We start from the raw sequence: 57,671 nt of genomic DNA, 5'->3' as shown, positions 1-57,671 counted from the left end.
ACGCTGGATTCCATCCAGGAAGTGCGTGCAGGTAACCGTCAGGGCTTTTTCCTGGGCCGTCTGGGGTTACGGGCGCGAGAAGTGCGGGACTTTGCCGTGGCTTCACAGTGGAAGAGCGATGCCTCCAATCGCGCCAGCGGTTTGTTGTTCCAGTTCGGGATCGATATTTTTCGAGCCGCCGCGATGTTGACGGTATTGTTTTCGGATCTGTCGATCGGTCAGATGCTCGCAGTGTTCAGTTATCTGTGGTTCATGATCGGGCCGGTTGAGCAGTTGCTCAATTTGCAATATGCCTTCTATGCCGCTGATGGCGCCGTTACGCGGATCAATCAGTTATTGGCGCGCAACGACGAGCCACAATACCCCGGCGGCGCCAATCCATTTGTGGGGCGACAGACGGTCGGCATCGAAGTGCGTGACCTTAGCTTCAGCTATGGCGACGAAAAGGTACTCGATCACCTTAACCTGACCATTGCTCCTGGTGAGAAGGTGGCCATTGTCGGCACTAGCGGTGGTGGTAAAAGCACCCTTGTGCAACTGTTGCTGGGCTTATACACGCCGCAGTCGGGGAGTATCCGCTTTGCTGATGCCAGCCAGCCCGAAATCGGCCTGCAGACCATTCGCGAGCATGTGGCGGTGGTGCTGCAACACCCGGCATTGTTCAACGATACCGTGCGTGCCAATCTGACCATGGGCCGTGAACGAACCGATGAAGCGTGCTGGCACGCCCTGCAAATCGCTCAGCTCGATGGCACCATTGATGCGCTGCCCCAGGGCCTGGACAGCATCGTGGGGCGTTCGGGGGTGCGTTTGTCCGGCGGTCAGCGTCAGCGCCTGGCGATTGCGCGCATGGTATTGGCCGAACCCAAGGTGGTGATCCTCGACGAGGCCACCAGTGCCCTGGATGCTGCCACCGAATACAACCTGCATCACGCTTTGGGAAAATTTTTGAGCGGGCGCACAACTTTAATCATCGCTCACCGTTTATCTGCGGTAAAACAGGCTGACCGGGTGCTGGTGTTTGATGGTGGGTGCATTGCCGAAGAGGGCGATCACCAGCAGTTGATTGCAGAGGGTGGGCTCTATGCCAGGCTCTACGGGCATCTGCAGCAGACGTGATGTCGCAGGGTTGTGGGGGCGAGCCTGCACGCGAAAGCCCATGAACATCGCAGTTATCCGGCCAATACACGGTATTGCTCACGATCTTCTCGAGCAGGTTCTTTTGCACAGGCGCATTGCTTGCTTCAATGAACATAATGATGCGGCTGCACGCTTATTGAAGATTTAGATCGGCTCAGACTACTCAATTTTTGAAAAATTGGCCTAGGCTGACTTGTAGTGAGATTTTCTCTCTGGTTTTCATTTGACTCCATGAAGCAAAGGGAACTCATGAAATCTAAACGCCCCCTTGGTACACCACGCTTATTGGGCATTGTTTGGCCTTTTATTGCTGTCGTGCTGTTCCAGGCGTTATTGGGGTGCGTGAGTCTGTATATGCTTTCTGCCGTGAGGAGTTATGTCGGTGGCGAAAGTTTATGGTCCAAGGGGCAGAAGGACGCCATCTACTTTCTCTATCTGTATTCCGATACCCATGACCCGGTTTATTACGAAAAATACACACAGGCCATAAGTGTTCCCCAGGGCGACCATAAGTTACGCCTGGCGATGGATGAGTCCCCACCCAATGAAGTCGCTGCCCGCGAAGGCATTCTGCAGGGCGGCAACAGCGCGCAAGATGCCTCGAGCATTATCTGGTTTTACCGCTACTTCCGCCATGTAAGCTATATGGAAACCGCCATCGAGAAGTGGGCCATAGGTGATGCTTACCTGCTCAAGCTCGACAATCTGGCCCAGGAGATGCACAAGGCCATCCTCGCCGGCAATGCCGATGCTGCGGAGTCCCAGCGCTGGGAAGACGAGATTTTCGCCATCAACGAGGGTATTGCGCCTTCTGCCAAGGCTTTCAGTGATGCGCTGGGTGAAGGCTCGCGCTTTATCTGGCGGTTGCTGGTGGTCATAAACCTGGTCACGGCGGTGGCGCTGATCCTGCTGGTACTCAAGCGCACCCATAAAGTGCTCAAGCAGAGCCGTGCTTTTGCCGAGGCGCTGCAGCTGGAAAAAGAGCGGGCGCAAATCACCCTGCAGTCGATTGGCGACGGTGTTATCACCACCGACGTCAATGGCGCGATTGCCTATATGAACCCTGCGGCCGAGAACTTGACCCAGTGGAAGTCCGAGCAGGCGCAAGGCATTTCCCTGGCTGCGCTGTTCAAGTTGCTTGATGACAACGATCAGGACGAAGGCCCCAGGTTGGTCGAGCGTATTCTCACTGGCGAGCTGAGTAACAGTCGCGAGCACTCCCGGCAGATTCAACGCATGGATGGTAGTACCGTTGCGGTAACCCTTGTGGGTGCGCCGATCCTTCACGATGGCGATGTCAGTGGCGCAGTGCTGGTGCTGCATGACATGACCCAGGAGCGCCAGTACATTGCCAACCTGTCCTGGCAGGCGACCCATGATGCACTGACCGGGCTGGCCAACCGACGTGAGTTCGAATACCGCCTGGAGTTGGTACTGAAGAACCTGGGGCGCCAGCAGGGCCGGCATGCCCTGATGTTTCTTGATCTGGACCAGTTCAAGCTGGTCAATGACACCTGCGGTCACGCGGCGGGTGATGAGCTGTTGCGGCATATTTGTACGTTGCTGCGTACCGGCCTGCGTGAAGGCGATACCCTGGCCCGGCTGGGTGGGGATGAGTTTGGCATCCTGCTGGAAAACTGCCCGGTGGACATGGCGGAAAAAATCGCCGGCGGTTTGCGTCAGGCGGTGCAAAGCCTGCATTTTGCCTGGAAAGGGCGCCCGTTCATGAGCACCATCAGCATCGGCCTTGTGCATATCCATAAAGCGCCAGTCACCCTTGAGTCTTTGATGCGGGCTGCGGACATGGCCTGTTATATGGCCAAGGAAAAGGGCCGTAACCGGGTGCAGGTTTATCATGTAGATGACACGGAGTTGTCATTGCGCTTTGGTGAAATGGCCTGGGTGCAGCGCTTGCATGTCGCACTGGAAGAAAACCGCTTCAGTCTGTATGCCCAGGAAATAACCCCCCTGGGACCTGTGCAGGACGGGGGCGGGCATATCGAGATTCTGTTGCGCCTGCAAGATGAAAACGGTCGCATTGTATTCCCGGACAGTTTTATTCCTGCGGCGGAACGTTATGGCTTGATGAGTTCGATAGACCGCTGGGTGGTCGAAAATGTGTTCAGGATCATTGCGGAATGTTCAGCCCAGGCGGGTGGGCGGCCAATGGCCATGTGTGCGATCAACCTGTCTGGGTCAACCATTGGCGATGATGACTTTCTTGCGTTTTTGCATGAACAATTTGACTGTTACGGCGTGTCGCCAAAACTCATCTGTTTTGAAATTACTGAAACCAGTGCAATTGCCAACCTGGGTAATGCCATCCGTTTTATCAATGATCTTAAAACCCTGGGTTGTCACTTTTCGCTGGATGACTTTTGTGCCGGGATGTCCTCATTTGCCTATTTGAAACATCTTCCTGTCGACTTTTTGAAGATCGACGGCAGTTTCGTCAAGGACATGTTGGACGACCCGATCAATCGTGCCATGGTTGAAGTCATTAATCATATTGGCCATGTCATGGGCAAACGCACGATTGCCGAGTTTGTTGAAAGCACACAGATTGAAGAGGCCTTGATTGAAATCGGCGTTGATTATGCGCAGGGCTATATTGTCCAGCGGCCACAGTTATTCACGTTCGATAGTTTGTTGCAGCGTCCTCAGCGTGCCCGGGCGTTGACATTGAAGTCCCCGGGCACGTTGCGTTGATCTGTTCTACATTTCTAAAGTCTATTATCAAAAAGGATTTGGATTGTGAGTGAAGTCTTCAACCGAACGGGGCCTCTTATGGAGGAAGCCAGTTACCCCCAGTGGGCCCGGCAGTTGATTCGGGACTGTAGCGAAAGCAAGCGTCGGGCAGTCAAACACGAAATTTACAAGCGCATGCGTGACAACACCTTGAGCCCCAGAGCAATGCGCATGTTTCTCGTGGGCGGCTGGCCGGTAGTCGAGCAGTTTTCGTTGTATATGGGCCATAACCTGGGCAAGACCCGCTACGGGCGTCACCCTGGCGAAGACATGGCTCGCCGCTGGTTGATTCGCAATATCCGGGTCGAGCTTAATCATGCCGACTATTGGGTGAACTGGGCGCTGGCGCACGGGGTCAGCCTTGAAGACCTCAATGCCCAGGACCTGCCTGCCGAGTTTCAGGCGCTGAACGACTGGTGCTGGCATAGCTGTTCCAAGGATTCGCTGGCCGTGGCGATGGCTGCCACCAACTACGCCATCGAGGGTGCCGTGGGTGAGTGGGCGGCGATTGTCTGCTCGGCCGATATCTATGAAGAGTCGTTTGCGGTCGATCAACGCAAGCGCGCGATGAAGTGGCTGAAGATGCACGCCCAGTACGATGACGAGCATCCCTGGGAGGCGCTGGAAATTGTCTGTACCCTCGTGGGAATGAATCCGAGCCAGGAGCAGATCACTGAACTGCGCAAAGCCATCTGCAAGAGCTACGACTATATGTATCTGTTTCTGCAAAGTTGCCTGTTGTTCGACAAGGCCGCTGTGGCGCGTGAGCATCGGGAACTGGTCGAGAGCTGAACACCGGCTTTTCAGTGCATAAAAAAACCGCGGGCTGCATGGGATGCAGCCCGCGGTTTTTGTTTGTAGCCCTGTTACTGTGCGTTGAAAGCCTGGCCGTTGATCCCGGTACTGTCCGGGCCCATCAGGTACAGGTAAACCGGCATGATTTCGTGTGGCTCTGGATTGTTCTCGGGGTTTTCACCCGGATAGGCCAGGGCGCGCATGCTGGTGCGGGTCGCGCCGGGGTTGATGCTGTTGGCACGTACCGGGGCCACGCCGTCGACTTCGTCGGCCAGGGTTTGCATCAAGCCTTCGGTGGCGAACTTGGAGACGCCATAGGCACCCCAGTAAGCACGGCCTTTGCGGCCGACACTGCTGGAAGTGAAGATCACCGAGGCGTCCTGCGACAGCTTGAGCAGGGGTAGCAGGGTGCTGGTGAGCATAAACATGGCATTGACGTTGATATGCATCACGCGCATGAAATTTTCCCCCGACAGCTGCTCCAGCGGCGTGCGCGGACCAATGATCGAAGCGTTGTGCAGCAGCCCGTCAAGGCGGCCGAACTCGGTCTCGATCATGGCGGCCAGCTCATCGTATTGATGGGGTTGGGCGGTTTCGAGGTTGAACGGGATAACCACTGGCTGCGGATGGCCCGCAGCTTCGATTTCGTCGTAGACCTGGCTTAGGTTGGCTTCGGTCTTGCCCAGCAGCAATACGGTTGCGCCGTGTGCGGCATAGGTCCTGGCTGCAGCAGCGCCGATGCCGCGACCGGCGCCGGTAACCAGGATCACCCGATCCTGGAGCAGGTTGGGGCGGGCTGAATAATCAAACATAAAAAACCTCAACAAAATCGGTCATCGTTAGCAGCTGCACATCGCGTTATCCAGCACTTTGCGCAGTTCGGCCGGATGATCGACCACCACGTCCGCACCCCAGTGATCAGGGTTGTCGTCAGGGTGGATATAACCAAAGCGCACGGCTGCAGTTTTGGTCCCGGCATCGCGCCCGGACTCGATATCGCGCAGGTCATCGCCTACAAACAGTACGCTGGCCGGGTCAAGGTCGAGCATTTTGCAGGCCAGAATCAGCGGCTCGGGGTCCGGCTTGCTGTTTTTGACGTGGTCGGGGCAAATCAGCAGCGCCGAGCGCTCGGCCAGGCCCAGGCGTTCCATGATTGGCTGGGCGAACCGCACCGGTTTGTTGGTGACGACGCCCCACACCAGATGGGCCTTTTCGATATCGGCGAGCAACTCTTCCATGCCATCAAACAGCTTGGTATGGACTGCGCAATCGCGCTGATAGCGCTCCAGGAACTCCTGACGCAGCTCTTCAAAGCCAGGTGCGTCAGGGTCCATGTTGAAAGTCGCTGCCACCATGGCGCGTGCACCGCCGGAAATCTCGTCGCGGATAAGTTTGTCTGCGACGGGAGGCAGGTCGCGATCGGCGCGCATGGCCTGGCAGATGGCGATAAAGTCCGGCGCGGTGTCGAGCAGGGTGCCGTCCATGTCAAAAAGAACTGCTCTTAAACGCATGTGTTACTCCTCGCGAAGGGTCTGGATCATGTAGTTGACGTCAACATCGGCGGCCAGCTTGTAGTGCTTGGTCAGCGGGTTGTAGGTCAGGCCGATGATGTCCTTGACGCTCAATCCGGCCTGGCGGCTCCAGGCACCCAGCTCGGAAGGGCGAATGAATTTTTTGAAGTCATGGGTGCCACGGGGGATCAGCTTGAGTATGTATTCCGCACCGAGGATAGCGAACAGATAGGACTTGGGGTTGCGGTTGATGGTCGAGAAGAACACCTGGCCACCGGGCTTGACCATTTTGTAGCAGGCGCGGATCACCGACGATGGGTCGGGTACATGCTCAAGCATTTCGAGGCAGGTGACTACATCGAACTGCCCGGGCATTTCTTCAGCAAGATCTTCAGCAGTGACCTGGCGGTACTCAACGTTTACGCCGGACTCGAGCTGATGCAGCTGTGCCACGGCCAGCGGGGCTTCGCCCATGTCGATGCCCATTACGGTGGCGCCGCGCTGAGCCATCGACTCGCTGAGAATGCCGCCGCCGCAGCCGACGTCGAGGACTTTTTTGCCAGCCAGTTGTACGCGCTCGTCAATCCAGTTGACGCGCAGCGGGTTGATGTCGTGCAGCGGCTTGAACTCGCTCTCACGGTCCCACCAGCGATGGGCTAGCGCTTCGAATTTGGCGATCTCGGCGTGGTCAACGTTGCTCATGGGTAAATCCTCTAAAGCTGAATAATCTGGTAAAGCTCCGGGCGCAGGCCCGAAGGTACTGAATCAATGAGTATGGCCGCTTATGCGCTCGCCCCAGGCCCTTGCGGTTGCGCAGAGTTGCTGCTCGTCCAGGCGGGTCAGGTGTCGATCCTCGAGCAACTGCTTGCCTGCGACCCACACATGTTTAACGCAATCGCGGCCTGTGGCGTAGATCAACTGCGAAACGGGGTCGTAAACCGGTTGCTGGGCCAGGCCGCTGAGGTCAAAGGCTACCAGGTCGGCGGCCTTGCCGATTTCGATCGAGCCGGTGTCGCTTTCAATGCCCAGGGCGCGCGCGCCATTGAGGGTGGCCATGCGCAGTGCGCGGTGGGCGTCCAGCGCGGTGGCAGAGCCTGCAACGGCTTTGGCCAGCAAGGCGGCGGTGCGGGTTTCGCCGAGCAGATCGAGGTCATTGTTGCTGGCCGCACCGTCGGTACCCACCGCCACATTCACTCCGGCTTGCCACAGGCGCTCCACCGGGCAGAAGCCACTGGCCAGTTTGAGGTTGGACTCGGGGCAATGAACCACGCTGGAGTTGCTTTCTACCAGCATGGCCAGGTCGTCATCGCTGATCTGGGTCATGTGTACGGCCTGGAAGCGCGGGCCCAGCAAGCCCAGGCGGGCGAGGCGGGCCAACGGGCGTTCGGCGTGTTGCTCGACGGCCTGATGCACTTCGAAGGCGGTTTCGTGAACGTGCATATGAATGGCGGCATCCAGCTCGTCGGCGATGACCCGGATTTTCTCCAGGTTGTCGTCGCTTACGGTGTAAGGCGCATGGGGGCCGAAGGCAATTTTGATCCGCGGGTGAAACTTCAGGTCGGCAAACAGTTCGACGGCCTGGCGCAGGGATTCGTCTGCGCTGCTGGCGCCGGGAATCGGAAAGTCGAGAATCGGAATGGCGATTTGTGCACGGATACCGCTCTTGTGCACGCACTCGCTGGCAACTTTCGGGAAAAAATACATGTCACTGAAGCAGGTGATCCCGCCCTTGAGCTGTTCGGCGATGGCCAGGTTGGTGCCGTCGCGCACGAACTGCTCATCGACCCATTTGCCCTCGGCCGGCCAGATATGCTGTTCGAGCCAGGTCATCAGGGGCAGGTCGTCGGCCATGCCGCGGAACAGCGTCATGGCCGCATGCCCGTGCGCGTTGATCAGCCCCGGGCTGAGCAGCATGTCCGGCAGCTCGCGGGTTTGCGTGGTGGTGAGCTTCAGCGCCTGTTCGCGCGGGCCGATGAACACAATGCAGCCGTCGCGAATGCCCACGCCGTGATCCTTGAGTACGACACCGGCCGGTTCTACAGGCACCAGCCAGGTGGGTAACAACAGTAAGTCCAGGGGCGTGGTTGGGGTCGGCATCGAAAACTGATTCCAGTGCGTTATAAAAGGAGGCGAAGTATACCCGAGCGTCTTGGGGGTGGGCTCGCTATAATCGGCCGCTTTGTTACCAGGTAATGGGGGAAGGCATGCGCGATCGACTGTTGGCTGCGGAAAAGGTTAAGGCCATCGATTGGCGGGATGACGCCCTGTATCTGTTGGATCAACGCATTCTGCCCTTTGAAGAGAGCTGGCTGGCGTACACCGGCGTTGACGGTGTGGCGCAAGCGATTCGCGACATGGTCGTGCGCGGCGCCCCGGCAATCGGTATCGCGGCGGCCTATGGCGTGGTGCTGGCTGCGCGTGTGCGCAAGGCTGCAGGTGGTGACTGGCTGGCAGCGCTGGAAGAGGACTTCACCCTGCTGGCGGACTCGCGTCCTACGGCAGTGAACCTGTTCTGGGCCTTGAATCGCATGCGCGAACGTCTGGCTCGAAGCCAAAACCGCGCGGATGTATTGCAGGTGCTTGAGGCAGAGGCTGTTGCCATCCACGAAAGTGATCGCGAGGCCAATCTGACCATGGCGCAGTTGGGTGTCGATGTCATTCGCCGCCATCAGGGCAATGCCCAGGCGGTGCTGACCCACTGCAACACCGGAGCCCTGGCCACAGGCGGCTTTGGTACGGCGCTGGGGGTCATCCGGGCGGCCTGGCTCGAAGGCATGATCGAGCAGGTCTATGCCGACGAAACCCGGCCCTGGCTGCAGGGTTCGCGCCTGACTGCGTGGGAGCTGGCCAATGAAGGCATCCCGGTGGTACTGAATGTCGATTCGGCAGCAGCGCATATCATGAAAACCAAAGGCGTCACCTGGGTGATCGTGGGCGCTGACCGCATCACTGCGAATGGCGATGTGGCGAACAAGATCGGCACCTACCAACTGGCGGTCAACGCCATGCACCACGGCGTGCGCTTTATGGTGGTGGCCCCGAGCTCGACCATCGACATGGATCTGGCCTCGGGTGATGACATCCCGATTGAGGAGCGTGACGGCCGCGAACTGCTGGAAGTGGGTGGCAAGCGGGTCGGCGCGGATGTGCAGGCCTTCAACCCGGTGTTTGATGTGACGCCGGCGGACCTGATCGATGTGATTGTCACCGAGAAGGGTGTGATTGAACGCCCGGATGCGGCAAAGATGGCGCAATTGATGTGCCGCAAGCGCTTGCATTGAAACGCAAGCCTGTCGTCGCTGCCGAAGGCCGCGAAGAGGAACGCGGGTGCTTCAAATCGCCTTCAGAGTCCCTCTGGGGCCCTTCAGGCCGATAAACGTCGTAATTACTACGCTCCATGCACATCTGAGGGATAGGTGCGTGGCGGCGATTGTGATAACATTCGGCGGTTTCCAGGGTGACCCGCAAGGGTTGCCCTTACTGCGCAAATCCGTGACATAACTTGTTGATTTGTCGTAAGTCGTTGCGTGGCACGTGGCCAGCGGCGGCGAGCTTCGTTCGTCCCGAATGGATGTGGCGAAGTTTCACCCGAAAAAGGAATCAGGCTTCTCATGGGCGAACTGGCCAAAGAAATCCTCCCGGTCAATATCGAAGACGAGCTGAAACAGTCCTACCTCGACTACGCAATGAGCGTAATTGTCGGGCGGGCACTGCCTGATGCGCGCGATGGCTTGAAGCCCGTGCACAGGCGTGTGCTGTTTGCGATGAGCGAACTGAACAACGACTGGAACAAGCCGTACAAGAAATCTGCCCGTGTGGTCGGTGACGTAATCGGTAAGTATCACCCGCATGGTGATACTGCTGTTTACGACACCATCGTTCGAATGGCTCAGCCATTCTCCCTGCGCTACCTGCTGGTAGACGGTCAGGGCAACTTCGGTTCGGTCGACGGCGACAACGCTGCGGCCATGCGATACACCGAAGTGCGCATGACCAAGCTGGCCCACGAATTGCTGGCCGACTTGCACAAAGAGACCGTGGACTGGGTGCCGAACTACGACGGCACGGAAATGATCCCGGCCGTCATGCCGACACGAATTCCCAATTTGCTGGTCAACGGCTCAAGCGGTATCGCCGTGGGTATGGCCACCAATATTCCGCCGCATAACCTGGGTGAAGTCATCGACGGCTGCCTGGCGCTGATCGACAACCCGGAACTGAGCATCGATGAACTGATGCAGTTCATCCCGGGCCCGGACTTCCCGACTGCCGCCATCATCAACGGCCGTGCCGGTATCATCGAAGCCTATCGCACGGGCCGTGGCCGCATTTACATGCGCGCCCGCTCGATGATCGAAGACATCGACAAGGTCGGTGGTCGTCAACAGATCGTCATCACCGAGCTGCCGTACCAGCTGAACAAGGCTCGCCTGATCGAAAAGATCGCCGAGCTGGTAAAAGAGAAGAAGCTTGAAGGCATCACCGAGCTGCGTGACGAGTCCGACAAAGACGGTATGCGCGTTGTGATCGAGCTGCGCCGTGGTGAGGTGCCGGAGGTTATTCTCAATAACCTTTATGCCCAGACCCAGCTGCAAAGTGTTTTCGGTATCAACATCGTTGCCCTGATCGATGGCCGCCCGCGCATCCTGAACCTCAAGGACCTGCTCGAAGCCTTCGTACGTCACCGTCGTGAAGTGGTTACCCGTCGTACTGTTTTCGAGCTGCGCAAAGCCCGCGAGCGAGGCCATATCCTTGAAGGCCAGGCCGTAGCCCTGTCCAACATCGATCCGGTCATTGCACTGATCAAGGCCTCGCCAACCCCGTCCGAAGCCAAGGAAGCGCTGATCAGCACCCCTTGGGAGTCGACAGCGGTAGTGGCCATGGTTGAGCGTGCCGGCGCAGATTCCTGCCGTCCGGAAAACCTCGATCCGCAATACGGTCTGCGTGATGGCAAATACTTCCTGTCGCCGGAGCAGGCCCAGGCCATTCTTGAGTTGCGCCTGCACCGCTTGACCGGTCTGGAGCACGAAAAGCTGCTGGCCGAGTACCAGGAAATTCTCAACCAGATCGGTGAGCTGATCCGCATCCTCAATAGCGCCGTGCGCCTGATGGAAGTGATCCGCGAAGAGCTGGAAGTCATTCGCGCCGAATACGGCGATGTGCGTCGTACCGAAATCCTGGATCACCGTCTTGATCTGACCCTGGGTGACATGATCCCGGAAGAAGAGCGCGTCGTGACCATTTCCCATGGTGGCTATGCCAAGACCCAGCCATTGGCTGCGTACCAGGCCCAGCGTCGTGGCGGTAAAGGCAAGTCGGCTACTGGCGTCAAGGATGAGGACTACATCGCTCACCTGCTGGTTGCCAACAGTCACACCACGCTGCTGCTGTTCTCCAGCAAGGGCAAGGTGTACTGGCTGAAGACCTATGAAATTCCTGAGGCGTCCCGCGCTGCCCGTGGTCGTCCGCTGGTGAACCTGCTGCCGCTGGATGAGGGTGAATACATCACCACCATGCTGCCGGTCGAAGAGTACACCGAGGGTCACTTCATCTTTATGGCGACCGCCAACGGCACCGTGAAGAAGACCCCTCTGGAAGCCTTCAGCCGTCAGCGCAGCGTAGGCTTGATCGCGCTGGAACTGGACGAAGGCGACGTGCTGATCAGCGCCGCGATCACCGATGGCGAGCGTGAAGTCATGCTGTTCTCCGACGGTGGCAAGGTGACTCGCTTCAAAGAGTCCGATGTCCGTGCCATGGGCCGTACTGCCCGCGGTGTACGCGGCATGCGTCTGCCAGAAGGGCAGAAGCTGATTTCCATGCTGATCCCTGAGGAGGGTAGCCAGATCCTTACCGCTTCGGCGCGTGGCTATGGCAAGCGTACGGCGATCAGCGAGTTCCCAGAGTACAAGCGTGGCGGCCAGGGTGTTATCGCCATGGTCAGCAACGAGCGTAATGGCCGTCTGGTCGGTGCGGTTCAGGTGCAGGACGGTGAAGAAATCATGTTGATTTCGGATCAGGGCACTCTGGTACGTACGCGTGTCGACGAAGTGTCGAGCCTGGGTCGTAATACCCAGGGCGTCACCTTGATCAAGCTGGCCAGTGACGAAACGCTGGTAGGGCTTGAGCGGGTTCAGGAGCCTTCTGAAGTTGAAGGCGAAGAGCTCGAAGATGAAGGCGGTGCAGAGTTCGACGGTGAGGCCATCCAGGATGGCGCAGACGACGAGCAGCCGCTAGAGGCTGGCGCTGACGAAGAGCCGCAGGAATAAGCGGACACACAGGGGGCGGATGAGAATTCGCCCCCTTGTTGTATGTCCAGTATGAAAGTTTGCGACACTGTGGGAGCGAGCCTGCTCGCGATGGCATCAGCGCGGTATGTCAGATAGACATTACTGCCCGTATCGCTAGCAAGCCCGCTTCTACAAGCAACAATGTGTCGAGAGTTGATTTATTGCGTGACCACCAAATCAGAGTGAGAGTGGAAGTGAGCAAACGAGCCTATAACTTCTGCGCAGGTCCTGCTGCGCTACCTGAAGCTGTTCTGTTGCGTGCCCAGTCCGAGTTGCTCGACTGGCATGGCAAGGGCCTCTCGGTCATGGAAATGAGCCATCGCAGCGATGAGTTCGTGTCCATTGCGACCAAGGCTGAGCAGGATCTGCGTGACCTGCTGTCTATTCCCTCGAACTACAAAGTCCTGTTTCTGCAAGGCGGTGCCAGCCAACAGTTTGCCCAGATCCCGCTGAATCTGTTGCCTGAAAATGGCAAGGCGGATTACATCGATACCGGTATCTGGTCGCAGAAGGCCATTGAAGAGGCGTCGCGTTTCGGTCACGTCAACGTGGCAGCAACCGCCAAACCTTACGATTACTTCGCGATTCCTGGTCAGAATGAGTGGAATCTGTCGAAAGACGCGGCCTACGTTCATTACGCGCCAAACGAAACCATCGGCGGTCTGGAATTCAACTGGATCCCTGAGACTGGCGATGTGCCATTGGTCGCTGACATGTCTTCGGATATTCTGTCGCGCCCGGTTGATGTGTCCCGTTTTGGCATGATCTACGCGGGTGCCCAGAAAAACATCGGCCCAAGTGGCATCGTGGTCAATATCATTCGCGAAGATCTGCTGGGTCGTGCGCGTTCGATCTGCCCGACCATGCTCGATTACAAGGTCGCGGCTGACAACGGCTCGATGTACAACACGCCGCCGACCCTGGCCTGGTACCTGTCAGGTCTGGTATTCGAATGGCTCAAGGAGCAGGGCGGTGTCGAGGCAATCGGCAAGCTCAATGAAGTGAAAAAACGTACTTTGTACGACTTTATCGACGCCAGTGGCCTGTACAGCAACCCGATCAACCTTTCTGATCGCTCGTGGATGAACGTCCCGTTCCGTCTGGCGGACGATCGCCTCGACAAGCCATTCCTGGCAGGCGCTGAAGCACGCGGGCTGCTGAACCTCAAGGGGCACCGCTCCGTTGGTGGCATGCGCGCATCGATCTATAACGCTGTGGATATCAACGCGGTTAACGCGCTGGTGGCTTACATGGCAGAGTTCGAAAAGGAACACGGCTAATGTCCGAGCAAGAACTCAAGGCGCTGCGCCTGCGTATCGACAGTCTGGACGAAAAAGTCCTGGAGCTTATCAGCGAGCGGGCGCGTTGTGCCCAGGAAGTGGCGCGGGTCAAGATGGCTTCCCTGGCTGAGGGTGAAGTGCCGGTATTTTACCGGCCTGAGCGTGAGGCTCAGGTGCTCAAGCGCGTTATGGAGCGCAATAAAGGCCCGTTGGGCAACGAAGAGATGGCGCGGTTGTTCCGCGAAATCATGTCCTCGTGCCTGGCGCTGGAGCAGCCGCTGAAAGTGGCTTATCTCGGCCCCGAGGGTACCTTTACCCAGGCTGCGGCCATGAAGCACTTTGGGCATGCCGTGATCAGCAAGCCGATGGCTGCCATTGACGAAGTATTCCGCGAAGTGGCTGCCGGTGCAGTGAATTTTGGCGTGGTGCCAGTGGAAAACTCCACAGAAGGCGCAGTCAACCACACTCTCGACAGCTTCCTTGAGCATGACATGGTGATCTGCGGTGAAGTAGAGCTGCGCATCCACCATCACCTGCTGGTCGGCGAAAACACCAAGACGGACAGTATCAGCCGCATTTACTCCCACGCCCAGTCGCTGGCTCAGTGCCGCAAATGGCTGGATGCACACTACCCGAATGTCGAGCGTATTGCGGTGTCGAGCAATGCCGAAGCGGCCAAACGGGTCAAGGGTGAGTGGAACTCCGCTGCCATTGCCGGTGATATGGCTGCTGGCCTGTACGGCTTGACCCGACTGGCCGAAAAAATTGAAGACCGCCCGGACAACTCCACGCGGTTCTTGATGATTGGCAGTCAGGAAGTGCCACCCACTGGCGATGACAAGACGTCGATCATTGTGTCCATGAGCAACCGTCCTGGCGCCCTGCATGAGCTGCTGGTGCCGTTCCATGAGAACGGGATCGATCTGACGCGTATTGAGACGCGTCCTTCGCGTAGCGGTAAATGGACCTATGTGTTTTTCATCGACTTTGCTGGTCATCACCGCGACCCCTTGGTCAAAAGTGTCCTGGAGCAGATCAGTCAAGAAGCCGTAGCGCTTAAAGTATTGGGTTCCTACCCGAAAGCGGTTCTCTGAGGCGATAAAACATGAGCGGTGATTTCCTCGCCCTGGCACAGCCGGGCGTACAACAACTTTCGCCTTATGTCCCGGGTAAACCTGTGGATGAGCTGGCGCGTGAACTGGATCTGGATCCGGCCACGATCGTCAAGCTGGCCAGCAACGAAAACCCTTTGGGTGCGAGCCCCAAGGCGCTGGAAGCCATTCGTGCCGAGCTGGCCGAATTGACGCGCTACCCGGATGGCAATGGCTTTGCCCTGAAAAGCCTGTTGGCTGAGCAGTGTGGCGTACAGCTTGACCAGGTAACACTGGGCAACGGTTCTAACGATATTCTGGAGCTGGTGGCGCGTGCCTACCTGGCGCCGGGGCTAAATGCCGTGTTCAGTGAGCATGCATTTGCCGTGTATCCGATTGTGACCCAGGCGGTAGGTGCCCAGGCCCGCGTTGTGCCGGCCAAGGACTGGGGGCATGACCTGCCTGCCATGCTGGCTGCCATCGACAGTGATACCCGGGTGGTCTTTATTGCCAACCCGAACAACCCGACCGGTACCTGGTTTGGCGTCGATGCGCTGAACGAGTTTTTGCAGGACGTGCCCGAACACGTGCTTGTGGTGCTGGACGAAGCTTATATCGAGTACGCAGAGGGCGGTGATCTGCCCGATGGTCTGGAGTTTTTGTCGGGGTATCCCAACCTGCTGGTTTCCCGCACGTTCTCCAAGGCCTATGGCCTGGCCGCGTTGCGGGTGGGTTATGGGTTGTCAACGGCGGTGGTGGCCGATGTGCTGAACCGCGTTCGCCAGCCATTCAACGTCAACAGTCTGGCGCTGGCTGCGGCTTGCGCGGCGCTGAAAGACAGCGATTACCTGGAGCAAAGCCGCCGCCTGAACGAGGCCGGCATGCAGCAGTTACAGGACGGTTTTCGTGAGTTGGGCCTGGGCTGGATCCCGTCGCGCGGCAATTTTATCGCGCTGGATCTCGGTCAGGTAGCGGCTCCCGTCTATCAGGGGCTGTTGCGTGAAGGTGTCATAGTGCGTCCGGTGGCCAACTACGGAATGCCTGACCATCTGCGTATCACTATTGGTTTGCCGGCGGAAAACACTCGCCTGCTTGAAGCGCTGTCCAAGGTTCTTGCTCGTGGTTGATGTAATGTCTGTGCAATCTGTAAGGCCTGTAATAGGGCGGCTGGTCGTTGTCGGGTTGGGTCTGATTGGCGGGTCTTTCGCCAAGGGCATGCGTGAGAGCGGTCTGTGCGACGAAGTGGTCGGTGTTGATCTCGATCCCGAATCCTGTGTTCTGGCCGTTGAGCTGGGAGTGGTCGATCGCTGTGAAGCAAATCTGGCCGCTGCTTGCGTGGGCGCAGATGTGATTCAGTTGGCCGTGCCGATTCTGGCCATGGAAAAAATGCTCGGCCTTCTGGCGGGCATGGATCTGGGTAACGCGGTGCTTACCGATGTGGGCAGTGCCAAAGGCAATGTTGTGCGGGCAGCGGCACAAGCCTTTGGTGGCATGCCTGCGCGCTTTGTACCTGGCCATCCGATTGCCGGGTCTGAACAGAGTGGTGTAGAAGCTTCGAATGCCAGTCTGTTTGAGAGGCACAAGGTGATTTTGACGCCTGTGGCTCAGACCGATGCCGATGCGCTGGCTCTGGTTGATGCGATGTGGCGCGCCCTGGGGGCAGACGTCGAGCATATGCAGGTCGAGCGACATGACGAGGTACTGGCTGCAACCAGCCATTTACCTCATTTGCTGGCTTTCGGGCTGGTGGACTCTCTTGCCAAGCGCAACGAGAATCTGGACATCTTCCGTTACGCAGCGGGTGGCTTCCGTGATTTCACAAGAATCGCCGGCAGCGACCCGGTAATGTGGCATGACATTTTTCTCGCTAATCGCGAGGCAGTGCTGCGCACATTGGATACATTTCGCAGTGATCTCGACGCTTTGCGCGACGCGGTCGATGCAGGGGATGGGCATCAATTGCTGGGCGTTTTCACTCGCGCCCGGGTTGCCCGCGAGCATTTCAGTAAAATCCTGGCCCGCCGGGCATATGTGGACGCTATGAATTCCAACGATCTGATTTTTTTGGCAAATCCTGGTGGTCAAGTAACTGGCCGAATTCGCGTACCAGGCGACAAATCCATTTCCCACCGCTCGATCATGCTCGGCTCGCTGGCTGAAGGTGCGACCGAAGTGGAAGGTTTCCTTGAGGGTGAAGATGCCCTGGCGACGCTGCAGGCGTTCCGTGACATGGGCGTGGTGATTGAGGGCCCGCATCATGGTCGCGTGACCATTCATGGCGTTGGCCTGCACGGTCTGAAAGCGCCACCTGGCCCGATCTACCTGGGCAACTCGGGTACTTCGATGCGCCTGTTGTCCGGCCTGCTGGCAGCACAGAGCTTCGACACCACCCTGACCGGCGATGCGTCCCTGACCAAGCGCCCGATGAACCGTGTGGCCAATCCATTGCGTGAAATGGGTGCCGTGATTGAGACCGCTGCCGAAGGTCGCCCGCCGATGACCATTCGTGGTGGTCATGCGCTCAAGGGCATGGATTACACCTTGCCGATGGCCAGTGCCCAGGTTAAATCCTGCCTGTTGCTGGCGGGCCTGTATGCAGAAGGCAAGACCTCGGTAACCGAGCCTGCACCGACTCGTGACCATACCGAGCGCATGCTGCAAGGCTTCGGATACCCGGTAACTGTTAATGGTCCTACTGCTTCGGTTGAGTCGGGCCACAAGCTGACGGCGACCCATATCGAAGTGCCGGGGGATATTTCCTCGTCGGCGTTCTTCCTGGTCGCCGCTTCGATCGCAGAAGGCTCGGATCTGCTGCTTGAGCATGTGGGCATCAATCCGACCCGTACCGGCGTTATCGACATCTTGCGTCTGATGGGGGCGGACATCACCCTGGAAAATCAACGCGAAGTGGGCGGTGAACCGGTGGCGGACCTGCGCGTGCGGGCTGCTAAACTCAAGGGTATCGAGATTCCGGAAGAGCTGGTGCCGCTGGCGATTGACGAGTTCCCGGTACTCTTTGTGGCTGCGGCCGTGGCTGAGGGTCGTACGATCCTTCGGGGTGCTGAAGAGCTGCGGGTCAAGGAGTCCGACCGGATCCAGGTAATGGCAGATGGCTTGCTGACCCTGGGCGTGAAGTGCGAGCCGACACCGGATGGCATCATCATTGATGGTGGCACAATTGGCGGTGGTGAGGTTCATGGTCATGGCGATCACCGTATCGCAATGGCCTTCAGTGTGGCTTCGTTGCGCGCAACCGCACCCATCCGTATCCATGATTGCGCCAACGTGGCGACTTCTTTCCCCAACTTCCTTGCTCTGTGCAAGCAAGTGGGCATGCGTGTTGCTCAAGAGGCAAACTCGTGATGGTTTCGGCACCGGTTATCACCATCGACGGCCCAAGCGGTTCAGGTAAAGGCACGGTTGCTGGCATCCTGGCCAAGCGCCTGGGGTGGAATTTGCTCGACTCCGGTGCTCTGTACCGCCTGCTGGCGTTTGCCGCAGGTAACCATGGTGTGGCCCTGGATAACGAGGCGTTGCTGGAAAAACTGGCTGCGCATCTTGATGTGCAGTTCATCGGCGCGACGGACGGTAAGCCGGCGCGGATCATTCTGGAAGGTGATGACGTGACTCACGCCATCCGCAGTGAGACCGTAGCGGCCGGAGCCTCGAAAGTCGCGGCTTTGCCGGCTGTTCGCGATGCGTTGCTGCAGCGTCAGCGTGCTTTCCTTGAGTTCCCGGGGCTGGTTGCAGATGGTCGGGACATGGGTACCGTGGTCTTTCCTGACGCGCCATTGAAGGTTTTTCTGACCGCTAGCGCTGAGGAACGGGCCCGCCGCCGTTACTTGCAGTTGAAGGCCAAGGGCGATGATGTTAGTCTCTCGGGTCTGCTAGATGAGATTCGTGCCCGCGACGAGCGTGACACACAGCGTGCAATAGCCCCGCTCAAGCCGGCGGCTGATGCCATACAGCTGGACTCCACGGAGTTGTCCATCGAGCAGGTGCTGGAACGCATCATGAGCGAAATCGCACTTCGCGATATCGCTGGATGACCAAGAAAGCGTGCAGGAGACCAGAAATAGTCCTGCATGCCTTCTTTTATATGAACGTAACCCACATTGTCTGGAATGTGGCTGATGGGCGTATTCCTTCGCCCTTGAACAACAGGAATTAAAATGAGCGAAAGCTTTGCAGAACTCTTTGAAGAAAGCCTAAAAACCCTGAATCTTCAGGCTGGCTCGATCATCACCGCTATCATCGTTGATATCGATTACCAAGCTGGTTGGGTTACCGTTCACGCTGGTTTGAAGTCGGAAGGCCTCATCCCGCTGGAGCAGTTCCACAACGACGCTGGCGAACTGAACATCAACATCGGTGATGAAGTTCACGTTGCGCTGGACGCGGTCGAAGACGGCTTTGGCGAAACCAAACTGTCCCGTGAAAAAGCCAAGCGCGCTGAATGCTGGATCGTTCTGGAAGCAGCCTTCGCAGCAGAAGAAGTGGTCAAGGGCGTTATCAACGGTAAGGTTAAAGGCGGCTTCACTGTCGACGTTAACGGCATCCGTGCGTTCCTGCCAGGTTCTCTGGTTGACGTTCGTCCAGTGCGCGATACTACGCACCTGGAAGGCAAAGAGCTGGAATTCAAGGTCATCAAGCTGGACCAGAAGCGCAACAACGTAGTTGTTTCGCGTCGCAGCGTGCTGGAAGCAGAGAACTCCGCCGAGCGTGAAGCTCTGCTGGAATCGCTGCAAGAAGGTCAGCAAGTTAAAGGTATCGTCAAAAACCTCACCGATTACGGCGCATTCGTCGATCTGGGTGGCGTTGATGGCCTGCTGCACATCACTGACATGGCTTGGAAGCGTATCAAGCATCCTTCCGAAATCGTCAACGTTGGCGACGAGATCGATGTCAAGGTTCTGAAATATGATCGCGAACGCAATCGTGTTTCCCTGGGCCTGAAGCAACTGGGCGAAGATCCATGGGTTGCTATCAAAGCCCGTTACCCAGAAAGCACTCGCGTTACCGCTCGTGTAACCAACCTGACTGACTACGGCTGCTTCGCAGAGCTGGAAGAAGGCGTTGAAGGTCTGGTACACGTTTCGGAAATGGACTGGACCAACAAAAACATCCACCCTTCGAAAGTCGTACAAGTCGGCGACGAAGTGGAAGTTATGGTTCTGGATATCGACGAAGAGCGTCGTCGTATCTCCCTGGGCATCAAGCAGTGCAAATCTAACCCATGGGAAGATTTCTCTGGCCAGTTCAACAAGGGCGATAAAATCTCCGGCACCATCAAGTCGATCACCGATTTCGGTATCTTCATTGGTCTGGACGGCGGCATCGACGGCCTGGTTCACCTGTCCGACATCTCCTGGAACGAAGTTGGCGAAGAAGCCGTACGTCGTTTCAAGAAGGGCGACGAGCTGGACACCGTTATCCTGTCTGTTGATCCAGAGCGCGAGCGCATCTCCCTGGGTATCAAGCAGCTGGAAAGCGATCCGTTCTCCGAGTACGTACAAGAGAACGACAAAGGCGCAATCGTTAAGGGCATCGTGAAAGAAGTTGACGCTAAAGGCGCCATCATCACTCTGGCCAACGATATCGAAGCGACTCTGAAAGCCTCCGAAATCAGCCGTGACCGCGTTGAAGACGCGCGCAACGTTCTGAAAGAAGGCGAAGAAGTAGAAGCCAAGATCATCAGCGTTGATCGCAAGAGCCGCGTAATCCAACTCTCCATCAAGTCGAAAGATGATGCTGAAGAGAAAGAAGCAATCCAGAGCCTGCGCGACAAGCCAGCTACCTCTGACATTGCTGCTGGTCCGACCACTTTGGGCGACCTGCTGCGTGCACAAATGGAAAAACAGAACTAAGTTCTGATTGACCATAGAAAAAGGGCGACTTAGGTCGCCCTTTTTTGTGCCTGCGATTTGTGGCGGTGCTTAGCAGGATCTTGTGTAGGTCGTTTTGCTGCACGTCAGGGAGCTAGCTGTGGGGCAGGGTGAGTGCTGTCGTTGTGCGGCCTGTGAGCGACCATGGGCTATTTGGGCCTGATGGCTATGATGGTGGGTGGTGGAGTCGATTTTTTACAGTGCTTATGCGGGTTGTAAAGATAAGTCAATCCCTGGGCTGTTCAAATTCATTCGATCATGCTAAAACCTTGGGAGCGCTGATCTAGCTGCTTGAAAAAGAAGGGAAAAATATGACGAAGTCGGAGTTGATCGAACGAATTGTCACCCATCAAGGGCTACTCTCATCCAAGGATGTGGAGTTGGCCATCAAGACCATGCTTGAACAAATGTCTCAATGCCTCGCGACCGGGGATCGTATTGAAATCCGTGGTTTTGGCAGCTTCTCCCTGCATTACCGCGCCCCTCGTGTAGGCCGCAACCCCAAGACAGGCCAGTCGGTCAGCCTGGATGGAAAATTTGTGCCTCATTTCAAACCGGGCAAAGAGCTGCGAGACCGGGTGAACGAGGATGAGGAAGACGACATTTAACCTTCAGGGAACAGGAGTTGCCGATGCGTACCTTTAAGCGTGCTGCGTCAGTGGTATTTGGGCTGATTGTCATTTTTGGGGTGCTTATTTTTATCCTGGAAAATCAACAGCCTGTAGCATTGGTGTTTTTGGGCTGGCGCATACCCGAATTACCTGGGTCGTTGTTGATCATCTGCGCACTGCTGCTAGGTATGGCTATCGGCCCTGTTCTGGGTTGGCTAGCCTACAGTCGCAAAGCCCGCAAGCTGAAGCTCGAGCTGATGGTGCAAGCCAAGCCAGCAATTTAGGCGCGTCTGGATCCCATTTGCACCATGGATGGCGCATTAGGCAGGGAAAGGAATGTTTGGATAGTTGGTATTTAAAGAATGGTTTAAGCCTCAAACATTCCGTTGAGCCGGAAATAACATCATTGTGCCACTCTTATATTGAAATGTTCTGGAATGCTGGCAAAATGCGGGCTGCTCTCGATTGCCAGTGATTTTTATGCTTTATCAGGTGCGCATTGATGCTCAAGCCTGATGATTAAAACAATAAAAGCCAGTTAAGCGTATGTAAGAATTCCTGCATAACGAGCCCGCAGTTTCTTTTAGAAGGCAGGCCCCGGTTGTGAATAGCAAATCCCGTATCCCCGCTGGAAATCCGTCGTTTGAAGTGGACCTGTTCACTTTATTTCAGGCGGTCTGGAACAAAAAATCCATCATCATTGCAACGAGCGCGCTTTGTGGCATTGCAGCATTGGGTTATGCCTATTTCGTGACGCCTGAGTACCAGGTGAGCAGCATCTTGCGGCCTGCCGCGATCAACGAACTGGATGCCCTCAATCGTTCGGGTGTTTACACCTTGCCGCCTAAAGAAGCTTTGTTAAAAGTCGGTTCATCACTTGAGTCCTATGAGACGCGCCTGAGCTTTTTCAAAGCTAATCAGGCTCTGTTCAGCCAATTCAAGCGTCCGGGCCGGACCTTGGAGCAGAGTTTTGAAGATTTCAATCGTGACTCGCTTAAGCTGATTCTGCCTGATCCAACAAAAGCTGATTCGCTTAATGTTTCCATAGGCTTGGAGCTGAACTACCCCAAGGGTGTGGACGGTGTGCAAATTCTTAACGGATTTGTGGATCACGCCATTACAGCTGAGCGTGATCAAATTTCCGCCGATCTGAAGGTTATCGTCAATAATCGTTTAACCGAGCTCAAGGGTAAGATCGACGCTGCTCGCTCCAACTATGAGACCGAAAAGCAAGCGCGGATTGCTACCTTGCTCGAGACGGATAATCTCAAGCGCGCGCAATTGCAGGACGAACTCAAGGCTTTGCGTCAACAGCTCAAGACTGGACGCATGGATCGTATGGCCCAGTTGAGTGAGGCCATTGGCATTGCCAAGGCGCTGGGTATACAAAAGCCTACAACCCCCTCCGCTTTGGGCGATTCTGCGCGACCGGCTGATTCCAGTCTTATGCGCACCGAAATAAACAATCAACAGATCCCCTTGTACTTTCTTGGTGTAGAGGCGCTAGAGGCAGAGCGTGCTGCTTTGAAGAATCGTAGTAACGACGATTTTACCGAAAACCGTATCGCCCAGATCGCTCGTGAACTGTTGTTGTTGCAAAGCAACCGTGAAGTCGAAGTTCTTAAGCTGCGTCAAAATGAAGACCTCTTTTTAAGTGGTGTCGAGCCACTGCGTGCAGAAATTGTCCGTTTGGGTGGGGTTAGCAATCTCGATTTTACTAATTTGAAGCTGGTATCCATTGACCGCAAGGCTCTGGAACCCGTGGCTCCAATCAAGCCAAAAAAAGCCTTGATTACCTTGTTGGGGTTGGTGCTGGGCGCTCTGTTTGGCATCTTGATCGTTATCGCCAAGTACTTTGTAGCTCAGCGTCGTGACGGGCTTCACCAGCCTCTCTCGGTGCAAAGCCGAAGAGATCCGACTGAAACGACGGGTGCTGGTAACCTTTTACAAAAGGATCTGCGCTGATAGGGGGCTGGGCTGACACATTGCTAGCCACTAGTTGATGGATTAATTGCTTCTTCATGGAGCTGTACTGAGAGCAACCTGTACCTTATCAGCTCATGTTTCAACATGGCGCCGTCAACGGCGTCATGGGTTCGCACCATCAGTTGCAGATGGGCACCCTGAGTAATCTGTTAATCGACGGCGGTCTGTTTCAGGGCAATGAGCGCACTGTCAGCGGTGTCATCGGTGCATTGCATCCGCGAAAACTTTGTACTTGCCGGTATCAAAGTGCTGATGCTTACCCATGTCCAAGCTGATCATGTCGGATGCATTCCATAATTTTTTGGCGGCAGGTCTCAAGGATCCGATTGTGTGCAGTGATGCTCCCTCGCCGAAATTATTGGCGTTGGTGCTTTAAGGCTAATTGCGCCTGGAATTGAGCAGAGAGTCGGCACACATTGATCCTTGTCTGAGACGGCTGAAGCAGCACATCACCGAGATGCCTGCTCATCAGTGGTTCTGCATAAGTAAAGAATGGCACTCTGCAGACGCAGACCAGATACAAAAGTACGGCCACCCAAGCGGTTATGTTGAATTGGAGGGCAAGCGCTGTATCATTCGCGCAGGCATCAGCACCTTGGGTGGCAATTTTCCCATGCCGATCAGCATGGTTTGCTCGGCTTTGTTTCAGGTATGAAGCATTGGGCCGAGAAATATGCTTGGGGTATGGCGAAATAGTGGCGGAACGGGTGGTGGCAGTGAAATTGTCAAACCTGTATCAAACTCAAAACAGATTCGTTGAGGCATTCATCCCGGCGAGCTGAAGGCCACCCTGTTATTGGCACATGCACTGTACGATGGTAAAACACGGAAGAACTTACTAAATGAATTATCCATGCCCATGATCAGCACCGCAGCAGCTCAGGAATCGACAGTGGCCACAACCGGCGAGTGGTATCTGGTGCAATGCAAGCCCAGACAGGACGAGCGTGCAGAAGAAAACCTTATACGCCAGGGTTACGGGTGTTCACGGCCCACATGCAGGCGTGAGCGAACCCTGCGTGGCCAGATGCACTACGCTGAGGAATCGCTGTTTCCTGGCTACTTGTTTATACATATGCCTGAAGGTGCCAACTGGGCTCCTCTACGTTCCACCCGTGGCGTAGCTCGCGTGGTGGCCTTTGGTGGTCGGCCGCTGGCAGTCGGTCACGAGCTGATTATGCAGCTGCAGAGTCGCGCGAGTACTCATATTATCGCCAAATTTAACCCTGGCGATAAAGTCACCATCCTTGATCAAGGTTTCGCAGGTATTGAGTCCATTTTCATGACAATGGACGGCGAAGAGCGGGTCATCCTGCTTATTAACTTGATGAATCGTCAGCAACAGATCAGCTTGCCTTTGGCGAGTATCGCCAATCGTTGAATAAACGCAGACTGAAGCCGGGGCTATCAATAGTCTTACAACCGTTCTCAGGAAATCGACGAAGAATCCTGGGGCGGTAGCGTACTTTTTTAAAACTCAAATTTATCTCATCACCGGCCAGCGCTGCGAGTGGTGCATTCGAATAATTAAGGAAGTGCTTGAAACATGATCTCGATCAAGCGTAAAGGCATCATTCTTGCTGGTGGCTCAGGTACGCGCCTGCATCCGCTCACGCTGGGAGTCTCTAAACAGATGCTGCCGATCTACGACAAGCCGATGATCTTTTACCCGCTGTCTGTTTTGATGCTGGCGGGGATACAGGAAATTCTGATTATTTCTACTCCGGAAGATCTGCCAAGTTTTGAAAAATTGCTAGGTAATGGCAGTCATTATGGTATTGAGCTCAGTTATGCCGAACAACCTAGTCCCGACGGACTGGCACAAGCCTTTATTATTGGTGAGGCCTTTATTGGTCAAGATCCGGTCTGCCTGATTCTGGGTGACAATATTTTCTATGGACAGCACTTCTCGGACAACTTGCGCTCAGCTATGTCAAAGACGGTAGGTGCTACAGTTTTTGGTTATCACGTCAGTGACCCCGAGCGTTTTGGCGTCGTGGAATTTGACAGCTCTGGCCAGGCGCTTAGCATCGAGGAGAAACCGGATAAACCCAAATCGAACTATGCAGTGACCGGGCTGTATTTCTACGACAACCAGATTGTTGAGATAGCGAAGAGGATCAAACCTTCGGCAAGGGGCGAGCTTGAGATTACCGATGTCAACCAGGCATATCTAGAACAGAAAGAACTGAGCGTTGAAATATTGGGGCGCGGGTTTGCCTGGCTTGACACCGGGACCCATGAATCACTGCTGGAGGCGAGTCATTTTGTCCATACCATTGAGAAGCGCCAGGGATTGAAGGTTGCTTGCCTGGAAGAGATTGCATTCAACAATGGCTGGATAACCTCTCAGGTGTTGGCTGAGCAGGCCGAAAGATTTAAAAAAACCGGTTACGGGCAATACCTGGGCAAGCTGTTATCTGAGGGGAACGGTGCATGAAATTTATGCCATCAACACTGCCTGGCGTGGTGATCATCGAGCCGGACGTTTACGAAGATGAACGCGGCTGGTTCATGGAAAGTTTCAATCTTCAAAAATTCGAGGAAGGATTGCGTCACTTGGGGCTGCCCGTTCCTGATCCTTTCGTTCAGGATAATCAATCCTGTTCCAAAAAGGGTGTTCTGCGAGGGTTGCATTATCAACTAGAGCCTTTCGCGCAAGGCAAACTGGTCTGTGTGAACCATGGCGCAGCTTTCGATGTCGCTGTGGATATTCGTCAGGGGTCTCCGTCGTATGGCGAATGGTTTGGACTGGAATTGAATACAGAGAATAAAAAAATGCTGTGGATACCTGCTGGATTTGCTCATGGCTTCCTTGCGCTGGAAGAAAACACGATATTTAGTTATAAAACGACCAATTTCTATAATAAAGAATCTGAGCGCAGCATTCGCTGGAACGACGAAGCGTTGAATATTCATTGGCCCGACGTTGGAGGGTATCTTATCAACGATAAAGATCAGGCTGCTGCATTGTTCGTGATGTGATGTGCATTAGCTAAAACGCTGGAACAGATGCAGAGTTTTAGGAGGTTATTGCAAGTGGCTAAACGCTTACTGTGTGACTCTGAGGCTAAAGTTTGTTAAATCACGTGTAAGTAGGCAGGTGTAAGTGGAAAACGTGAAAAAAAATGCAGCGTCTTACGGTATCGTGTTGAGTGCTTGCCTATTGGTCGTATTGGGTGATGTCAGAAGTTTGATCAGTCCCGCAGGATATTGGGCTTTATGGGGCTTGATCGTAGTGGTCGGGTTAATCTCAGCCCCTGAACGATTGTCTTTCAAGGTAAGTCCCGAGTTGGCTGTATATATTCTCGGGTTTTTCGTGTTGTTTAGCGCCTTTGTACTGTCAGCATTGGCCAATGCTGAAATTCAAACCTTTTACCAAGGGTTGAAGATGATGTGTATTGGTGTTGTCTTTGTTTGTGTTTATGCGCACTCTCAGTTTTTGGAACAAGGTGACTATCATTCGATCGCCTCGCGATCGATATTGACAGGTTTCCTGGTTTTTTGCATGGCGAAATATTACCTGACAGGTTTATATATTGAGTTGGGCGATGGTCGGCAAGGGAGTTTGTTTGCCTATCCGGGCGTGTTGTGGAAAACGTGTGCATTCTTCGCAGGTTTTGTAATTGTGGGTATGCTCTTTGATGGCAGAAGTAAAGTGACTAGCCTACTGGTCATGATCGCCGGCGCGTACATACTTGTTATGGATTCCAGTCGTACAGGATTTATTGTATTTTTGCTTGTGATACTCTTGATACTGCTGCTCAGCATGCATGTCAAACCAAAGCTGACATTACTCCTGTTTTTTATTTCAATCATTTCATTCACTGCCGTGTTGATGCTGTACAGCACCGGCTACGATTTTCTTAATTTCAATCAGAATCCTCTAGTCGTGGACAGATTGGCAGCAGGGGATCCTGTAAGAGCTCGAATGCTAGCTGATGGTCTGAGGTCTTTTGAAACGTGCATGCCATTTGGTTGCGGTTTCGGCAGTACGACGTCTGAAGTAGATGGTAGTCCGATGGTTGTGCACAACGCTTTTATTTCATCCGGTGGCGATCTGGGTATTTTGGGTTTTATCGGCCTTCTGATTCTCATATTCTCACCCTTGCTGATATTTGCAATACGATTGTGTCGCTACGCAATGCATGAACACAAAGCAAAATATATTTTTATTTATGCCATTGCTGCATTAGGCGGTTCGTTAGGTTTTGCCCTATTGTTGATGCTCCATCCTTTCAGTACAGAACTTTCTGAGTGGGGAATCTGGATCTTGATGACATCCGCCCTATCGGTATTGTCGCGTCAGTTCATCATGAGCGAACATGTCCAGGTCACAGGGGGCGATGACGAAAATGAGGTTGCAATTTAAAAATGTCAGCTTGTTGTTGGTAGCTCAGCTGGTTAGCTATTTAATACCCATTCTAGAAATTCCGATTCTGGCCAAAGCACTGGGCGTCGATCAATATGGTCAGGTGCTGATCATTCAAACAACTGCTTTGTTGTGCTCCCTCATCGTCGAGTATGGTTTTTCCTTGAGTGGGGCGAGGCAGGTGGCAGTGTGCGGGCCAGAGAATAAGTCGCTGCTTTCTGCGATTTATAATGGTGTCAACTCAGCCAAGTTATTGCTCTCGAGCGGCATGATTGTGGTGTCCATGGGCGTGCTGTCAATTCTGGATTTTGATCTCGATTTGCAATTAATCCTGTGGGGGTATCTTTATTTTCTGGCATTTAGCTTCAGTAATATTTGGCTATTTCAGGGGTTGGAGAAGCTTACGTTTGTTGTGACCTTCGAGTTGGTGTTGAGATTTGCCGGTTTGTTAGTTTTATACCTGCTGCTGAATGTCTCTGCCAATGCCAGTTTTGCTTTAATGATCATGTCCTCTTTTTCTCTGTTTAATACTTTGGTTGGACTCTATCTTGCGTACAAAATAGTGGGTGGTTTCAATATTGATTTCAAAAGTGGGGTCGAGCAAATAAAGTCGGGCTTTCATGGTTTTATCTACAAAAGCTCCAATAATATTATGTTGAGTGCAGGGCCCGCGCTTGTCGGGGTTATGTGTGGGCAGGCATCGGTTGCAAAGTTTGTGCCTGCTGAAAAAATTATAAAAGCTTCTGTTGGTCTGGTAGGGCCAGTGTTGATCGGGTTGTATCCCTACTTAAGCAGGCGGCTTTTGAAAACAACCAGTATCAACTTGAAGCTGTCGAGTCTTATCGTAGCTTTCCTGTTTGCTGCCGGCGTTGCTGGGGCTACAATAATTTATGCGTTGGGCGATTTTTTAATTAATCTGATGTTAGGTCCTGGCTTTGATGAAGCTAAATCTATCCTGCAAGTATTTGTCATGATCATACCCTTTCGCATGATGAATCAGGCCATAGGTCTGACGATATTCATGCCTTTAGGGAAAGATAAAATCCTCAGTATGTGTTTGATGTTTTTTTCGTTGCTTTCCTTGTGTTTGGCAGCTCTGTTTTCTCTCTGGTATGACTTGGCTGGTATCGTGTATGGCTTGGTTTTGGCTGAGGTATTATTCTCCATCTCGCTGATTTTGTTAGCGTACAAAATAAAATAGATGAGCGGTATTTATGATTACTGTACTGACAGCAACTTATAACCGTGCTTACACCTTGGGCCGCTTGTATGAAAGCCTGGAGAAGCAGACTGATAAGTCCTTCGAGTGGGTCGTAGTTGATGATGGAAGCCAAGACGAAACGCTTTCATTGCTGGAGGAGTTTCAGCAGAATTCCAGTTTCTCTATCAAGATTTTGCAGCAAGAAAACGCGGGAAAACATATAGCGATTAACACCGGGGTTCCAGCCGGAACAGGGGATTGGGTGTTGTTGGTCGATAGTGACGATGCGCTTACATCGAATGCTATTGAAGTCATTAACGAAGACTTGCAGAACCTGGACACCCATGGTATTGCCGGGCTTTGTTATAGGAGGGCCGATCTGGCCGGTAATATTATCGGGGCCGTATTCTCAGACGACGATACTGTCGCTTCGAAGATGACACCTACTGAAGCAGCCAATCACTTTCTGGGGGATCTGGCTTATGTATTCAAGAAAAGTGCATTGCTTAAACATCCTTTTCCTCGTTTTAAAGACGAGATATTTGTCCCTGAATTGTTGATCTGGAACAGAATATCCGACGAAGGTGAGATCCTGTACTTTTACAGTAAATATATCTATTTGTGCGAATATTTACCGGATGGGTATTCAGCTAATTTTTTCAATAATCTGAAACGAAATCCCCAGGGTTTTGGTTTATTTTATAAAGAACAGGTGTTGCGCGAGGCAGGTGCTGTCAGGAAGTTAAAGTGCATAGTCCGATATTTTCAGTGTGTCGTGTTTCGTGTGAGCAACAGGCGAAAAATTTAGTATGAAAATTTTATATATCATCACAGGTCTTGGTGTGGGTGGTGCGGAAAGACAGGTTCTGGACCTTGCCGATCGTTTTCACGAGAGCGGGCATGAGGTGAAAATCTGCTATCTAACCGGGCCTGCTCTGTTGCGACCCAAAAGTCCATGTGTTGAGCTTTTGGGGTTGAATCTAGAGAAAACAGTACCTGGATTTCTCAAAGGCTTTATTAAGTTGAGGAGTATTATCAAGGATTTTGATCCTGATGTCGTTCATGCGCACATGGTGCATGCGAACCTCTTCTCTCGAATGATCAGGCCGATTTGTACCATCAAAAGACTGATCAATACAGCACACAATACCAATGAAGGCGGTAAGGCAAGAATGCTCGCTTATCGGCTCACGCATTCTTTAGCTGATGTGACAACCAATGTAACGGTTGAAGCTGTGCATATATTCGAACAAAAAAAAGCCTGTCCGCCAGGTACCATGCTGGCCATTCCGAATGGTATTGATACCCAACGCTTCAAGCCTGACCCGGTTACGCGGGCAGCCATCAGGAGTTCGGAAGGTCTTGTTGATCAGGACGAATTGCTTGTAGCGGTGGGTCGACTGGTTGATGCCAAAGACTATAAAAATCTAATACATGCATTTAAAGCACTGTCCGATAACAAACAAACGGTGAAGCTATGGATTGTAGGTGATGGTCCGCTGAGACAGGAGCTGAAAGATCTCGTAGCTACCTTGAAACTTACCCCGCTGGTGCGATTTTTAGGCGTCAGATCAGACGTCAATGATATATATAATGCAGCGGATTTATACGTGCTTTCCTCGGCCTGGGAGGGCTTTGGTTTGGTGGTAGCTGAAGCCATGGCGTCCGAGAAAGTCGTGGTAGCAACCGATTGCGGCGGCGTTAAAGAAGTCGTGGGTGGTTGCGGATACTTAGTTCCAGCCAGGGATCCTAAGGGTCTTGCTCAGGCCATGAGCATTGCTCTAGCTCAGACGGCCAGTGAAAAAAATAACATGTCGCGCGCCGCAAGATTGCGGATCGTTGAAAACTACTCTATTGATGAGATCGTCAGCATCTGGACTCGTCTTTATACAGCTTGAGCTTTGTCTGTTTTGATCCGTTTAAAGGTTGAGTCATGAAAGAAGCAACTTTATTAATTGTCACAACCGTTCCGGAAACACTGATGACCATATTGGCTCATCAGCCAAAGTTTCTGAACCATTCGTTCAAGGTACATCTGGCTTGTTCTGCTGATGGACCGGTAGATAGAATTGCTGTTCGGGAAGCCGTCCCCGTTCATCCTGTAGCAATGAAGCGGGGCATCAGTCCATTCGCTGACGTTATTTCAATTCTCTCGATGTGCAGGTTGCTTCGTAAATTAAAACCTTCGGTGGTTCAATCGTATACACCCAAGGCGGGCCTGGTGACGATGATTGCGGCTTTTTTGTGCCGGGTTCCTGTCAGGATTCATACGTTTACCGGACTTATATTCCCCACCCAGACCGGTTTCAAGAAAACACTTCTTATCAACGTAGATCGATTGATTTGTGTCTGTGCCACCACAGTCGTCCCTGAAGGATTGGGTGTGAAAAAAGATTTGCTGGCTTATCGCGTGACTAAAAAGCAGATGTCTGTCATTGGGCATGGGAATATTGCGGGTGTGGATCTTGATTTTTTTCGACCTGATAACCAGTTCGTTATAACTAACTCTAAAGCGCTTAAAGAAAGCCTGGGAATAATGGACGATGAGTTCGTTTTTTGCTTTATCGGACGCTTGAACAGAGACAAGGGTCTGAAGGAGTTGGGGCAGGCTTTTTTGAGACTTCCTGATCACACCCATTTGATTGTGGTCGGAGGCTTGGACTCTGAAGCGCCGATAGATGCAGAAACATTCGCATTGTTGAAGCAGCATCCAAGGATTCATACGTTGGGGTTTCAGGAAGATATACGTGATGCCCTGGCAGCGTCCGACGCCCTTGTCTTGTCAAGCTATCGGGAGGGCTTTCCCAATGTCGTGTTGCAGGCATGTGCCATGGGCATACCTGCTGTTGTAACAGATATCAGTGGTTGTAACGAAATTATTGAGTCAGGTATGAATGGTTGGTTGGCCCAGCCCCGTGATGTCACGTCCTTGACGAGTGCAATGATGCAGGCGGTTGAAACACCCCATGACCGTATGACTGAAATGGGAACTTCTGCCCGCGCTAGAATTGTTGAGCGTTTTGATCGTACTGCTCATTGGGAACGGATGCAGAATTTTTACTTGCAGGAGCTTGACATTGATTAAGCGTCTATTCGATATAACAGCATCTTTTTTTGGTCTGCTTGTTCTTTCACCAGTCATCGCTTGTTTAGGTTTAGCTGTGCGACTTAAATTGGGAAGTCCAATATTGTTCAGGCAGATAAGGCCCGGTTTGCACGGTGTGCCTTTTGAAATGCTGAAATTTAGAACCATGAAAGATGCGGTTGATGCACATGGTAATCCTTTGCCTGATTCGGAACGCATGACCTCTTTCGGAGCTTTTTTACGCTCAAGCAGCTTGGATGAGTTGCCTGGACTTTGGAGTGTCTTGAAGGGCGATATGAGTCTGGTTGGCCCCAGGCCGTTGTTAATGGAGTATTTGCCACTGTATAGCGTTGAACAGGCGCGCCGACATGATGTAAAACCCGGGATTACAGGTTGGGCACAAGTTAATGGCCGTAATGCAATCAGCTGGGAGCAGAAATTCCAATACGATATTTGGTATGTCGAAAACCAATCATTTTGGCTCGACCTCAAAATTATCGGGCTTACTCTTAAGAAAGTGCTTGTCCGCGAGGGTATCTCCGCTGCCGGCGAGGTCACGATATCAAAGTTTACAGGGACTGCACCAGCTGAAAAAAAACTCGCCATTGTGGGGGCTGGTGGGCATGCCAAAGTTGTAGCAGATACCGCTGAATGCTGTGACTGGGACATTGTTGAAGTATTTGATGATAACTGGCCATCTATCCAGTTTGTGGGCCATTGGCCTGTGGTGGGTGATACACATGTATTATTGGAGCGCCTTCAGGAGTTCGACGGTGTCATAGTTGCGATTGGCAATAATGATATTCGCTGCATGAAAATGAAAGAGCTCGATAATGCCGGAGCAATGCTAATCACACTTATTCACCCGGCAGCGACAATCAGTCGACACGCCACTATGGGTAAAGGCGTCGTGGCATTTGCAGGGGTAGTGGTAAATCCAGGCGCAAACGTAGGTGATGGAAGCATTCTTAATACCGGGTGCAGTATTGACCACGATTGTATTTTGCAAGAATGTGTCCACATCAGCCCAGGCGCAAGGTTGGCGGGTACAGTCCATGTTGGTCAATTGAGCTGGATTGGAATAGGTGCATCCGTTAAGCAGTCGGTCAGCATTGGATCCCGGGTCAAGGTTGGGGCAGGTGCGGCCGTGGTCAATGATGTTGTCGACAATATGACTGTTGTGGGTGTTCCAGCGAAAGCTTTACAGCATTAATGGTTTATAGTGGTAACTCATTTGCATGAGTTTTTGTACAGTCGGACGTGCACGGACCAAATTTCTATCATTCAAATCATGGGTACTGAATCGTGCTGAATACACCATTTTCTCCTTGGCCCTCCTTCACGGAAGAAGAAGCCGACGCTGTCCGTGCGGTAATTTTGTCGAACAAGGTCAACTATTGGACTGGGCAAGAAACCCGCTCTTTTGAAAAAGAATTTGCCGCCTGGTCAGGCACGGAATATGCCGTGGCCCTAGCCAATGGTACGGTAGCACTGGATGTGGCGTTGAAGGCACTTGATATCGGTCCGGGTGATGAAGTTGTTGTTACTTCTCGTACCTTCCTGGCTTCGGTTTCAAGCATTGTTAATGCTGGGGCTGTGCCGGTATTTGCAGATGTCGACCTTGACTCGCAGAACTTCACTGCTGAAACCATTAGTGCAGTGTTGACGCCCCGTACCAAAGCCCTCATTTGTGTTCATCTGGCTGGATGGCCATGTGACATGGATCCGATCATGGATTTGGCGGCTGAGCATGACCTGAAGGTGATCGAAGATTGCGCCCAAGCTCATGGAGCTCATTACAAAGGCCGTCCTGTCGGCTCCATCGGTCATATCGCCGCCTGGTCGTTCTGCCAGGACAAGATCATGACCACGGGCGGCGAAGGCGGCATGGTCACCACCAATGATCGCCAGCTGTGGGCCGACATGTGGGCTTACAAGGATCATGGCAAGAGCTGGGAAGCGGTTTACGAGCGTGAGCATGCACCAGGTTTCCGCTGGCTGCACGAAAGCTTCGGCACGAACTGGCGGATGCTTGAGGTTCAGGCTGTTATCGGACGCATCCAGTTGCGCCGGATGCAAGAGTGGCATGCCGCTCGGCTGAAAAATGCTTCACGTATTTGGGCCCAGGCCCGGCAGTTGCCTGCACTTCGTGTACCCGTGTTGCCGGTCGCTGATGTGCACGCGGCCTACAAGTGCTATGTATTTGTACGTCCGCAAGCCCTTAAGGCTAGTTGGTCCCGTGATCGCATTCTCAACGAGATGGTCGCGCGCGGTGTACCTGCTTTTTCCGGTTCATGTTCTGAGGTGTATCTAGAAAAGGCATTTGAAGGTACTGGCTGGCGTCCTTCGTTACGATTAGCGCATGCGAAAGAGTTGGGCGAGACGAGCATGATGTTTCTGGTTCATCCCACACTGACACAGCAAGAAATAGAATTGACCTGCAAGGTATTGAGTGATGTCGTGCAGGAAGCTTCACTGGTCTGACGCTCAACTTAGGGATAAATAGAGTGGTGTATAGAGTGTCAGCTTGTTGATGGTTTTTTGGAGTAGCGTAGGTGTTCAAAGGATATATGGATAAAATTCGAGCGTACTTACTCAACCTGTCGAGACGGGATAAACGAGTTATTCAAGTGGTGACAGACGTGGTTCTCGTCTGGTTCGCCCTATGGCTTGCATTTGTCGTGCGCCTAGGGATTGACGATATGATCAATCCGGTCAAGCTACATCTGTGGCTGTTTATCTGCGCCCCTTTGATTGCCATCCCGCTGTTTATCCGTTTCGGCATGTACCGTGCCGTCATGCGCTATTTCGGCAATGATGCTCTGATCGCCATTATCAAGGCTGTCAGTCTTTCTTCATTGATCTTGGCAGTGGTGATGTATTGGTATAGCACCCCTGAAAATACTGTGCCGCGCTCGATAATCTTCAACTACTGGTGGCTAAGCCTAATCCTGCTCGGTGGTTTGCGCCTTGCCATGCGTCAATACTTTCTGGGCGACTGGTTTGCGGCAGTTCAACACGTGCCGTTTACCAATCGCGATGACGGTTTGCCGCGGGTGGCCATCTACGGTGCCGGTGCCGCTGGCAACCAACTGGTTGCCGCCTTGCGCATGGGCCGTGCTATGAGGCCTGTAGCGTTTATCGACGATGACGAAAGTATTGCAGATCGTATCATCTCTGGCTTGCAGGTTTACAAACCCGAACGTATTCAGCAGATGATCGAACGTACCGGCGCCCAGGAGTTGCTGTTGGCAGTGCCATCTTCGTCTCGGGCCCGGCGCCGCGAGATTTTGGGTTTGCTTGAGGGATTTCCTCTCCACGTTCGCAGTGTGCCCGGGTTTATGGATCTGGCCAGTGGCCGGGTCAAGGTTGATGATATCCAGGAAGTGGATATTGCCGACTTGCTGGGTCGCGACCCGGTTCCCGCGCAAGGTGAGTTGCAGGAGCGTTGTATCAAGGGGCAATGTGTCATGGTTACAGGCGCTGGCGGTTCGATTGGTTCGGAACTGTGCCGGCAGATCTTGGCTTTGAAGCCAACCACGCTGCTGCTGTACGAACACGGCGAATTCAATCTGTACAGCATATTTGGCGAGTTGGAGCAGCGGGTCAATCTGGAGTCTCTTTCGGTGAAGGTGCTGCCGATCCTGGGTTCTGTGCGCAATCCGCACAAGTTGCTGGATGTGATGAAGACCTGGCATGTCGATACGGTCTATCACGCTGCGGCTTATAAACATGTGCCAATGGTTGAGCACAATATTGCCGAAGGTGTGTTAAACAACGTTATAGGCACGCTCAACACTGCTCAGGCGGCCCTGCAGTCGGGAGTATCGAACTTCGTTCTTATTTCTACCGACAAGGCCGTACGGCCGACTAATGTCATGGGCAGCACCAAGCGTCTGGCTGAGATGACGCTTCAAGCACTCAGTCGGGAAGTCGCGCCTGTACTGTTTGGCGACTCGGCCAATGTGTCGCGGGTAAATAAAACCCGTTTCACCATGGTGCGTTTTGGCAATGTATTGGGCTCTTCAGGGTCGGTGATTCCGCTGTTTCACAAGCAGATCAAGACCGGTGGCCCGCTAACCGTGACTCACCCCAAGATTACCCGCTACTTCATGACGATTCCCGAGGCCGCTCAGTTGGTGATTCAGGCCGGCTCAATGGGGCAGGGTGGCGATGTATTCGTCCTTGATATGGGTGAGCCGGTACGCATTGTCGAGCTCGCCGAGAAAATGATCCATCTCTCTGGTTTTAGCGTTCGTTCGGATAAAAATCTACATGGCGATATTGAGATCGAGTTCACTGGGTTGCGTCCTGGCGAAAAGCTTTACGAAGAGTTACTGATTGGCGATAACGTAGTCGCGACCCGACACCCCATGATCATGTCTGCCAACGAAGACATGTTACCTTGGGATGAGCTGAAGCAGCGATTGACGCAACTGCTTGAAGCGGTAGATCAGGATGACTATTTGCGTGTTCGCCAGCTGCTGCGCGAGACGGTCAGTGGTTATGCACCCGAAGGTGAGATTGTAGATTGGATACATCAGCAGCGTCGTGTTGAGCCATCTTGAAAGGTGCTGTTTTAGGTCAATGGAGCCGGCGCGTATCAAGATCTTGCCAATGCAGAGTTCACTAAAATGGTGAACGCTTCATTGGCAATGTTTTAATGGCATCACAGGTGCGGCATATAAAGTTAGGCTTTAACTTTCGGCAGCAGCTGCGGTGCCAGCAGCGACAGTAATCGTGTTGGCTTTTTTGCTCATGAACCTCTTTTCAATATGAATGAAGGTCAGTGTAGAGACTATTGTGATCAACGGTACTGCAATCATATTGATTGACCAGAAAGCTGTCTTTGACATGGTGGATAAATCGACCATGTGTGACGCTGCTTTGAATGTTAAATACAGGATTGGTAGATGCATCAGGTATATGCTGTAGCTGATGTCACTCAATCGGTTTAGGCATTGTGCATGCAGGGCTCTTGGATTTGCCAGTGTAATACATAAGAAGAAACAGGACGTGAGCGCGAATCGCAGTGCGCCGTATCCTTCAGGTGCTTTAGTCCCGCAAGTGTATATAAAGATGCATAGTGCAATGATGGATAAAGGCCAGCTTGCCGGTTTTATGTAAGTGAGTTTTTGGTGAAGAACTGCTGCAATGATACCAGTCAGAAAGTACGGCCAGCACACAACTGTACTCATGCTTAGATCGACGGCGGCTAATAATAATGCAGTGCTTAGTATTAATTTGTTATATCTGGATCTGTAGGTAAGTGCGATAAGGGGCAGTACTGCATAAAATCGCCACTCATGAACCAGTGTCCAGGTCACTGAATTGAGAGGCGTTAGTGCAATGCCGCCGATTTTGGAGGGGCCATCCAAAAAATTGAATGTTAACATACTGGCCACTGTCATAAGTGTTTCTTTGTTGAAGATATCAAAGTTGGAATATAACGTCGCAATTAAAAAAACTACAAATGACGAGAAATAGTATAAGGGTGCTACACGTCTTACTCGGCCTTCAAAGAATTTTTCCCACTGAATATTTGGGGATTTGATTATTTTATCGAAGAACAAAAAGCCTGTTATGCAAAAAAATATTTGTACGCCGAAGGAGCCAAGATTTGCATATATCCACGCCCATGAGGAGAAGTTGTCGTTCTTAAGGCCCATATTAGTCAGCATGAAAGGGGCATGATTGATAACGACGAATACTGCTGCTAGACCACGCAAGTCGTTGATGAATTTGTATTCGTGCTTTATTTCATTTTGCTCTATTTTATTTTTGATCAAGGTTGATGAGAGCAGAAACAGCAAGATAATGGATATGGAGATTATGAGTGATTCAAGTGTGAATTCAGTATTCATTTTTTAGTTAGAATCCATGCGATTTTTTTAAATTTCATATGGCAGTCCATTATGAGTTGCATTGTGACAGATTTCGCCATCTGTAAGGTCGATGATTGCTCGGGGGGGGCTCGGCATCTAGACCGGACATGGTTTTGGATCATATCGACCTAAGGGGGAATCTGCTAGGGAAGGTTTAGAAAATTTATCATTTTTGAGTAAAATTCACCTAAAAGCGATAGCCAAACCTTTGCAAGTTTGTGGTTTTTTTCTTGTTTGGTGGAGCGGTTTTTCTGCGAATCAAAGATATACACACCCTGCAACGCTCTGGTTTTTGACACTCCATAACCATCGCCTAAGTTTGAAATACAGCTCAGGAAAGCTGTTTTTAAATTAACGATGTTATGGAGTGTCAATTATGCGTACTGCTTTTCTCTCTTCGATTTTCTTTGCCTTGATGGTAGGTGTTTCCAGTGTGGCCCATGCCGCACCTGCGGCCGGAGCAGTTGAACCGGTGGTTGCTGCGCCAGTAGTGCTGGATGCCAAAGTGGTGACGATTAATATCAATACCGCAGATGAGGCTACCCTGCAGCGTGAACTCTCTGGTGTAGGGGCTGTTAAAGCCAAGGCGATCGTGGCTTATCGCGAGGCCAATGGTGATTTTACTTCAGTCGATGAGTTGCTTGAGGTCAAAGGCATAGGCAAGGTTATTCTGGAGAGAAACCGCGACAAGATCGTAATCAGCTAAGCCAGGTAACAGAACGAAAAAAGCCAGTCATAGACTGGCTTTTTTGTGGCTGTCAGCAAGCGTTCAGGCATAAGGCGCTGACGACTTCAATGTACTGCGCGTGACTTCGAAAATCTTCTGTTTCAGTGCATCACTCTCTGCGCCGCGAGCCAGAACCAGTGCGCCTACCAGGGTAGCGAAAATCACGATGCTTTTGTCTTCAGTGTCTGACCCTTGCAGGGTCGCCTGGATCTGTTTGAGCCTGGCATCGATGACATGGTCGGTGGTGACACTTGCCTGGCCCTGTTGGGCCATTTCAGCGGACATGGTCGGCAACGGGCAACCCTCATGGGGGGAGGTCAGATGCCACTCAGACAAGTAAGCATCGATAAATGCGTGCAGGGGGTGGGGCTGGCTGAACAGTTCGGCGCAGATACCGTCAACCTGGTTGGCTGCGTGCTGCAAGGCTTTTTCTACCAGGTCGTTTTTGGATGAAAAATGAGCATAGAAACCACCGTGAGTAAGGCCCAGTGATTTCATCAGGGGTTGCAGGCCTGTGGCGCCAATACCGTGTCGTCGAAAGAGCCCGGATGCTTCTTTAACGATGCGCTGATGGGTTTGGGCTTTATGATCTTGTGAATAGCGCATGACAGGTGTCTCTTTATGCAATGGACCATCATAGCGTCGACCTTCAAACAGATGCAGTGGTTAATCATGCAACTGTTTGTAGGTTTTTCCTCACCGATGCTCATTCCTTGGCATGCAGGCCCTGAGCGCTTGTCTGACTACCTGTCTTTTGATTCCTTGGCGTCCATTTCGGCATTGCGTTCGGCAACACGTTTGCGTTGCTCATCGGTCAGTTCAACTTTATTGGCTGTGTCACGTAGTGTCATCAGGGCGCCTACAATGACACCGATAGCGACGACGAGAATTAACCAAGCATACCAAGGCATAGAGTGTTCTCCGTGTTGAGTGCAGCACAGGGCAGGGGTTGCGCTGTGTGCTGCTGTTTATCCTGTTAAGTGAGTAAGTGTTGATTGCTTTCAGTGTAGGCCGGTTATTCAGTCATGTGCGGTATAAGCTTGGTAAAGACTAAAATCGTGTATTTGCGATCATCGGGTGCCGGTAAGCGGCTGGTTCCGCTACAATGCGCGCCGATTTCGACCAGCCTGAGAACCCGCTAATGTCCGACTGCCAGACTCCTATTATCGTCGCCCTGGATTTCCCGACCCGTGACGCCGCATTGAAACTGGCTGATCAGTTGGACCCCAAGCAGTGCCGTGTCAAGGTGGGCAAAGAGCTGTTCACCAGTTGCGCTTCGGAAATCGTCGGTACTTTGCGCGACAAGGGTTTTGAAGTATTTCTGGACCTGAAGTTCCACGATATCCCCAATACCACGGCAATGGCGGTCAAGGCCGCAGCTGAAATGGGCGTATGGATGGTTAACGTTCACTGTTCGGGCGGCTTGCGCATGATGGCCGCTTGCCGCGAAGTACTCGACAAGCGCACCGGCCCGCAGCCGTTGCTGATTGGCGTGACCGTGTTGACCAGCATGGAGCGTGAAGACTTGGCCGGTATTGGCCTGGATATTGAGCCTCAGGAGCAAGTGTTACGCCTGGCAGCCCTGGCCGACAAGGCCGGTATGGATGGCCTGGTGTGTTCGGCCCTGGAGGCGCAAGCGCTGAAGGCCGCGCACCCGGGTCTGCAACTGGTAACCCCGGGGATTCGTCCTGCGGGCAGTGCGCAGGACGATCAGCGTCGTATCCTGACGCCTCGCCAGGCACTGGATGCAGGTTCTGATTATCTGGTAATCGGGCGCCCGATCAGCCAGGCAGTGGATCCGGCCAAGGCACTCGCTGCCGTGGTAGCTGAGCTGGCTTAAGGCTGTTTGCCACCGTTTTGATTCGGCAATCGCGGGCAAGCCCGCGATTGCCGCGCCGCGGTCTGCCTTGACAGGCCGCGGTGCCTGTATTGCGAGCAAGTCCGCTGCCACCTGTATGTGGTGTGTCAGACCTTCAACACCAGCTTGCCGTGATTTTCCCCGCTGAACAGCTTCGCCAGGCTTTCCGGGAAGCTTTCCAGGCCTTCAACAATATGCTCTTTGCTTTTCAACTGGCCCTTGAGCAGCCAGCCCGCCATCTCTTGTCCGGCTGCTGCATAGCGATCGGCATAGTCCATTACCACAAAGCCTTCCATGCGGGCGCGATTGACCAGCAGTGACAAGTAGTTGGCCGGACCTTTAACGGCTTCCTTGTTGTTGTATTGGCTGATGGCTCCGCAGATGATGACCCGCGCCTTGAAATTCAAACGGCTCAATACGGCGTCGAGAATATCGCCGCCCACGTTGTCGAAAAACACATCTACACCCTTGGGGCATTCGCGTTTGAGGCCTGCGAGCATATCTTCGTTCTTGTAGTCGATTACACCGTCAAAGCCGAACTCCTCGACCAGCCGCTTACATTTCTCTTGGCCGCCGGCAATGCCTACCACGCGGCAGCCTTTCAACTTGGCGATTTGCCCGGCAATGCTGCCAACAGCACCCGCTGCGCCGGAAATCACCACGGTGTCTCCTGTTTTCGGTGCGCCGACGTCCAGCAGGGCGAAGTAGGCCGTCATGCCCGTCATGCCCAGTGCGGACAGATACACGGGCAGCGGTACCAGTTTCGGGTCGACCTTGTAGAAACCCCGTGGCTCACCGGTGAAGTAATCCTGCATTCCCAGGGCACCGTTGACGTAATCCCCCACAGCAAAGCCCGGGTGGGCGCTGGCAATCACCTTGCCCACTCCCAGGGCGCGCATCACATCACCCAGCGCTACCGGCGGAATATAGGACTTGCCTTCGTTCATCCAGCCACGCATGGCCGGGTCGAGGGACAAGTATTCATTTTTGACCAGGATCTGGCCGTCCTTGGGCTGTACTACGGGCACTTGCTGGAAGGTGAAGGTATCGCGGGTTGCTGCACCGACTGGACGTTTGGCGAGCAGGAATTGGCGGTTTGTCTGGTCAGTCATTGCTATAACTCTTTAGAGATTGATGGCTGTTGATAGACCTTCTCACGCTACAGGGCAAGTGAATACGCGCTTACGAATAGGTTTTTATCAGTGATGGTGATGGTTGTAGGCAGTCTTTTATCACTCGGATAAATAGGCGGATGGCCGTGCCCGAACGTTTCGGGGGTACAGATGCACTCTGCTGAGGGTTAAGACGATGGGCATGACGTTTACGGGGCAAGTGGCTGTAGTGACAGGGGGCGGGGCCGGTATCGGGAGGGCCACGGCGCTGGCATTTGCCGGCGAGGGTTTGAAGGTGGTGGTGGCCGATCGGGATGTGGCAGCGGGTGAAGACACTGTCGAGCAGATAAGGACTGCGGGCGGCAGTGCTGTTTTCGCAGGCTGCGATGTCACTGTAGAGGCGCAGGTCAGGCAACTGATGGAGCAGACAATCAGCACCTACGGGCGTCTGGACTATGCCTTCAACAATGCCGGGATCGAGATCGAGCATGGTCGCCTGGCCGACGGTACCCTGGATGAGTTCGATGCGATCATGGGGGTAAACGTCAAGGGCGTTTGGCTGTGCATGAAATATCAGCTGCCATTGATGCTGGCCCAAGGTGGCGGGGCGATCGTCAATACTGCCTCGGTGGCCGGACTGGGCGCCGCGCCAAAGATGAGCATTTACTCGGCGTCCAAACATGCGGTGATCGGGCTGACCAAATCGGCAGCCATTGAGTATGCGAAAAAGCATATTCGGGTGAACGCGGTGTGCCCGGCGGTCATCGATACCGATATGTTCCGCCGCGCTTATGAGGTCGACCCGCGCAAGGCTGAATTTGCCGCCGCGATGCACCCGGTGGGGCGTATCGGCACGGTCGAAGAAGTTGCCAGCGCCGTGCTGTACCTGTGCTCGGATGGCGCAGCATTTACCACAGGCCATGCGCTGGCGGTCGATGGCGGGGCACTGGCGATCTGATAGCTCAGCGTGATTTGACGTTCAGGATCATCAGGGTCAGTACGCCCGCAACAATGCCCCAGAAAGCCGAGCCAATTGAAAACAGGGTCATGCCCGATGCGGTGACCATAAAGGTCACCAGGGCAGCTTCACGCTCCCTGGCTTCGCCCATGGCAATACTCAGCCCGTTCATGATCGAGCCGAACAGTGCCAGTGCGGCAATCGACAGCACCAGTTCCTTGGGCAATGAGGCGAACAGGGCGGCCAGGGTGGCGCCGAATATGCCGGCGATGCCATAGAAAATTCCGCACCACACGGCTGCGGTGTAGCGTTTTTTCGGGTCTTCGTGGGCATGGGGGCCGGTGCAGATGGCGGCACTGATGGCTGCCAGGTTGATGCCGTGGGAACCGAAGGGGGCGAGCAGCAAGGAGGCTACCCCGGTGGTGGTGATCAGCGGCGAGGCGGGCACGTCATAACCATCGGCCCGCAGTACGGCGATGCCCGGCATGTTTTGCGAGGTCATGGCCACCACAAACAGCGGGATGCCGATGCTGATGGTTGCCGCCAGCGAAAAGGACGGCGTGGTCCACACCGGCACGGCCACTTCAAGGGAAAAACCGCTGAAGTCCAGCAGCCCAAGCATGCCCGACAGCAGGGTGCCGATCAGCAGCGCCGCCAGTACGGCGTAGCGGGGTGACAGGCGCTTGACGATCAGGTAGGTGAAAAACATGCCGATCACCAAGCCGGTGCGATGTTGCGCCGCGACGAAGATTTCGCTGCCGATTTTAAACAGGATGCCCGCCAGCAACGCGGCGGCCAGGGATGAGGGGATGCGCTTGACCAGGCGCTCAAAACTGCCGGTGATGCCACAGATGATCACCAGTACCGCGCAGGTGATATAGGCGCCGATGGCCTCGCCGTAACTGACGCCGCCAAGGCTGGTGATCAGCAGTGCCGCCCCCGGTGTGGACCAGGCGATGGTGATCGGTGTGCGATAACGCAAAGACAAGCCTATGCTGCAAACAGCCATGCCGATCGACAGTGCCCAGATCCATGATGAAATCTGCCCGCTGGTAAGTCCCGCTGCCTGACCCGCCTGGAACATCAGGACCAGGGAGCTGGTGTAGCCGGTCATCATGGCGATAAAGCCTGCGACCACCGCCGAGGGCGAGGTGTCTGCCAGTGGATGCAAGCGCGGCTGCGGGGTGTCGGTCATGGAACGGTCTTCCTTGTGTGCTATAGGAGTTCGGGCAGGCGACAAGCCTAAACGTAAAGGTTGCATCTAGTTGCGATACAGCAGGGTTCGTAAACGACCGTACAGTCGTACTGGCACTCTGCTTTGTGTACAATGCGCCCTGTTTTTTGCATTAATTTCTGGTCGGTGACACCCGTTTACGTACTAGCGTAATCCCTTATTCGCCGCCGCTTCCCACACGAGTGCCCATGAACGAACAGTTGCAGCCTCTCAAGAAACAACCCCGCGCTGGCAAGGCCGGCCGCAGTGGAACCCAGGACGATATTGTCTATGCGCATATTTTCGAGGCGATCCTTGAACAGCGTCTGGCGCCTGGCACCAAGTTGAGTGAAGAGGCTCTGGGCGAAATCTTTGGCGTGAGCCGCACCATTATTCGTCGCGCCCTGTCGCGTCTGGCCCATGAAGGGGTTGTGCTGCTGCGCCCTAATCGTGGTGCAGTGGTGGCGAGCCCTAGCGTAGAAGAAGCGCGCCAGGTGTTTCTGGCCCGGCGACTGGTTGAAAAGGCCATTACCGAGCTGGCGGTGGTGCATGCTACGGCTGATGATCTGGCGCAACTGCGCAAGATGGTGCAGGACGAGCGCGACAGTTTTTCGCGGGGCGATCGGGGTGCGGGTATTCGCCTGTCGGGCGAGTTCCACCTGAAGTTGGCTGAAGCGGCGAAGAATGCGCCGCTGATCAGCTTTCAGCGCAGTCTGGTGTCGCAAACGTCGTTGATTATTGCCCAGTACGAGAGCGGCAACCGTTCGCACTGTTCTTATGACGAGCACATGCAATTGATCGATGCCATCGAAGCCCGTGATGCCGGCCAGGCCGTGCACCTGATGATGCATCACATGGATCACATCGACAGCAAGCTCAACCTTGACGAAGAAAGCGCCTCTGACGACTTGCACGCGGTGTTTTCGCACTTGCTGCAAACCAAGGGCAAAAGCCCTCGGCCTGCTGCCAAGCTTTAAGCCTCGGCTGCTCTTGTGGGAGCGGGCTTGCCCGCGATGCAGGCGACGCGGTGCTTCAGTTAAACCGCACCGATAACCTCGCGAGCAAGCCCGCTCCCACAAGGGAAATTATCAGCGCTGATGCACCAGATTGCCTGCGGCATAGGTTTGCTGCACGGTACGGTCATCCCCAAGGGTCATCAATACAAACAGCGTCTCGGCGATGTTTTTTGACTGCTTGAGGCGATAGCTCATCAGTGGTGTAGCGTTGTAGTCCAGCACCAGGAAGTCAGCGTCGCTGCCCGGTTGCAGATTGCCGATCCTGTCTTCCAGGCGCAGTGCCCGCGCCCCGCCCAACGTAGCCAGATACAACGACTTGAACGGATTGAGGCGTGCACCCTGCAGTTGCATGACCTTGTAGGCTTCGTTCAGGGTGTTGAGCAGCGAGAAGCTGGTACCTGCACCCACGTCTGTGCCCAGCCCCACATTGAGCTTGTGCTTTTCGGCCATCGGCAGGTTGAACAGGCCGCTGCCCAAAAACAGGTTGGAAGTCGGGCAGAACGCCACTGCCGAACCGGTCTCGGCGAGTCGCGCACATTCCTCGTCACACAGATGTACACCGTGGGCAAATACAGAGCGCTCGCCCAGCAACTGGTAGTGGTCGTACACATCCAGATAGCCTTTGCGCTCAGGGAACAGCGACTTGACCCACTCGATTTCCTGAAGGTTCTCGCTGATATGGGTGTGCAGATACACATCCGGGTATTCGCCCAGCAGCTTGCCGGCCAGGGTCAATTGCTCCGGGGTGCTGGTCGGCGCGAAGCGCGGGGTGACGGCGTAATGCAGGCGGCCCTTACCGTGCCAGCGCTCGATCAGTGCCTTGCTTTCGCTGTAGCCGGTTTCGGCGGTATCGGTCAGATAGTCTGGGGCGTTGCGGTCCATCATCACCTTGCCGGCGATCAGACGCAGGTCCAGGTGCTGTGCGGCCTCAAACAGGGCATCCACCGATTGCGGGTGTACGCTGCCGAAGACCAGGGCGGTGGTGGTGCCGTTGCGTAGCAGTTCCTTCAGGAATACGTCAGCAACTTCGTCAGCATGGGCCTTATCGGCGAACTGGTTTTCGCACGGGAAGGTGTAGGTGTTGAGCCAGTCGAGCAGTTGCTCGCCGTAGGCGCCAATCATCCCGGTTTGCGGGAAATGGATATGGGTATCGATAAAGCCGGGGGTGATCAGTGCGTCTTTGTACTCGGTCACAGCAACGTCGGCGGCCAGTGTGCCAAGCAGTTCGCTGGCCGGGCCAACAGCCTTGATCTGGCCGTTGTCGACCACCAGCAAGCCGTCTGCGAAATATTCATAGGAGGCTTCGATCCCGACTTCGGCGGGGTCGGCGATGCTGTGCAAAATGGCGGCGCGATAGGCTTTACAAGTCATGGCAATTCTCAGTGTGTGGCATGGCTGCGTCGTGAAGACGGCAACAATTGTTTAATGGATTCAGATGACGCGCTGTCGGCGCTCGCAGTGTGCTGGCCGAAATGAGTGTTGTAGGTGGCGATGATTTCGCCGGCGATGGAGATCGCGATTTCAACAGGCAATTTGCCTTTGACTTCGCTCAAACCCATCGGGCAACGCATGCGCTGCAAAGGTGAAGCGTCGATACCGCGCTCACGCAGGCGATGTTCGAACTTCACGCGTTTGGTTTTCGAACCAATCAAGCCGAAGTAGGTAAAGTCGTTGCGTTTAAGCAGGGCGGCGCTGAGCTCCAGGTCCAGGGCGTGATTATGCGTCATGACGATGCAGTAGCAACCCGCAGGCAGGGCATCGACTTCATCTACCGGTTCGTCGGTAACGATTTTTTCCACGCCTTGAGGGATAAGTGTCGGGAATTCCTGCTCCCGCGAGTCGATCCAGCGCACCCGGCACGGCAGGCTGGCGAGCAGGGGTACCAGGGCTCGGGCCACGTGCCCTGCGCCAAACACCGCAATCTGAGCCTGCACCTTGCCCATCGGTTCGAACAGCAGCACGGCCACCCCGCCGCAACACTGGCCCAGGCTGGCGCCGAGGCTGAAGCGCTGTAGAAGGGTATCGTGCTTGCCGCTGCTGAGCATCTGACGGGCAATTTCCATTGCCTTGTACTCCAGATGACCGCCACCAATGGTGTCGAAGATTTTATCTGCACAAATGACCATCTTCGAACCGGTATTGCGCGGGGTAGAGCCTTGCTCTTCGATGATGGTCACCAGCACGCAGGGTTCGCCTTGCTGCTGCAACTCGGCCAGGGCACTGATCCAGTTATTCATGCTGATCTCCCGACAGGCTTTTGCGCATTTGCTCACAACCCCACAGCACCCGCTCCGGGGTGGCCGGGGCGTCAATCGCAGGTTGCACGCGGTAGTCGGCCAGGCTCGCCACCGCGTCCTTGATCGCGCACCATGCGGCGATGCCGAGCATAAATGGCGGTTCGCCCACGGCCTTGGAGTGGAACACGGTGTCTTCGGGGTTCTTGCGGTTTTCCACCAGGGTTACGCGCAGGTCCAGCGGCATGTCTGCCACCGCGGGGATCTTGTAGCTGGCCGGGCCGTTGGTCATCAGCTTGCCCTTGGCATTCCACACCAGTTCCTCCATGGTCAGCCAGCCCGCCCCCTGTATATACCCGCCTTCGACCTGGCCGATGTCGATGGCCGGGTTCAGCGAGGCACCGACATCATGGAGGATATCGGTACGCAACATTTTGTATTCGCCGGTCAGGGTGTCGACGATCACCTCGGCGCAGGCGGCGCCAAAGGCAAAGTAATAAAACGGCCGACCACGTGCCTGAGTGCGGTCATAAAAAATCTTCGGGGTTTTGTAGTACCCGGTGCTCGATAACGACACCTGGCCGAAATAGGCCTGCTGGATCAGGCTTTCAAAACTGATGATCTGCTCGCCAGCCTGCACCTGGCCGTTATGGAAGATCACCGCCCGTTGCTCGACCTGATATTTGTCGGCAGCAAATTCAACAAGTCGCTGCTTGATGGTTTCGGCTGCGTTTTGCGCGGCCTTGCCATTGAGGTCGGCACCGCTGGACGCTGCAGTAGGCGAGGTATTTGGCACTTTGTCAGTGTTGGTTGCGGTGATCTGGATGCGGCTGATATCCACCTGGAACACTTCGGCGACCACCTGCGCGACCTTGATATTCAGGCCCTGGCCCATCTCGGTGCCGCCGTGGTTGAGGTGGATGCTGCCATCGGTATAAATATGGATCAGGGCGCCGGCCTGGTTGAGGAAGCTGGCGGTAAAGGAGATGCCGAATTTGACCGGGGTCAGCGCCAGGCCTTTTTTCAGGATCGGACTGCTGGCGTTGAACGCCTTGATCGCTTCCCGGCGCTCGGTGTACTGGCTGCTGGCCTCAAGGTCGGCGGTCATTTCTTGCAGCAGGTTGTGTTCCACGGTCTGGTAGTAGTGGGTCACGTTGCGTTCGGTTTTGCCGTAGTAATTGGCCTTGCGTACGGCCAGCGGGTCGAGGCCCAGATGGCGGGCGATACGGTCCATGACCTCTTCGATGGCGACCATGCCTTGCGGGCCGCCAAAGCCGCGATAGGCCGTGTTGGAAGCCGTGTTGGTTTTACAGCGATAACCATTGATCGTCGCGTCGCCCAGATAATAGGCGTTGTCGGCGTGGAACATGGCGCGGTCGACAATGGAGTTGGACAAGTCCGGCGAACAGCCACAGTTGCCCGCCAGGTCCAGCTGGATGCCCTGCAAGCGGCCGCTGGCGTCGAAACCGACGTCATATTCGATATAAAACGGGTGGCGCTTGCCGGTCATCAGCATGTCTTCGACCCGCGGCAGGCGCATCTTGGTCGGTTGCCCGGTGAGGCGAGCCACCACTGCGCACAGGCAGGCGGGGCTGGCGGCCTGGGTCTCCTTGCCGCCAAAGCCGCCGCCCATGCGGCGCATATCGACAACGATCTTGTTCATTGAAACATCAAGGACTTCTGCCACCAGCTTCTGCACTTCGGTAGGGTTCTGCGTGGAGCAGTAAACGATCATCCCGCCGTCTTCGGTAGGCATGACCGATGAGATCTGGGTCTCGAGGTAAAAGTGCTCCTGCCCGCCAATATGCAGGCTGCCCTGCAGGCGATGTTCGGCCCCGGCCAGTGCGCCGGCAGAGTCGCCGCGTTGATGGGTGTGGGTATCGAGCACAAAGTGCTTCTGGCGCAGGGCCTGAACCACGTCCAGCACCGGCTCCAGGTCTTCGTATTCGATAATGGCAGCCATTGCCGCCTTGCGCGCGGTGTCCAGGTCGCAAGCGGCCACTGCCAGTACGGGCTGGCCGACAAACTCCACCTTGTCGATGGCCAGCAGCGGATCGCCGGGCAGTAGCGGGCCAATGTCCTTCAGACCGGGGATATCTTCGTGGGTGATCACCAGGCGCACGCCTGCGAAGGCGTAGCAGGGCGTGGTGTCGACACGCAGGATTCTGGCGTGGGCGCGGTCGGACAGGCGTGCGAAAAGGTGCAACTGGTTGGGGAATTCCAGGCGGTCATCGATATACTGCGCTTCGCCGCTGACATGTTTTTCGGCACTGTCATGCTTGACGCTGCGACCCACACCGGTTTTCAAGTCCTGCTGGAAGAGTGCGGCCAGCTCGGCCTGGGTTGGGGCAACCTTGTGATGGTTAGACATAAGCTGTTACCCGCGTCTCGAGATGTGGCGTTTGCAGTTCGATAAAGTATTTGCGTAACAGGTTCTGCGCACTCAGCAGACGGTATTCCTTGCTGGCGCGAAAGTCCGAGAGCGGGGTGAAGTCGCTTGCCAGTGCAGCGCAGGCGCGCTCGATGCTGGCGCTGTTCCAGTTTGCGCCGAGCAATGCGGCTTCGCAGGCGGCGGCGCGTTTGGCGATGGCCGCCATGCCGCCGAATGCCACGCGGGCACCGGTCACCACGCCGTTGTCGATGTGCAGGTTGAACGCTGCGCACACGGCGCTGATGTCGTCATCCAGGCGCTTGGAGATTTTATAGGCGCGAAATGCATGGCTGGGGTCGGCGCGAGGGATGATGATTTTTTCGATAAATTCGCCTTCCTGGCGTGCCGTCACCCGGTAGTCGATGAAGTAATCCTCGATCGCCAGGGTGCGCAGGGTTTGCCCTTTGCGCAGTACCAGTTGTGCGCCGAGGGCAATCAGCAGCGGTGGCGAGTCGCCAATGGGCGAGGCATTGCCGATGTTGCCGCCCAGGGTGCCCTGATTGCGGATTTGCAGGGAGGCGAAGCGTTGCAGCAATTCGCCGAAGTCCGGGTACTCGGCCTTGAGCGTGCCGTAGGCGTCTGTCAGCGACACCGCCGCGCCGATTTCAATACGGTCATCAAAGCGCTCGATGTGCTTCATTTCGGCCACGTTGCCGACGTAGATCATGACCGGCAGCGGGCGATGAAACTGGGTCACCTCAAGCGCCAGGTCGGTACCGCCGGCTAGCAGGCGGGCCTGGGGTTGGGATTCGTACAGCTGGGCCAGGTCGCTGATGGTCATGGGCAGCAGGCAGCGCTTGTCGCCGCTGTTCAGTTCGCCGGTTTGGGTCGGGGTGATGGTCTTGAGCAGGGCAATGGTCGCGCTCTGGTGTGTATCGAACTGATCCAGTTGTTGCCCGCTGCAAGCCTGTTCGGCAGCCGCCAGAATAGGGCGGTAGCCGGTGCAGCGACAGAGGTTGCCCGCCAGGGCTTCATGGGCCAGATGGCCATCAGGCTGGCCCGTGCTGTTTTTTTGCAGGGCGAACAGTGACATCACAAATCCCGGCGTGCAAAACCCGCACTGTGAGCCGTGGCAGTCGACCATCGCCCGCTGCACGCTGTGCAACTGCCCCTGGTGCTTGAGGTCTTCGATGCTGATCAGTTGCTTGCCGTGCAAAGCCGAGACAAATGTCAGGCACGAATTGAGGCTGCGATAGCGCAGCCGTTCAAGGCCTTCAGCGTCGGTGTGAAGTTCGCCGACAACCACGGTACAGGCCCCGCAGTCGCCGCTGGCGCATCCTTCTTTGGTACCAGGCTTGTGCAGGTGTTCACGCAGGTAATTGAGCACGGTCAGATTCGGGTCCAGCGTGTGCTCGGTGCGCAGCGTCTGGTTGAGTAGGAACTGGATCACGGAAGGCCTCGCATAATCATTATTGTTGTAACGCGGGATGCACTGAATTTAGCTAAAGCTGACCTGCGGGTCAAGAAATAGCGATCGGTAATCCCTGTGATTGATAACCGGGGGATTTATTTGCGGGTTTCGTGCCATATTCAGCCCCTGAGGCTCTGCGCGAGGGCATATCAAGTGCGTTACACTGCACCGCCTGCACTGATCAAAGATTTTGAAGGTAAAACATGACGTTCAAGGCGCCGGACAGCCTCGCCGAGCAAATCGCTCACCACCTCGCCGAACGCATCATTCGCGGCGAGTTAAAGCCTGGGGAACGCATTCAGGAACAGAAAGTGACGCTGGCGCTGAATGTCAGTCGCGGCTCTGTGCGCGAAGCATTGTTGATCCTTGAGCGTCGGCACCTGATCGCCATCCTGCCGCGTCGTGGCGCCCATGTGACCGAACTTACGGCGCACAAGGTGCAGAGCCTGTGCACGCTGATGAGCGAAATGTACATCCTGCTCGGCAATGCCGTAGCCCAGCGCTGGGCAGTTCCGGCCGATCTGGGGCCGTTCTTGCAGATCCAGCAGCGCCTGGCCGCCAGCTACGAACGCCAGGACATCAGCACCTTCGTTGAAGACAGCTTCAATGTGATGCGTGCAGCGTACCCGTTCGCCGACAACCCCTATTTGCAGGAAACCGTCGAGAACCTGCACCCGGCCATGAGCCGTGCCTATTACCTGGCACTGGACCAGCGCAAGGCGGAAATGAGTGAGTTCCTGGCGTTGTTTGCGCAGTTGCTCGACGCCGTGCTGGCGCGTGACCTGGCGCAGATTCGCGTGGTGCTGAGCAGCTATGCCCAGCGCAGTTGTGCCCTGGTGCTGTCTGCCTTGACGGTTGCCTGAGCGTGCGCCTGACCTGTATCAAGCTAGCCGGCTTCAAGTCCTTTGTTGACCCGACAACCGTTACCTTTCCAAGCAATATGGCGGCGGTGGTAGGCCCCAACGGCTGTGGCAAGTCCAATATCATCGATGCCGTGCGCTGGGTCATGGGCGAAAGCTCGGCCAAGAACCTGCGCGGCGAGTCGATGACCGACGTTATCTTCAACGGCTCCACCACGCGCAAACCGGTGAGCCAGGCCAGTATCGAACTGGTCTTCGACAACTCCGACGGCACGCTGCTGGGCGAGTATGCGGCCTACGCCGAGATCTCCATTCGGCGCAAGGTGACCCGCGACAGCCAAACCACTTACTACCTCAATGGTACCAAGTGCCGGCGTCGTGATATTACCGATATCTTCCTCGGCACGGGCCTGGGGCCGCGCAGCTACTCGATCATCGAGCAGGGCATGATCTCCAAGCTGATCGAGTCCAAGCCCGAAGACCTGCGCAACTTTATCGAAGAAGCGGCGGGCATCTCCAAGTACAAGGAGCGCCGCCGCGAGACTGAAAACCGTATCCGCCGTACCCACGAAAACCTTGCCCGTCTGACTGACCTGCGCGATGAGCTGGGGCGTCAGCTGGAGCGTTTGCACCGCCAGGCCCAGGCCGCCGAGAAATATCAGGAATACAAGGCCGAAGAGCGTCAGCTCAAGGCCCGGCTGTCGGCTCTGCGCTGGCAGGCCCTGAATGAGCAGGTGGGGCAGCGCGAAGCGGTCATCGGTAATCAGGAAGTCAGTTTCGAAGCCCTGGTGGCCGAGCAGCGCAATGCCGATGCCAGCATCGAACGCCTGCGTGACGGGCACCATGATCTGTCAGAGCGCTTCAATCTGGTGCAGGGGCGCTTCTATTCGGTAGGGGGCGATATTGCCCGGGTCGAGCAGAGCATTCAGCATGGCCAGCAACGTTTGCGCCAGTTGCAGGATGACCTGCGCGAAGCCGAGCGCTCGCGCCTGGAAACCGAATCCCATCTGGGGCATGACCGCACCTTGCTGGCGACTCTGGCTGAAGAGCTGCACATGCTTGAGCCCGAGCAGGAACTGACCAGCGCGGCCGCCGAAGAGGCTGCCGCTACTCTGGAAGTGGCCGAGCAGACCATGCATGGCTGGCAGGAACAGTGGGACATTTTCAACCTTCGCTCGGCCGAGCCGCAGCGCCAGTCCGAAGTGCTGCAAGCCCGTATCCAGCAGCTGGAAACCAGTATGGAGCGCGTGGCGGAACGTCAGCGCCGCCTGGCTGAAGAGCGTGCCTTGCTGGCCGCAGACCCTGAAGATGCGGCCATTCTGGAGCTCAGTGAGCAACTGGCCAGCAGCGAAATGGCCCACGAAGAGCTGCAGGCCAGTGAGCAGCAACTGGTCGAGCAGCTCGAGCAAGTGCGTCACGACTTGCAACAGGCCACGCAGAACCAGCAGCAGGCCCAGGGCGAGCTGCAGCGCCTCAACGGTCGTCTGGCATCGCTGGAGGCCTTGCAGCAGGCTGCGCTTGATCCGGGTACCGGTACTGGCGAATGGTTGCTCGATCAGCAGCTTGCCGAGCAGCCACGACTGGCAGAAGGCCTGCGCGTAGAGGCTGGCTGGGAGCTGGCGGTAGAGACCGTGTTGGGGGCTGATTTGCAGGCCGTACTGGTCGAGGATTTTGCCCGGCTGGATCTGGCAGGGTTTGCCCAGGGTGATTTGCGCCTGTTCAGTGATGCAGGGCAGGCCCCTCGCTTGGCGGGCAGCCTGCTTGACAAGGTCACGGCCGATTTTGATCTGGCGCCGTGGCTGGGCCAGGTCAAACCGGTCGAAACACTGGAGCAGGCACTGGCCTTGCGTGCTCAACTGGCCGAGGGCCAGAGCCTGATCAGCCGTGATGGCTATTGGGTCGGGCGCAACTTCCTGCGGGTGCGCCGCGCCAGTGAAGCCGAAAGCGGGGTGCTGGCCCGGGGCCAGGAAATCCAGCGCCTGGGGCTTGAGTGCGAAGAGCGTGAAGCCACCCTGGCGGCCCTGGAGGAACAACTACAAAGCATGCGTGAGCAACAGCGTATGCAGGAAGACTCTCGTGAGCAGCTTCGCCGTCGCTTGCAGGATGAAGCTCGCCACCAGGGTGAGATCAAGGCCAAGCTCTCCGCCAGCAAGGCCAAGGTCGAGCAATTGACCTTGCGCCGCCGCCGTCTGGACGAAGAACTGGCCGAGTTGGGTGAGCAGCGCGCCCTGGAGCATGAGCAGGTAGGGGAGGCGCGCCTGCTGTTGCAGGATGCCCTGGATGCCATGGCCACCGATACCGGGCAGCGCGAGCTGTTGCTGGCCCGTCGCGACAGTCTGCGCGAGCAGTTGGACCGGGTGCGTCAGGATGCTCGACAACATAAAGACCACGCCCACCAGTTGGCTGTCCGCCTGGGGTCGCTCAAGGCGCAGCATGATTCCACCCGCCAGGCTCTTGAGCGCCTGGAAATGCAGGCCGAGCGCCTGGCTGAAAAGCGCGAACAGCTGACCCTCAATCTGGAGGAGGGCGAAGCGCCGCTGGAAGAGTTGCGCCTCAAGCTTGAAGAGTTGCTCGACAAGCGCATGAGCGTGGATGAAGAACTCAAGATTGCCCAGACCGCGCTCGAAGATGCCGATCGCGAATTGCGCGATGCCGAAAAACGCCGCAATCAGGCTGAGCAACAATCGCAATTGATTCGTGGCCAGCTCGAACAGCAGCGCATGGAGTGGCAGGCCTTGAGCGTGCGTCGTACTGCGTTGCAGGATCAGTTGCTGGCCGATGGCTATGACCTGCACGGGGTGCTGGCCACCCTCGATGCCGAGGTCAACGAGCAGCAGGCCGAAGAAGAACTGGAGCGTATCGCTGCGCGAATTCAGCGCCTGGGCGCGATCAACCTTGCAGCCATTGATGAGTATCAGCAGCAGTCGGAGCGCAAGCGCTATCTGGATGCTCAGGATGCCGATCTGGTCGAGGCACTCGATACCCTGGAAAACGTCATCCGCAAGATCGACAAAGAGACCCGCAGCCGCTTCAAGGACACCTTTGATCAGATAAATGGTGGATTACAGGCACTTTTCCCAAAAGTTTTCGGTGGCGGCAGCGCTTATTTGGAACTGACGGGCGAAGATCTACTCGATACAGGGGTGACCATCATGGCGCGTCCGCCGGGCAAGAAGAACAGCACGATCCATTTGCTGTCCGGTGGCGAGAAAGCCTTGACGGCCCTGGCGCTGGTTTTTGCCATTTTCAAGCTCAACCCGGCGCCGTTTTGCATGCTCGACGAAGTCGATGCACCGCTTGATGACGCTAACGTAGGCCGCTATGCACGCTTGGTAAAGGAGATGTCGCAGACCGTGCAATTTATCTATATCACTCACAACAAGATCGCCATGGAGATGGCGGATCAGTTGATGGGGGTGACGATGCATGAGCCGGGCTGTTCACGTCTTGTAGCGGTTGATGTTGAGGAGGCAATGGCAATGGTCGATGCTTGAGCTATAAGCATGTAGGACGATTTTTTTCTTCTTGTAAGAAAAATTTCAAGCATTTGACCGATATGACGTGTAGGTCGAAGGCAGCATGGGCCTAGCTCAATGCGACAGACGGTGTAAAGTTATCTTTGGTCGTGTTAATTTAATGTCTAATTTTTTTGTACGTGGGTAAAACGCCATTCAGAACATAGAGTTGGCGCCACGTTTTAAAGGGCTTTAGGCTCTTCTTCATAGAATCATTTTTTAGGGGCAAGGGATTACATGGAAATCGGTCTGCGCGAATGGCTGATAGTCATCGGCATAGTGGTAATCGCCGGTATTCTTTTTGATGGCTGGCGCCGCATGCGTGGTGGCAAAGGCAAGCTCAAGTTTCGACTTGATCGCAGTTTTTCCAATGCCCCTGACGACGAGCACAGCCCTGAGTTGTTGGGCCCGTCACGGGTGCTGGATACGCCAACCCATAAAGAGCCGCAACTTGATGAGCACGACTTGCCATCGATCAGCATGCCTGCACGGGACAAAGGTGCCAAGCGCGGCAAGCGTGGTGGTGAGCCGAGCCAGGGTGACCTGAACCTTGATCTTGAACTGGATGAAGGCCCGAGCATCAGCGCCCGTGATGATGATCATGTAGCGCCAGTCAAGCCGGCGCGTGGTCGTGCCAAGCCGAGCGTAGCGGACGTTGAAGTCAAGGAGCCTGCACCGCAGCAGGCCGCCGAAGAAGTGCTGGTGATCAGCGTGATCAGCCGTGACCCGGCAGGCTTCAAAGGTCCGGCACTGTTGCAGAACATCCTCGAAAGCGGTTTGCGTTTTGGCGAGATGGATATTTTCCATCGCCACGAAAGCATGGCCGGTAATGGCGAAGTGCTGTTCTCCATGGCCAATGCGGTGAAACCGGGTGTATTCGACCTGGATGATATTGACCTGTTCAGTACGCCAGCTGTCAGCTTTTTCCTTGGTTTGCCCGGCCCGCGCCATCCCAAGCAGGCTTTTGATGTGATGGTTGCCGCTGCACGCAAGCTGTCCCAGGAGCTCAATGGTGAGCTTAAAGATGACCAGCGCAGTGTGTTGACGGCCCAGACTATCGAGCATTACCGCCAGCGCATCGTTGAATTCGAGCGCCGTGCCCTGACTCAAAAACGCTGAACATGTGGGGGCGGCTTGCCTGCTCCACCCACATGCAGCATGAATAACACAAGGAGCAGCCTCGGCTGCTCTTTTGCTTTGTGAGAGAACACCCCATGACCGCCGCCAATACCCGCATTCTAGAGCTGCGCGCTGAACTGGATCAGCATAATTACCGCTACCATGTACTCGACGAGCCAAGCATTCCGGACGCCGAGTACGATCGCCTGTTCCGCGAGCTGAAGGCCCTGGAGGCCGAACATCCTGAGCTGGTGACCGCCGACTCGCCCACTCAGCGCGTTGGCAGCGCAGCCTTGTCTGCCTTTACTCAAGTGCGTCACGAAGTGCCCATGCTGAGCCTGGGTAACGCATTCGATGAAACCGATATGCGCGAATTCGATCGCCGTGTCAGCGAGGGCCTGGATCTGCCCGCGGGCGATCTGTTTGGTGGCGGCGCTGAAGTTGAATACAGCTGTGAGCCCAAGCTGGACGGGCTGGCAGTCAGCTTGTTGTACCGGGATGGCAGCCTGGTGCGTGGTGCCACGCGGGGTGATGGCACTACCGGTGAAGACATCAGCGTCAACGTACGCACCGTGCGTAATATTCCGCTCAAGCTGCATGGCAGCGGCTGGCCAGCGGTACTGGAAGTGCGTGGCGAAGTGTTTATGTCCAAGGCCGGCTTTGAGCGTCTTAATGAGTCTCAGCTGGCTGCTGGCGGCAAGACCTTTGCCAATCCGCGCAACGCAGCGGCGGGCAGCTTGCGTCAGCTGGATTCGAAGATCACGGCCAGTCGCCCGCTGGAATTTTGCTGCTACGGTCTGGGGCAGGTCTCTGAAGAGTTTTCGGACACCCATATCGGCAACCTCAAACAATTGCAGCAATGGGGCATGCCCATCAGTCATGAGCTGAAGCTGGCAAAGGGGATAGCCGAGTGCCTGGACTATTACCGTGATATCGGTGAGCGTCGTGCTTCCTTGCCCTACGAGATCGACGGAGTGGTGTTCAAGGTCAACAGCCTGGCGTCGCAGCGCGAGCTGGGCTTTCGTGCGCGTGAACCGCGCTGGGCCATCGCGCACAAGTTTCCGGCCATGGAGGAACTGACCGAGTTGCTGGATGTTGAGTTTCAGGTCGGACGCACCGGTGCAGTAACGCCCGTGGCGCGTCTCAAACCGGTCAAGGTGGCCGGGGTGACCGTATCCAATGCCACCCTGCACAATATGGATGAAGTGGCGCGGCTGGGCCTGATGATTGGCGATACCGTGATTATTCGCCGTGCTGGTGATGTTATCCCGCAGGTTGTGCAGGTGGTGCTGGAGCGTCGCCCTGAAGATGCCCGGCCGGTGCAGATCCCTGAAAGCTGT

At 55.0% G+C, this 57,671-nt stretch carries 46 protein-coding genes and 1 pseudogene (2 of these 47 only partly in view); 34 read left to right on the top strand and 13 right to left on the bottom strand.

Annotated elements, in window-relative coordinates; genetic code table 11:
- From EQV96_RS05015 to EQV96_RS05005, 3 genes are all read left to right on the top strand, one after another.
- A protein-coding gene (locus tag EQV96_RS05015) for an ABC transporter ATP-binding protein (protein ID WP_178084401.1) crosses the window boundary here: on the top strand, positions 1–1,119 show its 3' portion. The gene continues 663 nt to the left of window position 1, outside the view; 1,119 of the gene's 1,782 nt are visible here — the last part of the coding sequence; the start codon falls outside the window, past its left edge; the stop codon is at positions 1,117–1,119.
- Between the two features lie 270 nt (positions 1,120–1,389).
- Positions 1,390–3,849, top strand: a complete 2,460-nt coding sequence (locus EQV96_RS05010; RefSeq protein ID WP_095038548.1) for an EAL domain-containing protein — start codon at positions 1,390–1,392, stop codon at positions 3,847–3,849.
- Between the two features lie 45 nt (positions 3,850–3,894).
- Positions 3,895–4,680, top strand: coding sequence for an iron-containing redox enzyme family protein (locus EQV96_RS05005; protein WP_095019029.1), 786 nt, complete (start codon positions 3,895–3,897; stop codon positions 4,678–4,680).
- A 74-nt stretch (positions 4,681–4,754) separates the two neighbouring features.
- Here EQV96_RS05005 and EQV96_RS05000 read toward each other — a convergent pair whose 3' ends face one another.
- The 4 genes from EQV96_RS05000 to EQV96_RS04985 all read right to left on the bottom strand — a co-directional run bounded on the left by EQV96_RS05000 (position 4,755) and on the right by EQV96_RS04985 (position 8,291).
- Positions 4,755–5,495 (bottom strand): YciK family oxidoreductase, encoded by a 741-nt coding sequence (locus EQV96_RS05000; RefSeq protein ID WP_095002811.1) that lies wholly within the window; start codon positions 5,493–5,495, stop codon positions 4,755–4,757.
- 27 nt (positions 5,496–5,522) lie between these two features.
- Positions 5,523–6,194 (bottom strand): N-acetylmuramic acid 6-phosphate phosphatase MupP, encoded by a 672-nt coding sequence (gene mupP / locus EQV96_RS04995; RefSeq protein WP_095002810.1) that lies wholly within the window; start codon positions 6,192–6,194, stop codon positions 5,523–5,525.
- A gap of 3 nt (positions 6,195–6,197) precedes the next feature.
- On the bottom strand, positions 6,198–6,896 hold the full coding sequence (ubiG, locus tag EQV96_RS04990; protein ID WP_095002809.1) for a bifunctional 2-polyprenyl-6-hydroxyphenol methylase/3-demethylubiquinol 3-O-methyltransferase UbiG: 699 nt from the start codon (positions 6,894–6,896) through the stop codon (positions 6,198–6,200).
- Positions 6,897–6,959: 63 nt separating this feature from the next.
- Positions 6,960–8,291 carry a TRZ/ATZ family hydrolase gene (locus EQV96_RS04985; protein WP_240881501.1) on the bottom strand — a complete coding sequence of 444 codons (1,332 nt, stop codon included), beginning with the start codon at positions 8,289–8,291 and terminating at the stop codon, positions 6,960–6,962.
- A gap of 107 nt (positions 8,292–8,398) precedes the next feature.
- Here EQV96_RS04985 and mtnA point away from each other — a divergent pair, with 107 nt between their 5' ends.
- From mtnA to EQV96_RS04870, 23 genes and pseudogenes are all read left to right on the top strand, one after another.
- A complete protein-coding gene (gene mtnA / locus EQV96_RS04980; protein WP_095002807.1) occupies positions 8,399–9,475 on the top strand; it encodes an S-methyl-5-thioribose-1-phosphate isomerase in 1,077 nt (358 codons plus the stop codon).
- Positions 9,476–9,805: 330 nt separating this feature from the next.
- On the top strand, positions 9,806–12,460 hold the full coding sequence (gyrA, locus tag EQV96_RS04975; protein WP_095002806.1) for a DNA gyrase subunit A: 2,655 nt from the start codon (positions 9,806–9,808) through the stop codon (positions 12,458–12,460).
- A 215-nt stretch (positions 12,461–12,675) separates the two neighbouring features.
- Complete coding sequence (serC, locus tag EQV96_RS04970) at positions 12,676–13,761, top strand: 3-phosphoserine/phosphohydroxythreonine transaminase (RefSeq protein WP_095002826.1); 1,086 nt, start codon at positions 12,676–12,678, stop codon at positions 13,759–13,761.
- Positions 13,761–14,855 (top strand): prephenate dehydratase, encoded by a 1,095-nt coding sequence (gene pheA / locus EQV96_RS04965; RefSeq protein ID WP_016780245.1) that lies wholly within the window; start codon positions 13,761–13,763, stop codon positions 14,853–14,855. The genes serC and pheA overlap by 1 nt, the downstream gene beginning before the upstream one ends.
- 11 nt (positions 14,856–14,866) lie before the next feature.
- Positions 14,867–15,979, top strand: coding sequence for a histidinol-phosphate transaminase (gene hisC / locus EQV96_RS04960; protein WP_095002805.1), 1,113 nt, complete (start codon positions 14,867–14,869; stop codon positions 15,977–15,979).
- 4 nt (positions 15,980–15,983) lie between these two features.
- Positions 15,984–18,215 carry a bifunctional prephenate dehydrogenase/3-phosphoshikimate 1-carboxyvinyltransferase gene (locus EQV96_RS04955; protein ID WP_240881499.1) on the top strand — a complete coding sequence of 744 codons (2,232 nt, stop codon included), beginning with the start codon at positions 15,984–15,986 and terminating at the stop codon, positions 18,213–18,215.
- Positions 18,212–18,901, top strand: coding sequence for a (d)CMP kinase (gene cmk, locus EQV96_RS04950; RefSeq protein ID WP_162939268.1), 690 nt, complete (start codon positions 18,212–18,214; stop codon positions 18,899–18,901). The genes EQV96_RS04955 and cmk overlap by 4 nt, the downstream gene beginning before the upstream one ends.
- 123 nt (positions 18,902–19,024) lie before the next feature.
- The gene (gene rpsA / locus EQV96_RS04945; RefSeq protein WP_016780248.1) at positions 19,025–20,719 is read left to right on the top strand and encodes a 30S ribosomal protein S1; all 1,695 of its coding nucleotides are present in this window, start codon (positions 19,025–19,027) and stop codon (positions 20,717–20,719) included.
- A gap of 329 nt (positions 20,720–21,048) precedes the next feature.
- Positions 21,049–21,345, top strand: coding sequence for an integration host factor subunit beta (gene ihfB / locus EQV96_RS04940; RefSeq protein WP_003447108.1), 297 nt, complete (start codon positions 21,049–21,051; stop codon positions 21,343–21,345).
- Between the two features lie 23 nt (positions 21,346–21,368).
- Positions 21,369–21,632 carry a LapA family protein gene (locus EQV96_RS04935; protein ID WP_095031747.1) on the top strand — a complete coding sequence of 88 codons (264 nt, stop codon included), beginning with the start codon at positions 21,369–21,371 and terminating at the stop codon, positions 21,630–21,632.
- A gap of 319 nt (positions 21,633–21,951) precedes the next feature.
- Positions 21,952–23,313 carry a Wzz/FepE/Etk N-terminal domain-containing protein gene (locus tag EQV96_RS04930; protein WP_178084398.1) on the top strand — a complete coding sequence of 454 codons (1,362 nt, stop codon included), beginning with the start codon at positions 21,952–21,954 and terminating at the stop codon, positions 23,311–23,313.
- 874 nt (positions 23,314–24,187) lie between these two features.
- On the top strand, positions 24,188–24,715 hold the full coding sequence (gene rfaH, locus EQV96_RS04925) for a transcription/translation regulatory transformer protein RfaH (protein WP_095019025.1): 528 nt from the start codon (positions 24,188–24,190) through the stop codon (positions 24,713–24,715).
- Between the two features lie 165 nt (positions 24,716–24,880).
- Complete coding sequence (gene rfbA / locus EQV96_RS04920) at positions 24,881–25,774, top strand: glucose-1-phosphate thymidylyltransferase RfbA (RefSeq protein ID WP_240881497.1); 894 nt, start codon at positions 24,881–24,883, stop codon at positions 25,772–25,774.
- Positions 25,771–26,319 carry a dTDP-4-dehydrorhamnose 3,5-epimerase gene (gene rfbC, locus EQV96_RS04915; RefSeq protein WP_095024108.1) on the top strand — a complete coding sequence of 183 codons (549 nt, stop codon included), beginning with the start codon at positions 25,771–25,773 and terminating at the stop codon, positions 26,317–26,319. Before rfbA ends, rfbC begins: the two co-directional genes overlap by 4 nt.
- 124 nt (positions 26,320–26,443) lie before the next feature.
- Complete coding sequence (locus tag EQV96_RS04910) at positions 26,444–27,706, top strand: hypothetical protein (RefSeq protein ID WP_240881495.1); 1,263 nt, start codon at positions 26,444–26,446, stop codon at positions 27,704–27,706.
- Positions 27,660–28,907: an oligosaccharide flippase family protein gene (locus EQV96_RS04905; protein WP_240881493.1), complete on the top strand. Its 1,248-nt coding sequence runs from the start codon at positions 27,660–27,662 to the stop codon at positions 28,905–28,907. The genes EQV96_RS04910 and EQV96_RS04905 overlap by 47 nt, the downstream gene beginning before the upstream one ends.
- A 13-nt stretch (positions 28,908–28,920) precedes the next feature.
- On the top strand, positions 28,921–29,715 hold the full coding sequence (locus EQV96_RS04900) for a glycosyltransferase family 2 protein (protein ID WP_240881486.1): 795 nt from the start codon (positions 28,921–28,923) through the stop codon (positions 29,713–29,715).
- Between the two features lies 1 nt (position 29,716).
- The gene (locus EQV96_RS04895) at positions 29,717–30,805 is read left to right on the top strand and encodes a glycosyltransferase (protein ID WP_218722867.1); all 1,089 of its coding nucleotides are present in this window, start codon (positions 29,717–29,719) and stop codon (positions 30,803–30,805) included.
- A 35-nt stretch (positions 30,806–30,840) separates the two neighbouring features.
- Positions 30,841–31,992, top strand: a complete 1,152-nt coding sequence (locus EQV96_RS04890) for a glycosyltransferase family 4 protein (RefSeq protein ID WP_095019018.1) — start codon at positions 30,841–30,843, stop codon at positions 31,990–31,992.
- Positions 31,985–32,572 (top strand): annotated as a pseudogene (locus tag EQV96_RS04885) (sugar transferase); the annotation flags it as partial. The gene EQV96_RS04890 and the pseudogene EQV96_RS04885, both read left to right, overlap by 8 nt.
- A gap of 27 nt (positions 32,573–32,599) precedes the next feature.
- Positions 32,600–33,205 (top strand): acetyltransferase, encoded by a 606-nt coding sequence (locus EQV96_RS04880; RefSeq protein ID WP_346769609.1) that lies wholly within the window; start codon positions 32,600–32,602, stop codon positions 33,203–33,205.
- A gap of 92 nt (positions 33,206–33,297) precedes the next feature.
- Complete coding sequence (locus EQV96_RS04875) at positions 33,298–34,476, top strand: DegT/DnrJ/EryC1/StrS aminotransferase family protein (protein WP_095019016.1); 1,179 nt, start codon at positions 33,298–33,300, stop codon at positions 34,474–34,476.
- Between the two features lie 86 nt (positions 34,477–34,562).
- Positions 34,563–36,560 carry a nucleoside-diphosphate sugar epimerase/dehydratase gene (locus tag EQV96_RS04870; protein ID WP_095019015.1) on the top strand — a complete coding sequence of 666 codons (1,998 nt, stop codon included), beginning with the start codon at positions 34,563–34,565 and terminating at the stop codon, positions 36,558–36,560.
- Between the two features lie 129 nt (positions 36,561–36,689).
- Here the strand turns inward: EQV96_RS04870 and EQV96_RS04865 are convergent, their stop codons facing one another.
- Positions 36,690–37,856, bottom strand: coding sequence for an acyltransferase (locus tag EQV96_RS04865; RefSeq protein ID WP_240881484.1), 1,167 nt, complete (start codon positions 37,854–37,856; stop codon positions 36,690–36,692).
- Positions 37,857–38,253: 397 nt separating this feature from the next.
- Between EQV96_RS04865 and EQV96_RS04860 the strand changes: the two genes are divergently transcribed.
- Positions 38,254–38,583: a helix-hairpin-helix domain-containing protein gene (locus tag EQV96_RS04860; protein ID WP_095002782.1), complete on the top strand. Its 330-nt coding sequence runs from the start codon at positions 38,254–38,256 to the stop codon at positions 38,581–38,583.
- Positions 38,584–38,646: 63 nt separating this feature from the next.
- Here the strand turns inward: EQV96_RS04860 and EQV96_RS04855 are convergent, their stop codons facing one another.
- Both EQV96_RS04855 and EQV96_RS04850 read right to left on the bottom strand, forming a co-directional pair.
- On the bottom strand, positions 38,647–39,210 hold the full coding sequence (locus EQV96_RS04855) for a TetR/AcrR family transcriptional regulator (protein WP_095002781.1): 564 nt from the start codon (positions 39,208–39,210) through the stop codon (positions 38,647–38,649).
- Positions 39,211–39,347: 137 nt separating this feature from the next.
- Complete coding sequence (locus EQV96_RS04850) at positions 39,348–39,515, bottom strand: DUF2897 family protein (protein ID WP_095002780.1); 168 nt, start codon at positions 39,513–39,515, stop codon at positions 39,348–39,350.
- A gap of 230 nt (positions 39,516–39,745) precedes the next feature.
- Between EQV96_RS04850 and pyrF the strand changes: the two genes are divergently transcribed.
- Positions 39,746–40,444: an orotidine-5'-phosphate decarboxylase gene (gene pyrF / locus EQV96_RS04845; RefSeq protein WP_165446498.1), complete on the top strand. Its 699-nt coding sequence runs from the start codon at positions 39,746–39,748 to the stop codon at positions 40,442–40,444.
- A 125-nt stretch (positions 40,445–40,569) separates the two neighbouring features.
- On the opposite strand, the gene EQV96_RS04840 is transcribed toward pyrF, so the two are convergent.
- Complete coding sequence (locus tag EQV96_RS04840; RefSeq protein WP_095002778.1) at positions 40,570–41,574, bottom strand: NADP-dependent oxidoreductase; 1,005 nt, start codon at positions 41,572–41,574, stop codon at positions 40,570–40,572.
- 196 nt (positions 41,575–41,770) lie between these two features.
- On the opposite strand from EQV96_RS04840, the gene EQV96_RS04835 reads away from it, so the two are divergent.
- On the top strand, positions 41,771–42,532 hold the full coding sequence (locus EQV96_RS04835) for an SDR family oxidoreductase (RefSeq protein WP_095020227.1): 762 nt from the start codon (positions 41,771–41,773) through the stop codon (positions 42,530–42,532).
- Between the two features lie 4 nt (positions 42,533–42,536).
- On the opposite strand, the gene EQV96_RS04830 is transcribed toward EQV96_RS04835, so the two are convergent.
- Entirely contained in the window at positions 42,537–43,727 is a 1,191-nt protein-coding gene (locus EQV96_RS04830) for a benzoate/H(+) symporter BenE family transporter (protein WP_130871732.1), read from the bottom strand.
- 227 nt (positions 43,728–43,954) lie between these two features.
- Between EQV96_RS04830 and EQV96_RS04825 the strand changes: the two genes are divergently transcribed.
- Positions 43,955–44,722 carry a GntR family transcriptional regulator gene (locus EQV96_RS04825; RefSeq protein ID WP_095002775.1) on the top strand — a complete coding sequence of 256 codons (768 nt, stop codon included), beginning with the start codon at positions 43,955–43,957 and terminating at the stop codon, positions 44,720–44,722.
- A 111-nt stretch (positions 44,723–44,833) separates the two neighbouring features.
- Here the strand turns inward: EQV96_RS04825 and guaD are convergent, their stop codons facing one another.
- The 4 genes from guaD to xdhA are packed head-to-tail and all read right to left on the bottom strand — an operon-like array spanning position 44,834 to position 50,816.
- Positions 44,834–46,132: a guanine deaminase gene (gene guaD / locus EQV96_RS04820; protein ID WP_240881482.1), complete on the bottom strand. Its 1,299-nt coding sequence runs from the start codon at positions 46,130–46,132 to the stop codon at positions 44,834–44,836.
- 8 nt (positions 46,133–46,140) lie between these two features.
- Positions 46,141–46,998, bottom strand: coding sequence for a xanthine dehydrogenase accessory protein XdhC (gene xdhC, locus EQV96_RS04815; protein ID WP_095020224.1), 858 nt, complete (start codon positions 46,996–46,998; stop codon positions 46,141–46,143).
- A complete protein-coding gene (gene xdhB, locus EQV96_RS04810; protein WP_153400289.1) occupies positions 46,991–49,366 on the bottom strand; it encodes a xanthine dehydrogenase molybdopterin binding subunit in 2,376 nt (791 codons plus the stop codon). The genes xdhC and xdhB overlap by 8 nt, the downstream gene beginning before the upstream one ends.
- A complete protein-coding gene (gene xdhA, locus EQV96_RS04805) occupies positions 49,359–50,816 on the bottom strand; it encodes a xanthine dehydrogenase small subunit (RefSeq protein WP_240881480.1) in 1,458 nt (485 codons plus the stop codon). Before xdhA ends, xdhB begins: the two co-directional genes overlap by 8 nt.
- A 224-nt stretch (positions 50,817–51,040) precedes the next feature.
- Between xdhA and EQV96_RS04800 the strand changes: the two genes are divergently transcribed.
- The 4 genes from EQV96_RS04800 to ligA form a co-directional block, all read left to right on the top strand.
- On the top strand, positions 51,041–51,700 hold the full coding sequence (locus EQV96_RS04800) for a GntR family transcriptional regulator (protein WP_095002770.1): 660 nt from the start codon (positions 51,041–51,043) through the stop codon (positions 51,698–51,700).
- Between the two features lie 2 nt (positions 51,701–51,702).
- Positions 51,703–55,191: a chromosome segregation protein SMC gene (gene smc / locus EQV96_RS04795; RefSeq protein WP_240881478.1), complete on the top strand. Its 3,489-nt coding sequence runs from the start codon at positions 51,703–51,705 to the stop codon at positions 55,189–55,191.
- A gap of 258 nt (positions 55,192–55,449) precedes the next feature.
- On the top strand, positions 55,450–56,331 hold the full coding sequence (gene zipA / locus EQV96_RS04790; RefSeq protein ID WP_240881470.1) for a cell division protein ZipA: 882 nt from the start codon (positions 55,450–55,452) through the stop codon (positions 56,329–56,331).
- A 95-nt stretch (positions 56,332–56,426) separates the two neighbouring features.
- Positions 56,427–57,671 carry the 5' portion of an NAD-dependent DNA ligase LigA gene (gene ligA, locus EQV96_RS04785; protein ID WP_095002767.1) on the top strand. It continues 1,116 nt past the right edge of the window, so 1,245 of the gene's 2,361 nt are visible here — the first part of the coding sequence; it begins with the start codon at positions 56,427–56,429; its stop codon lies beyond the right edge, outside the window.

Origin of the sequence: Pseudomonas sp. TMW22080 (genome assembly GCF_022496745.1) — a bacterium.
Classification (GTDB): Bacteria; Pseudomonadota; Gammaproteobacteria; order Pseudomonadales; family Pseudomonadaceae; genus Aquipseudomonas; species Aquipseudomonas bubulae.
This window is presented reverse-complemented; position numbering and strand designations above follow the sequence as displayed.

Excerpts from the sequence above, each read along its gene's own strand:
- EQV96_RS05010 (WP_095038548.1), top strand. The coding sequence starts at position 1,390 with ATGAAATCTAAACGCCCCCTTGGTACACCACGCTTATTGGGCATTGTT.
- EQV96_RS05000 (WP_095002811.1), bottom strand. The coding sequence starts at position 5,495 with ATGTTTGATTATTCAGCCCGCCCCAACCTGCTCCAGGATCGGGTGATC.
- mupP (WP_095002810.1), bottom strand. The coding sequence starts at position 6,194 with ATGCGTTTAAGAGCAGTTCTTTTTGACATGGACGGCACCCTGCTCGAC.
- ubiG (WP_095002809.1), bottom strand. The coding sequence starts at position 6,896 with ATGAGCAACGTTGACCACGCCGAGATCGCCAAATTCGAAGCGCTAGCC.
- EQV96_RS04985 (WP_240881501.1), bottom strand. The coding sequence starts at position 8,291 with ATGCCGACCCCAACCACGCCCCTGGACTTACTGTTGTTACCCACCTGG.
- mtnA (WP_095002807.1), top strand. The coding sequence starts at position 8,399 with ATGCGCGATCGACTGTTGGCTGCGGAAAAGGTTAAGGCCATCGATTGG.
- gyrA (WP_095002806.1), top strand. The coding sequence starts at position 9,806 with ATGGGCGAACTGGCCAAAGAAATCCTCCCGGTCAATATCGAAGACGAG.
- pheA (WP_016780245.1), top strand. The coding sequence starts at position 13,761 with ATGTCCGAGCAAGAACTCAAGGCGCTGCGCCTGCGTATCGACAGTCTG.
- hisC (WP_095002805.1), top strand. The coding sequence starts at position 14,867 with ATGAGCGGTGATTTCCTCGCCCTGGCACAGCCGGGCGTACAACAACTT.
- EQV96_RS04955 (WP_240881499.1), top strand. The coding sequence starts at position 15,984 with ATGTCTGTGCAATCTGTAAGGCCTGTAATAGGGCGGCTGGTCGTTGTC.
- rpsA (WP_016780248.1), top strand. The coding sequence starts at position 19,025 with ATGAGCGAAAGCTTTGCAGAACTCTTTGAAGAAAGCCTAAAAACCCTG.
- ihfB (WP_003447108.1), top strand. The coding sequence starts at position 21,049 with ATGACGAAGTCGGAGTTGATCGAACGAATTGTCACCCATCAAGGGCTA.
- EQV96_RS04935 (WP_095031747.1), top strand. The coding sequence starts at position 21,369 with ATGCGTACCTTTAAGCGTGCTGCGTCAGTGGTATTTGGGCTGATTGTC.
- rfaH (WP_095019025.1), top strand. The coding sequence starts at position 24,188 with ATGCCCATGATCAGCACCGCAGCAGCTCAGGAATCGACAGTGGCCACA.
- rfbA (WP_240881497.1), top strand. The coding sequence starts at position 24,881 with ATGATCTCGATCAAGCGTAAAGGCATCATTCTTGCTGGTGGCTCAGGT.
- rfbC (WP_095024108.1), top strand. The coding sequence starts at position 25,771 with ATGAAATTTATGCCATCAACACTGCCTGGCGTGGTGATCATCGAGCCG.
- EQV96_RS04905 (WP_240881493.1), top strand. The coding sequence starts at position 27,660 with ATGTCCAGGTCACAGGGGGCGATGACGAAAATGAGGTTGCAATTTAAA.
- EQV96_RS04900 (WP_240881486.1), top strand. The coding sequence starts at position 28,921 with ATGATTACTGTACTGACAGCAACTTATAACCGTGCTTACACCTTGGGC.
- EQV96_RS04895 (WP_218722867.1), top strand. The coding sequence starts at position 29,717 with ATGAAAATTTTATATATCATCACAGGTCTTGGTGTGGGTGGTGCGGAA.
- EQV96_RS04890 (WP_095019018.1), top strand. The coding sequence starts at position 30,841 with ATGAAAGAAGCAACTTTATTAATTGTCACAACCGTTCCGGAAACACTG.
- EQV96_RS04870 (WP_095019015.1), top strand. The coding sequence starts at position 34,563 with ATGGATAAAATTCGAGCGTACTTACTCAACCTGTCGAGACGGGATAAA.
- EQV96_RS04865 (WP_240881484.1), bottom strand. The coding sequence starts at position 37,856 with ATGAATACTGAATTCACACTTGAATCACTCATAATCTCCATATCCATT.
- EQV96_RS04860 (WP_095002782.1), top strand. The coding sequence starts at position 38,254 with ATGCGTACTGCTTTTCTCTCTTCGATTTTCTTTGCCTTGATGGTAGGT.
- EQV96_RS04855 (WP_095002781.1), bottom strand. The coding sequence starts at position 39,210 with ATGCGCTATTCACAAGATCATAAAGCCCAAACCCATCAGCGCATCGTT.
- EQV96_RS04850 (WP_095002780.1), bottom strand. The coding sequence starts at position 39,515 with ATGCCTTGGTATGCTTGGTTAATTCTCGTCGTCGCTATCGGTGTCATT.
- pyrF (WP_165446498.1), top strand. The coding sequence starts at position 39,746 with ATGTCCGACTGCCAGACTCCTATTATCGTCGCCCTGGATTTCCCGACC.
- EQV96_RS04840 (WP_095002778.1), bottom strand. The coding sequence starts at position 41,574 with ATGACTGACCAGACAAACCGCCAATTCCTGCTCGCCAAACGTCCAGTC.
- EQV96_RS04835 (WP_095020227.1), top strand. The coding sequence starts at position 41,771 with ATGGGCATGACGTTTACGGGGCAAGTGGCTGTAGTGACAGGGGGCGGG.
- EQV96_RS04830 (WP_130871732.1), bottom strand. The coding sequence starts at position 43,727 with ATGACCGACACCCCGCAGCCGCGCTTGCATCCACTGGCAGACACCTCG.
- EQV96_RS04825 (WP_095002775.1), top strand. The coding sequence starts at position 43,955 with ATGAACGAACAGTTGCAGCCTCTCAAGAAACAACCCCGCGCTGGCAAG.
- guaD (WP_240881482.1), bottom strand. The coding sequence starts at position 46,132 with ATGACTTGTAAAGCCTATCGCGCCGCCATTTTGCACAGCATCGCCGAC.
- xdhC (WP_095020224.1), bottom strand. The coding sequence starts at position 46,998 with ATGAATAACTGGATCAGTGCCCTGGCCGAGTTGCAGCAGCAAGGCGAA.
- xdhB (WP_153400289.1), bottom strand. The coding sequence starts at position 49,366 with ATGTCTAACCATCACAAGGTTGCCCCAACCCAGGCCGAGCTGGCCGCA.
- EQV96_RS04800 (WP_095002770.1), top strand. The coding sequence starts at position 51,041 with ATGACGTTCAAGGCGCCGGACAGCCTCGCCGAGCAAATCGCTCACCAC.
- zipA (WP_240881470.1), top strand. The coding sequence starts at position 55,450 with ATGGAAATCGGTCTGCGCGAATGGCTGATAGTCATCGGCATAGTGGTA.